This is a genomic window from Cellulophaga fucicola (genome assembly GCF_900119145.1).
In the GTDB taxonomy this organism is placed as follows: domain Bacteria; phylum Bacteroidota; class Bacteroidia; order Flavobacteriales; family Flavobacteriaceae; genus Cellulophaga; species Cellulophaga fucicola.
Genome location: NZ_FPIY01000001.1, coordinates 1,153,431 through 1,211,101 on the forward strand (window position 1 = coordinate 1,153,431; position 57,671 = coordinate 1,211,101).

Sequence of the window (57,671 nt, forward strand, 5' to 3'; positions counted from 1 at the left end):
ACCTACAGTATAAAACATACCACCTAGCATTAACAGATTTAATGAACTAGCACTAATACTTGCTACCAAATTAGCATAGTCTAGCACAATTAGCCAACCCATTGCTAAATACAGTAATAAAGAAACAGCCTCATATTTACCTGTGAAAAAAAGTTTTAAAATAATACCTACTAAGGCAATACCCCAAACAACCCAAAAAATAAGCCAGCCATTACCATTCTCTAGAGTAATTAGCGCAACTGGTGTATATGTACCTGCTATTAAAACATAAATACTACTGTGATCTAAAATTCTATATTTCTCTTTTACAACAAGATCTGTAGCTGCGTGGTATAAGGTAGATGCTGTGTAAAGCAAAATAATAGAAACACCATAAACAATAAGACTAAATACAGCAAATGTTGTTTTATTGGTATTAAAAAACAATAGTAAAAACAAACCTATTATTCCTAAAATAACACCAATAGCATGCGATATTGTATTTAACTTTTCTTCGTTCATAATTTCTTTAGAGTGAATTACAAAATTACCACATTGTTTAATGTTAGAAAATGAAAAAGGCGCTAAAAGCGCCTTTTTTATTTTTAAGTTTATCTATACAGTGTAAAGTGACCAACATAACGTTGTTTCTCTTTATCATTTGCATTAATAACATACCAATAATCTCCTGTTGGCACTTCATTACCTTCATAAGTACCATCCCAAGAAGTAACATCGTCTAACCTAGCTACTACTCTACCATATCTATCGTAAATAATAATTTCTATATCAGGGAAAAATTCTCTGTTAGTTGGCGACCATTTATCATTTTCATTATCTCCGTTAGGAGTAAAGAAATTAGGAATTTCAATTCTTCCTGTAAATTTAAACTCTAATACAACCTCAGCTACACAACCTTGTGCATCTTCTACACGTATAGTAACAGCATCATCTTCATTTAAAGTATATATATTATCGTTTCCTTGTGAGTTTCCTTGGAAGAAGAATGTATACCCTCCATAACCACCTTCTGCTAAAGCAGTAATCTCATTTGGACCTGTTTTAATTGCTGATAATGATAATGGATTATACGCATCTAATGTAAAATCTACAGAAGTAGAACAACCATTACTATGGTATATATAAACCGTATGCGTAGTATCTGGCTCTAAATCTCCAAACACATTTTGTGTTGTTGCTAGGGTTAAATCGTCTACATCTAAAGAAAACATTAGGTTAGACATTAAACTCTTATCTGCCATATCTATAGTTACAGTGCTAAAAGGAAATATACCTCTACAGCCGTATTCTATAATAGGAGTTGCACTTAAATCTACACCATAATCTATGTTAATTATAGCATTGGTATCACATAAATTAGCATCTCTAATAAATACTACATACGTTTCTCCACCAACCAAATTATCAAAGAATAAACTATCATTTCTTACAAAGTCTGCATCGTCAGATGAATTTAAACTAGTTTCATAATACTCATCTCCAGTTATTGGATCTACAAAAGGAGTACCTCCATTAATAGTTAAAGTTGCTGTACCATCTGCTGCATTTATACACAATTCTGGTGTTGTATCTACATCTGCAACTATAAGCGTTTCTGGCTCTGTTACTGTAATCTCTCTTAGTATACTACAACCAACCTCATCTTGTACTAAAATTGAGTATGTACCTGGTGCTAAATCTTTAAATGTTATTGTATTAGGATCTACATCACCAATAAAAAACTCACTTAATGTATCTGATATAGAGAATTTTATTTCTCCTGTACCACCTCTAGCTTCAATTGTAATTGTACCGTCAAAATCTCCCGTACAACTAACAGGGTTAGACTCTAAACTTATTAGTTCTAAAGGAACTTTAGGTTCTATTTCTATAATAGAAGATATTGCTGTACAACCACCACTTGTTGCATATACATAATATGTTCCTGGACCAAGGTTTCTAAAAACACCCGATGCTTGTTCTGATCTAACTATATCTGCCGCTGTAGGAGCTGTTGGTACACCACCTAAGTCATTATTAACTAAGGTATATCTATAGTTACCAATACCGCCAAAGGCTTCTGATCTAATAATAGCTGTTTCTTCACCTTGACATTTAATTTCTGCATCTACTAAATCTAGTGCAACAACTAATGGTAAAGCTTTATCTAAACCAATTTCGTTAGATTGTTGTTCTGGACAACCGTTTCCGTTTTGTACATCGTACTGAAATGGTCCCGGATCTGCATCAATATCTGGAACTGTAATAATTACTGATAAAACATCTGGACCACCAAAGCTAACAAAAGCGTCTGTTGTTCCTGCTCTTCTGTAAAAGTATTCCATTCCTGCAACTGGGTTTGTAACACTAAGTCGCATTCTTCCTAAATCCCCACAGCCAGGAGGTGTAACCTCAACTAATTCTGCATCTACTGGTTCTGGATCTACAATATATATTTCTGAAGTAGTATAATCACAACTCCATCCATCAAAAATAGTTATCGTATAATAACCAGATGGTAAATTAGGGAAGCTAGCCGACTCTTGTAAACCACTTGTGTTTGTTATAGCGCCTCCTGGACCATCTAATCTATTTAATTGAAATAAGTACTCTTCTCCATCACCGTCTAAATCTTCACCACCGCTAACATTAAATGCACGTATAACACCATCGTTTGCACCTGGACAAAGTAAAGGTTGTACAATTTCTATATCTGCATTAATTGCAACTGGTAAACTTAAACGAATATCTTCAAAAACAACGCAGCCACCGGAATCTCTAGTACTAACTCTATAATTACCTTCAGATAAATCACTAAAAATATTAGGTGAAGCAAAAGGAACCTCTATAGTAAATGTACCTGCTGTTGCTGTTTCTTTTTCTAATTGATATTCATAAGTACCCCAACCACCATCTGCAGTTGCTGTAATTTCTCCTAGTCCTGGTATAGCACAAGTAACATAAGATGTTTGGTCTGGCACTAAAGTTAAAGCTCTATCTGGAGACCTAACTGGTGCCGTATTACTTGTTGTATCACAAAACGGAGAAGCTAAAGCTTCTACTCTTACAATTAAATTACCTGCAGGTAAACCTGTGATAATTTCTGGTGTTGCTATTGGTGCAGTAGTATCAAAAGAACCAGTAACACCTGTTGTTACTTCTGTCCCTGTTGCATCTACTAAAAACACTTCGTAATTATAAGCTCCTGAATAGTTGTTTACTTCTATACTTATTTCTCCATCACTTGCTCCAAAACAAGATACTGGTTTTATCTCGCCTATTACGGCATCAATAATATTAAAATCTGGAACATTAAATGTTGGTGTTACAAATAAACAAGCACCTTTATCTATGTCTCTTACAGCAAAAATATAATCTCCAGGAACATCAACATCCCAAACTACACGGTCTGTACCGTTAGATAATCTTGCTGGTTGAGATCCTAAAGGCAATACTTCTACCTCATAATTTCCTGGGCCTTGATCTATAATTATTTCTAATTGACCTGCAGAAGCTCCAGAACCCGTAGCATCACAAGTAATACCATTTAATAAATTAAAATTAAATGTTAAGTCTGTTGGCGGTAGTATTGTTATTGTCTCTGTAGTTTCACAACCCTCGCCATCTCTTACAATTACGTCTATAGTTTGGTCTACTCCACTATCTATAATTTCAAAAGTATTTGAAGATTGAAAATTAGTACCGTCATAAAAAGGAGTGCCATCATTTAAACTATAGCTATAAGAGCCGTTACCTGTTGGTGTTCCTGTACCATCTCCGTTATCATCTGTATATACAGTAATAGTTGTTGTACTAAATGAACTGGCAGAAGGGTTACAAGTAAAATCTGGCGCTACAGGAGTTACTTCTAAAACTGTAGGTTCTTCTACTAAAATATCTCCAGATCTAACTGAACATCCTCTATCTGAAACCACTTCTACTTGATATGTTCCAGGTGCTAAATTTTCAAAAGTTGCATCTTCTATAGATTGTAATGGTGTTGTACTACTACCTACATAAATATTATATGTAAATGGTGCATCTGTAGCAGAAGCAGGGTCTAACTCTACAACTATACTACCATCTGCTGCTCCGTTACAAGATACATCTTCAACAAAAGTATTATCTATTATTGGTGTGTTTACTGTTATAATTTCTACTGTAGTTATATCTGAACACAACGGACTTGTATTAGAATTTAAATCTGTTACTGTTATAGTATAAGTTCCAGGACCTAAACCAGTAAATGTATCTGGGTCTGTATCGGTTGGCTCATGTGTTGTTACAGTTGTGCCATCGTCTAAGGCATATCTAAAATTACCACTACCTCCAGTTGTTATTACTTCTACTATACCATCTGTATTATTACAAGATGGTTGTGAAGATGCACTTGCAGAGATTGAAAAGAAATCGAAAACCTCTACAACTGTACTACTTGTACACCCATTAGCGTTACGCACTGTTACTGTATAAGTACCTGCGTTTGGCACTACAAAATTAGGACTATCTTGAAAACCATTACCAATATCGTACTGGTACGTTGTTTCTGGAGCACCAGCAACTGTTAATGGAGATGTTACATCTATGGTGTAATTTGCTACTGCATTACATTGATTAGTAACATCTACATCTGGCGTGGCTAGTGATGGGTCTGTATCTATCACAATTCCTGTTAATACAGAAGTACATCCTTTGCTATCTTCTATATATGCATCATACGTTCCAGGAGGTAAATCGTATACATTATTTGTTGTAAGTACAGGTACAGGATCTCCTGTTGGCACTACACCAAAAGTATATGCTGGCGAACCACCTACTCCACGTAATACTAATTGCCCATTTGGATTTAAACAGTTTGCATTTGTGTTACGTTCCACAACTACAGTCGGACTATCATTTGTAATTGAAACTAAAGCACTAGCGTTACAATAATTTGCAGTACCGGTGTCTTCCGTTACAATTACTTGGTAATTACCTATTGGTAAGTTTGTAAAAATGCCTGTGTAAGGGAATGTTACATTATTTACTGTTGTTGGACCACTAATTATTGCTCCAGTATCTATATCTGTTAAGCTTATAATAATATCAGCACCATTAGGTAAACCATCTATTTCATAAGTAATATCTGCATTATCTGGTACTGTACAAGATGCTGCAGAAGATGTTGCTGTTACTGTTAAAGGGTCTAATGTTGGTAAAGGATCTATTTGTTGTACATATCTACATCCTGCATCATCTAGAACTTCTACAAAATAAGTAATTCCATACTCAACTTGTCCTGTAAAATCGTGCGTATCTGCATCTACATTTGGAGACACTAATGTTTCACCAACCAAACCTATTAAATAAGGTGCTGTACCACCAGCAATGTCTACCATAAAAGTAAAAGCAGTAGAACAATCTGGTCCTGGTGTTGGTATTGGAGTTATTGTTAAGCTATTTTGTCTTAAATTAACTACATCTCTATCTTCACAACTACTTGCATCTGTTGTTTCTACCACATAATCTCCTTCTGCTAAACCAGGGAAATTAGCTGTTGTTGCTGTCGTAGGACCAACTGTTGCAAGAACATTACCTGCTGTATCTAATAAGGTATATGTAAATGGCGAACTTCCGTTAGCTACTGCTGTAACATTTATTTCGCCATCTGCTGGTACAATCCCACAAGTGGGAGATGTAAAATCTACTGTAGCATCTACACCAGGTGCCGCAGGACCTACTGTAAAATTAACTGGTATATTACAACCTCTACTATCTCTTACGTAGTAGGTATAATTTCCCGGAGATAAATTACTAAATACAGCCTGATTTGTGTATGTAATATTATCTGCACTATATTCATAAGGAGCAATACCAATTGTTGTATCTGGTATTAACTCTACACTACCTGTACTATCGTCTCCACAAGTAGGATCGGTAACATTGGCTGTTGCAGCAATAACTTCTGTAGGATTTAGTGTTATAACATTGGTCTCTACAGCACAAGTTTCATTATCTACAATTCTAAATTGATACGTTCCTGGCAATCCGGTTGTATACACAAAAGAATTACCTGCAATATTTACAGGAGCCGAATAAATACCACCGTTATAACTTACCTCGTATGTTTGGTATGGTGTAGTACCATTAGAAATATTTACTCTTATCTCTGCGTCTCCATCTGCTGGAACTATACTACATGTTAATTCTTTTTGTATTGCAACAGTTGTTGTTGTTTGCGGTCTAATGTTTTTACTTACGGTATCAATACATTCATTACCATCACGTACTTGAATTACATAACTACCTGGACTTAAATTAGTGTAAGAATTGGTTGCTCCACCAGCTACCCATGCACCATAATTTACTCTATATTCGTAATTACCATCTCCTCCAGAAGCTGCTACATTTATTGTTGCTGCATCAGTCCCATCAAAACAAAAATCTGATGTACTGTTATCCATAACTAAAGTTGGCGCACTTAATGGTGTTAATGTAAATGGAAAAGAAAAAGAACATCCTTCACTATCTTCAACTATTAAAGTATAATTACCAGGATAACTTAATCCTGTAAAATTAGGGTTACTTCTTGGACCTATATCAGTTATAGTACCTGGTCTTTCTAATGTGTACGTATAACCACCCCAACCACCAGTTGCATTTCCTCTTACAGAACCTCTGTTGTTGTTACCACAACTCATATCTGTAACTATAGGTGCCATTGTCAAAGGAGCTGAAGGCTCGTTTATTGTTAAAGTAGCAGTTTCTACACAGCTGGTATCATCATCTGTAACTGTTATTGTATAGCTACCTGCTGCTAAACCATTTACATTTATAAAATTATCTGTTTGTCCTGTTACCGCAGGATTTGCATCAATTTGGTAAGTGTACGTAGACGTAAAACCATCTACAACAAAACGTCCACGACCATCTGTACCACCTACACAGGTAACATTGTCTTGTAATTGTGCTGTTGCTTTAATAGAACTAATATCGCTTATTGCAAAACTTTCTGTATAAGAACAACCACCGGCATCTGTAACTCTAAAAGTATAACTACCTATTCCTAATCCTGTAAAAACATTACTTGCTCCATTTGCAACTGCACTTGGTGCTAAAATTTCATAATTTGTTATTGCAACTCCTCCTGTAACAGCTAATGTTACAGAAGCAGTACCTGTAGCACAATCTATGCTAGATACCGTAAAATCTATATCTGTTGGTTTATTTAAAGCTGCAAAAGTAATATCTGGTAATGTTTCTACACAACCATTAGCATCTCTAATTTGTGGTGTATATGTACTACCTTGAGAAAGCCCGGGGAAAACCGTAGTTGCTAATACAAAACCAGATCCTATACTATATTCGTAAGGTCCTGTACCTCCGCTTGCTGCTGCAAATGTTATTTCTCCTCCATTTTCATTCGCGCAATTTGGATCTGCTGTTACTGTTGCCGAAGATATTATTGAAGATGGTGTACCTATAGTTACTGCAACTGGAGTTGTTGCACAAATAAAAGTATCTTGTTGGTACCTAACAACTACATTGTAAGCACCTGGAGCTAAATTAGAAAATACATTTCCGTTTTTAAAAGTTACTCCATTATCATTACTATACTCTAACATATAACCATTACTATTGGTTACATTAATAGTCAATCTACCATTATCTGCTCCACCACAATTTGCATCTTCTGTAGTTACATTAAAAACTGGTGGCGGAATATTCTGTACTTCTACAGCTGCATTTTTAGAACAGCCATTTACATCTTCTATTAAAATATTATATGTTCCTGCTGTACTAACAGCAAAAACTACGGAACTAGCAAAAGTACTACTATACGTACCTCCACCATCTAGGCTATAACGATAAGGAGATGTACCACCTGCAACATCTAAAGTAACATCTACACTTGTTGCACCACAACCAAAACTGTCTGTTGCAAAAGCCGTTGCATCTATTGGTGCTAAACCATTGCCTATTATTATTGGGTCGCCTGCTATTTCTGTAACTGTAACATCACAATCGTTAGTTTCTACTTGTACGGTATATGTACCAGAACCTAGATTATTAAAAGTATGGCTCGTATTTGCACTTGGACCAAAAGTATCTAATGTAACCCCACCTTTTAAAAGTCTATAACTATAAAAACCAGTAGCTCCAGAAACTGTAACTCCTACATTTCCTTTTTCTCCACTACAAATAATATCTGTTTTGGTAACATCTACCGTCATAGATTCTTCAGATATTGTTATTATCTCAGAAGGGAAAATACAAGATGTAGCAGGTGCATTTTTTAATTGAGCAAACACTTGGTAATCACCAGGTGCTGTAATATCAAAAGAAGGACTATCTTGAAAAGGTCCTGTTGAAGAATTTAAACTATACTCGTACCCAGCAGGTACATTTGTAACTTCTATATTTCCTGAATTACCACAAATAATATTTTTTGATGTAATCTGAGGATCTAATGGATTTGAAGATACTTTAAAGTGATAATATGTACCAGAATCTACACGAACTCTATATTCTCCAGATATACTAGCATTACTAGCATCTAACAAAAATGTGGAAGAATTACCAACAGTTACCCAGTTACTACTACATGTAGTGCTGTATGTTGGACAATCGTCTGTACCAACAAATGTACAACCAGATCCCAATTTTTGCCATACATATGTACTTCCCGATGTACTTAAAGACACCGTTCTATCATCTCCCGTACCACACAAGAAAAACTTAGCTAATGTACTATTATCTATAGAACAAGTTGCTTCTTGGTCTGCCCCATTAATAATTGTTGCAAACATAGCTGCAGGTGCTGCTAATGTATTTTGCTTAGAAATCTTTTCTTTATGAATTGATGAAAAACTTGTTTTTACATCTTTAGGAATTTCTATTTTATCCTCAGTAGTTAACTCTTTAAACGTTTCATCGTTTAACGATATAACATCTGTAATAAAACCGTAAATCTTAGGGTTCGCTATTGCGGTACTGCACACTACTAATCCAAAAATTAATAGTATAGCATATAACGCAAGTCTTTGTTTACTTGGTTGCATAGGTTAAGTCAATTTGTTTTAAAAGGATAAAGCAACTTGGGGAATTGCAATACACCTAAGGTATTTTATAAAATGGGTCTTTCTAAAATTAAATAATAACTCTTTAGTCTATTAAAACGTCAAAAAATACAAAATAGTGTCCTCTATATGCATTTAATCTATAAAGTCAATACACACAACTATTAGCACCGTAACAAACAACACGTTACAATTATAATAAGTGAGTAAATTACTACAAAAATAACAAATTAAAATATAAGAATTTTACTTTAAGTATTATAAATACAACTTACAGGGATAAAATAGCAGCTAATAGTAAGAAAAAAGATTCCTTATTGAGCTATTTAAACACATCTAAATAGAGGTGTTTAAATAGTAGTTTAGAAATTAAAAATTATAAAAACGAATGTTTTTTTTAGTATAATAAACTAGTTTATATAAGCATCTACAGCATCTTTTACAGAGCCGTGTTTTTTAAGTAATGTTTCTGCTTCATTATACGGTATATTTAATGCTTCTACTACGTAACGTGCGCCACGGTCTACAAGCTTATCGTTACTAAGTTGCATATTCACCATTTTATTACCTTTTACTCTGCCTATTTTTATCATTAGCGCTGTAGAAATCATATTTAGCACTAATTTTTGCGAGGTTCCACTTTTCATACGAGTACTGCCCGTTACAAACTCTGGTCCTACTAAAGCTGCAATTGCAACATCTACGGCTTTAGTTAATGGTGAGCCAGGATTATTGGTAATACAAGCAGTTAATAATCCGTTCTCTTTCGCTTTTTTAACACCACCTATTACATAGGGTGTAGTTCCTGAAGCTGCTATACCAACTACTGTATCATTTTGGTTTATATTGTATGCTTCTAAATCTTTCCAAGCCTGCTCTTTATTATCTTCTGCGTTTTCAACCGGTAGTCTAATTGCTGTATCGCCACCAGCTATTATTCCTATCACTTTGGTATGTGGTAATCCAAAGGTTGGTGGTATTTCAGAAGCATCTAAAATACCTAATCTACCACTTGTACCTGCTCCAATATAAAACAACCTTCCTCCTTTATTAAATCGTTCTGCTAAAGCATCTACTAGTATTGTAATTTCAGGAATACATAAAGCTACTGCATCTGCAATTTTTTTATCCTCATTATTCATACTAGTTAAAATAGTACTCGTATCCATTAATTCTAAATCTGAATAGTTTGATGAGGTTTCGGTAACTTTAGTGAAGTCTAACATTTATAAATGGTATGCGATTAATAATTTTCATCAAATTTAAGATTTTTTATCTTCTTAGTTTAATTTTTTCAGAAGTCCATTTAGTATCACGCTATAAAAAGTCTATTTTAGCATAACAACTTATTTTATTACTATGCGCAGTTACTCTAGATTTTTATCGCCCTTAAAACCTATTCATTTTTTCTTTGCTTTTATATTGATGTTACTAACGAGTTGCAACAATAAACCAAAAGAAAAAATTGAAATTAAGGAAGAGGTAAAACCAACAAGCTTAAACGTAATTAAAACCTACAACGAGGCTACAAAAGAACTTACTAGTGCCGAAAAAATAGGACAATTATTTATGCCTGCTGCCTATATAAATGATACAGAAGAAGAAATACAAAAATTAGAACAACTAATAAAAGAACAACACGTAGGTGCTCTTTGCTTTTTTAAAAGTAGAAGTAGCGCTGCGGCTAATTATGATGGGCAGAACAAAAGCGACACACTTAGTTTAACTAATTTAAAAAGACTTATAAAAAGATACCAAAAAGCAGCTAAATACCCTCTTATAATTGCCATAGATGCAGAATGGGGTTTGGCTATGCGTGTAGACAATACACCACAATACCCATATGCAATTACACTTGGCGCAATGCAAAACAAAGATTCTTTAATTTTTGAGGTTGGTAAAAATATAGCTAAAGACTGCAAAGATGCTGGTGTTCATTGGAACTTAGCTCCTGTTGTAGATATAAACAACAACCCTAAAAACCCAGTAATTGGTTACAGATCTTTTGGAGAACATAAAGAATTGGTTACTAAAAATGCTATTGCGTTTGTACAAGGTATGCAGAGTCAAGGTATTATTAGCTGCCTAAAACATTTTCCTGGTCACGGAGATACTGCTACAGACTCGCACATAGGTTTACCAGTTATAAACAAAACAAAAGAAGCTTTATTAGCTAATGAATTGTATCCTTTTCAGCAAGTAATAAATAACGGAGTAGAAAGTGTAATGATTGGTCATTTAGCAGTACCCGCTTTAACCGAAGAAAAGAACACACCTACTACCCTTTCTAAAAAAACAATTAAAGGGCTTTTAAGAGGTGAAATGAATTTTAAAAATGTGGTTATTTCTGATGCTTTAAATATGAAAAGTGTTTCTAAATTATACCCTGTTAAAGGAGAATTAGAATGGGTTGCTTTTGATGCAGGAAATGATGTTTTATGTTTTGCAGAACATACCAAAGAAGGTATCGAGACTATTTTAAAAAATGCAACACCAGAGCATATTGAAGAAAGTTTTAAACGTGTTTGGAAACTAAAAGAAAAAGCTTTTAATACTGTTATTTCGCCTACAGAAAACTACTATACTTCTAAGAGTTTAAATACACTTTTAGCCAACCAAAGTTTAACGGTTGTTAAAGGAAACAACAATACAATAGCTAATTTTAAAACTGATGGATTTATTGGTCTAGAAATTACAAAAGGTGAAGAAAATGCTTTTTTAAATTCGATAAAAAGGAATCATAATTTCACCAGTTACAGTACTAAAAACTCTACTTTATCTAACATAAAAAATGCAATTAAAACTGAAGAAAATGTACTTATAGCTTTATACCCACCAAGTATAAAACCTAAAAATAATTTTGGGTTAAGTTCTGATGAGTTACAACTGCTAAAAGAGATTATAAACTCTAAAAATGTTGTTTTATACGTATTTGGAAATCCATATGTTTTAACCAATTTAGATATTACAAATGCTAAACATGTAATTGTAGCATATCAAGATTTTCTTGTCTTTCAGGAAAATGCAGCAGACCACTTTTTAGATAAAACAGATGCTAAAGGAAAGCTTTCAGTTTCAATAAACTAATTTATGCAAACATACAAAGTAATAGGGTTAATGTCTGGTACGTCTTTGGACGGTTTAGATCTAGCATATTGTCATTTTTACAAAAAGAATACGAATTGGCAATTTACTATTATAACTACCAAAAGTATAGACTACACACCAGATCTTAAAGAGCAACTTAAAAATGCAATTCTCTTACCTGTACCAGAATTTACAGAATTACACAATTGGTATGGTACTTGGCTTGGCAAACATGTAAAAGAATTTGTACGTGAACATAATTTAGATGTAGATTTTATAGCCAGCCACGGACATACAACGCACCATAAGCCTGAAAAAGGATTTACACTGCAAATTGGTTCTGGACAACATTTAGCTAATAATAGCGGTATTAAAACAATTTGTGACTTTAGAACAAACGATGTTGCTCTTGGCGGACAAGGTGCACCACTTGTTCCTATTGGCGATATGCATTTATTCTCTGAATATGATTTCTGCCTAAATCTTGGAGGTATTAGTAACGTATCTTTTCAGCAAAAAGAAAAAAGAATTGCTTATGATATTGGTATTGCTAATATGGCGTTAAACTATGTAACTCAAAAAATAGATTTAGGTTACGACAAAAATGGAGAGCTAGCAAAAAGTGGCACCGTTAACACAACATTATTATCTAACTTAAACGACTTAGCATACTATAAATTATCTTATCCAAAATCTACAGGATTCGAGTGGTTTAAAAAAGAAATTATTCCGATTATAGAAAATACAGAAGACACAATAGAAAACATATTGCACACCATAATACTACACATATGCAATACTATTTCTAACGATTTATTAGCTGAAGCTCAAAAACCTAAAAACACATTACTAGTAACTGGTGGTGGAGCATTAAATGCTTTTTTAATGAATATTTTAAAAGAAAAATTAGGGAATACTTTTGTTCTAGAAACACCTTCTAAAACTGTAATAGAGTTTAAAGAAGCTTTAATTTTTGCTTTTATGGGCACACTAAGACATTTAGAACAACCTAATGCTTTAGCAACTGTTACTGGCGCACAAAAAGATTCTAGTTGCGGTGTTATTTATATTCCGCAATAGCATCCTTAATTAAGCTAAGGCTGCTGTTCTTGTTTTTTTTATTGACATAAAAATAAAAAGAGACAAACTACCACATACCGCCAAACCTATAAACAATGGCAAAACAGTAGTATCTACATAGCTACCTATTAATGTTGCTATTGGTATAGAAACTACAGTTGCTACAAAACCGTTAATGGCTGCTCCTACTCCAGCAATATGTCCAATTGGTTCCATAGCAACAGATCTAGAGTTACCCCAAATAAATCCTAAACAGAAAAATTGGGCAGCTAAAAATGCAATTAAAACTGGTAAAGATGGATTTGCATCTCCCCAAAATAAAATAACATATAACAATCCTATACTACAAAATGCGCATAGCGATAAAAAAATAAGTTTACGCATACCAAAACGTAACACTAACGTACCATTCAAAAAAGTTGCAGAACCTATTGAAATTGCTAAGCCAGCAAAAATGTATGGAAATTCTTCAACCAAATTAAATTGATCTTCAAAAATATGTTGCGCTGAGCTTAGATATACTAAAAAAGCTCCTGTTATAAGTCCAGATATTAATGTAAAAGCAACGGTTTCTTTATGTTTTACAAATTCTTTTAATCCATCTATAAAAACAGTTCTTGTAAAAGGTATTTTAAATTCGGGTTTAAGTGTTTCTTCTTGTCGTTTCCAAAACCAAATTGAAACTATTACAGCAAAAAGTAATTGCACATAAAAAATAGCTTGCCAATTATAGTTATCTAAAACAGCTTTACCAACTGCTGGTGCTATTACAGGTATTAAAATAAAAAATGCTGTAACAAAAGACATTATTTTAGCCATATAATCTCCTTTGTATAAATCTCTAATTATAGAAATTGTAATAGTTCTTGGGGCAGATAAACCTACTCCTTGAAAAATACGACCAACAATCATTACCTCTAAAGAGGTTGCGTTTACACAAACAACACTAGCTAAAGCAAAAATGGTAAAACCTGTATATACAATTGGTTTTCTACCATAACTATCAGATAAAGGACCAAAAAACAATTGTCCTACTCCCAATCCTAAAAAAATCATAGTAATTAACATCTGATTTCTAGTTGGATCTACACTATTAATTGCTTCTCCAATATGAGAAATTGCAGGTAACAACGCATCTATTGTTAATGCTACAATAGACATTAAAGAAGCCATTAAGGCAACAAATTCAAATTGTTTTTTAGATGATTTTTTTTGCATTCGGCAAAAGTAATCTACTTACAGTAAAACAGTAGCCTAACTGCATTTAATTTTTAGTTAAAGTATCTGTATTTACAGCACTAAAAACAATACTAAATATAATATATCAATAATATATAATAGCAAAATCGTATTTTTGACAAAAAAAACTAAATTTATGTTAATAATTGGGATAGCTGGCGGAACAGGTTGTGGTAAAACAACTGTTGTAAACCAGATTATTAATGAGTTACCGGACAATGAAGTATGCGTAATTTCTCAAGATTCTTATTACAATGACCTGTCTCACTTATCACTAGAAGAAAGAAGAAAAACAAACTTTGACCACCCGCTTTCTATAGATTTTAAGCTATTAAAAGAACATTTGGAAGAGTTAAGAAAAGGAAAAACCATACAACAGCCTGTTTATTCTTTTTTAGAATGTAATAGAACAGACAAAACAGTACCTACAGAACCTAGAAAAGTAGTTATTGTAGAAGGTATCTTAATTATGACCGATCCTGAAATTAGAAAAATGATGGACATTAAGATTTTTGTTCATGCAGATTCTGATGAGCGTTTAATAAGACGAATTAAAAGGGATGTTAACGAAAGAGGTTGGGATTTAGATGAAACATTAGAAAAATACCAAACTACTATAAAACCAATGCACGCAGAGTTTATAGAACCAAGTAAAGAATACGCAGATATTATTATACCAAACAATAAACACAATACCGTTGCAATAGATATTGTACGTACTATTATAAACGAAAAATTAGTTTAATTTTTAGATGATTTTTAAAAAACTTAGGAGCAAAAAATGGTTTAGTATAGCAACAAATATGTATGTACTTGTACTTACTGTTTTTGTTATTTGGATGATTTTTTTTGATACAAACTCGCTTTTTATACATAATGAGCTACAAAACCAGATTGAAGGTTTAGAAAAGCAAAAAGAGTATTTAAAAGATGAAATTGCCAAAGACAAAAAAATTATAGAAAAACTAAAAGATCCTAAAGAGTTAGAAAAATTTGCTAGAGAGCACTACTATCTAAAAAAGAAGAACGAAGAAATATACTTAATAGAATACCAGGACAGCCTTAAAACTAAAGAAGATGAGTAAAAAGAATTTATTTAACGATTTTTCAGCAGTTTCAACAAAGGAGTGGAAACAAAAAATTCAGGTAGATTTAAAAGGAGCAGATTATAATGATACGCTTGTTTGGGAATCTCCAGAAGGTATTAAGGTTAAGCCTTTTTACAACACAGAGGATATTGCTTCTTTTGTTACTAATGTTGCTACTCCAGAATGGAAAATTGGCCAGGCTATTTTTGTGCATAATGAAGCTGCAGCAAACAAAAAAGCCGTAAACGCTTTGGAAAGAGGTGCAGAAGATTTAATTTTTACTATTCCTAATGATGAAATTAAAATACATGTTCTTTTAAAAAATATAGACCTAAAACATAAAACAGTTTACTTTTGTCTACAGTTTTTATCATCAGAATATATTTCTAAGATTGAAGATTTTTGTAAAAAACAAACTACAAGCATACATTATAACGTAGATATTATAGGCAACTTAGCTAGTTCTGGTAATTGGTTTTACAACCTTACTAAAGACCATCAAGAATTAGATAAAATAGCTACAATTACCAACGCACAAAATACTATTGGCGTAAATGTTAGTACATACCAAAATGCTGGCGCCACAATGGTACAACAGTTAGCCTATGCAATGGCACACGCTAATGAGTACCTAAATCATTTTAAAAACACTACCATTCCTAACTTTACATTTACGGTAAGTGTTTCTGGAAATTACTTTTTTGAAATAGCAAAACTTAGAGCTTTACGTTTACTTTGGAAATCACTACAAACAGAATATAATACAACTGCAAACTGTACTATTTTGGCTGTGCCAAGCAAACGAAACAAAACCTTGTACGATTATAATGTAAATATGCTACGTACAACTACAGAATGTATGGCTGCTAGTATTGGTGGCGCAGATACCATTTGTAATTTAGCGTATGATGCCATTTACCATAAAGACAATGAGTTTGGCGAGCGTATTGCTAGAAACCAATTACTTATTCTAAAAAAAGAAAGTTATTTAGATGTAGTTACAAACCCTGCAGATGGTGCTTATTATATAGAATCTATAACGCATCAATTAGCAGAAAAAGCATTAGAACTTTTTAAATCGATAGAAGCAACTGGCGGATTTTTATCAAACTTAAAATCACATCAAATTCAGAAAAAAATAAAAGAAAGTGCTGCTAAAGAACAAGAGCTTTTTAATTCTGAAAAAGAAGTTTTGGTTGGTACTAATAAATATATAAACAAAGAAGACAAAATAAAAGAAGATTTAGAGTTGTACCCGTTTGTAAAAACAAATGCACGCAAAACTCTAATAATACCAATTATAGAAAAAAGGTTAGCAGAAACAGTAGAACAAAATAGATTAAAAGATGAGTAGAAAAGATTTACAACACTTAGAACTTAGTAAAGAAGACAGTGGTAAAAAATCTGACTCTTCTATTTTTAACACAGCAGAAGGTATTGCTGTAAAAAAAACCTACACAAAACAAGATTTAGAAGGTTTAGAACACCTAGATTTTGCCGCTGGTTTAGCACCAAATTTACGTGGTCCCTACTCTACTATGTATGTACGCAGACCTTGGACAATTAGGCAATATGCTGGGTTTTCTACAGCAGAAGAAAGCAATGCTTTTTACAGGCGTAATTTAGCTGCTGGCCAAAAAGGGTTATCTGTTGCTTTTGATTTACCCACACACAGAGGATATGATAGTGATCATGAGAGAGTGGTTGGCGACGTTGGTAAAGCTGGTGTTGCTATTGATTCTGTAGAGGATATGAAAATTTTATTTGGCGGTATTCCGCTAGATAAAATGTCTGTATCTATGACTATGAATGGTGCCGTATTACCAATATTAGCATTTTATATTGTTGCTGCAGAAGAACAAGGAGTAGCATTAGACCAATTGGCTGGTACTATACAGAACGATATTTTAAAAGAATTTATGGTGCGTAATACATACATTTACCCACCAACACCATCTATGCAAATTATTGCAGATATTTTTGAATACACTAGTAAATTTATGCCTAAGTTTAATAGTATAAGTATATCTGGTTACCATATGCAAGAAGCTGGTGCTACTGCAGATATAGAGCTCGCATACACTTTAGCAGATGGTTTAGAGTATATAAAAACCGGACTTAAAACCGGGATGGACATTGATACTTTTGCTCCTCGCCTATCTTTCTTTTGGGCTATTGGAATGAATCATTTTATGGAAGTTACAAAACTAAGAGCAGGCCGTATGTTATGGTCTAAATTGGTAAAGCAATTCAACCCTAAAAATCAAAAATCTTTAGCTTTACGTACGCATTGCCAAACTAGTGGTTGGAGCTTAACAGAGCAAGATCCTTTTAATAATGTAGCCAGAACAACAATAGAAGCAGCCGCTGCAGCTTTTGGAGGCACGCAGAGTTTACACACCAATGCTTTGGATGAAGCTATTGCATTACCAACAGATTTTTCGGCTAGAATTGCACGTAACACGCAAATATATTTACAAGAAGAAACCAAAATTACTAAAACCGTAGATCCCTGGGCTGGTAGTTATTATGTAGAAAAACTAACTGAGGAAATTGCGCAAAAGGCTTGGAAACTTATTGAAGAAGTAGACGAATTAGGAGGTATGACTAAAGCTATTGAAGCCGGTATACCAAAGATGAGAATTGAAGAAGCTGCTGCTAAAAAACAAGCACGTATAGATAGTAATGAAGATGTAATTGTTGGCGTAAACAAATACCAATTAGAGAATGAAGACGATTTACATATTTTAGAGGTAGATAATGAGCAAGTACGTAAACAACAAGTAGAAAGACTTGCACAAATTAGAGAAACCAGAGATACTAAATTAGTAACAAAAGCATTAAACAATTTAACTAAAGCCGCAGAAGCAAGTAAAAACAGTACAACTAGTAGCGGTCCTGATAAAAATTTACTAGCTTTAGCTGTAGAAGCTGCAAGACATAGAGCAACATTAGGAGAAATAAGTGATGCACTAGAAACTGTTTTTGGCAGACATAAAGCAAAAATACAATCATTTACAGGCGTGTATTCTAAAGAAATTAAAAACGACGAGAGTTTTAAAAAGGCATTGGCTATGGCAGATGCTTTTGCTGAGACAGAGGGTAGAAGACCTAGAATAATGGTAGCTAAAATGGGGCAAGATGGCCACGATCGTGGTGCTAAAGTTGTAGCTACTGGTTATGCAGATTTAGGTTTTGATGTGGATATAGGCCCACTTTTTCAGACACCAGAAGAAGCTGCAAAACAAGCTGTAGAAAATGATGTACATATTCTTGGTGTATCATCACTAGCAGCAGGACACAAAACATTAGTCCCAGCAGTAATTGAGGAACTAAAAAAACACGGCAGGGAAGATATTATGGTTATTGTTGGTGGTGTTGTACCTAAACAAGATTATCAATTTTTATTTGATGCTGGTGCAGTTGCAGTTTTTGGTCCTGGAACAAAAATAAGTGAAGCTGCTATTCAGATTTTAGAAATTTTATCAGAATAAATACTTCTGTTTTTTTTATTAAAACATATTGAAAATGAGTAAAAAAATAAGATTTAGAATCTATTTTTAACACTTAAAAAACAAAAGCAGCTATCTATAGCTGCTTTTTATTTGCAAACTATTAACAGCTTCGGTTTTATATAGTCGTAAAAAAGTGTATTTTTAGCCTCACTAAACTTACTATGACAATGGGCAAAATAATAGCCATCGCTAACCAAAAAGGCGGAGTTGGAAAAACTACCACCTCTGTTAATCTAGCCGCTTCCCTAGGCGTACTAGAAAAAAAAGTCTTGCTTATAGATGCAGATCCACAAGCAAATGCAACATCTGGCTTAGGCATAGATGTTGACAGCGTAGAGATTGGCACCTATGAATTGTTGGAGCATACCAAATCTGCTTCTGAGACAATTATGAAAACCACTTCTCCTAATGTAGACTTAATACCGTCTCATATAGATCTGGTTGCCATAGAGATAGAACTAGTTGACAAAGAGGAACGCGAGTATATGATGCGTAAATCTATTAGTCACCTTAGAGATGAATACGATTATATTTTAATAGATTGTGCACCTTCATTAGGACTTTTAACTCTTAATGCTTTAACGGCTGCCGATTCTGTTATTATACCAATACAGTGCGAGTATTTTGCACTAGAAGGTCTTGGAAAGTTGTTAAATACTATAAAAAGTGTTCAAAAAATACACAATCCAGATCTAGATATAGAAGGATTGTTATTAACTATGTTCGACTCTAGGCTAAGGTTATCTAACCAAGTAGTTGAAGAAGTTAAAAAGCACTTTTCCGAGATGGTTTTTGAAACCATTATTCAAAGAAACGTTAGACTTAGTGAAGCTCCAAGTTATGGAGAAAGCATTATTAAGTATGACGCAAGTAGTAAAGGAGCTGCCAATTATTTAAATTTGGCAAATGAAGTAATGAAAAAAAATAAGGAAAAAGTATAATAATGGCGAAAGCAATTAAGAAACAGGCTCTAGGCAGAGGTTTATCTGCTCTTTTAAAAGATCCTGAAAATGATATTAACTCTGCAGAAGATAAAAATGCCGACAAAGTTGTTGGTAATATCATTGAACTAGATTTAGAATTAATAGAGGTTAACCCTTTTCAGCCAAGATCTCATTTTAACGAAGAAGCTTTAGTAGAACTATCTACTTCTATTAAAGAGTTGGGCGTTATACAGCCTATTACTGTTCGTAAATTAGAGTTTAACAAGTACCAACTTGTTTCTGGTGAACGTAGATTTAGAGCATCTAAATTACTAGGTTTAGAGACTATACCTGCATACATAAGAATTGCTAACGACCAAGAGTCTTTAGAAATGGCTTTGGTAGAAAACATACAAAGACAAGACTTAGACCCTATAGAGATTGCATTGTCTTACCAAAGACTTATAGATGAAATTCAGCTTACTCAAGAAAAGTTAAGTGAGCGTGTAGGTAAAAAAAGATCTACCATTACAAACTATATGCGTTTACTAAAACTAGACCCAATTATACAAACTGGTATTCGTGACGGCTTTGTAAGTATGGGCCACGGTAGAGCTTTAGTTAATATTGATAAAAAATCTGATCAGATAGATTTATACGAAAAAATTGTAGAAAACAATTTATCTGTTAGAGACACAGAAAAAGCTGTAAAAGAACATCAAGAAGGCGGTAATACTCCTAAGGTTACAGCTAAAAAAGCTAGTAAATCTCCGGAATTTGTTAAAGAAGGTTCTCATAAGATTGAAAAACATTTAGACGCTAAAGTAGCTGTTACAGCAAGTGAAAAAGGAAAAGGAAAAATTACTATTTCTTTTAACTCTCCTGAAGATTTTGACAGACTAAAAAAACTAATTACTGGTGCTTAAAAACCTTATTTCTATACTAATTTTCAGCTTTTTTGTTACAATAGGCTGGTCTCAAGAGCCTGCAAAACCTAAACAAGAAAAAGATTCTCTTACCCAAGATTTAAAAGAAAAAGGCATTCATGTAGATGAAGTTCTTTTAAGTAATAATAGAAGAATAGACCCGCTTGCGCCAAGTAAAGCTGCTTTTTACTCTGCTGTTTTACCGGGTTTAGGACAGATTTACAACGGAGATGTTTGGAAAGTTCCTATTGTATATGCTGCAATTGGCACAGGTGTTTACGCGTACAGCTTTAACAACAAACAATACAATAGAACTAGAGATGCTTTTAAAAGAAGAAAAGCTGGTTTTATGGATGATGAATTTTATGCTTTTAACGGGCAAGAAATAGATCCAGGAAATCCTAGGTTAGATGATGATGATCTACAACGTGCACAAGAGCGTTACCAAGAAGACAGAGATTTATCTTTATTAATTACCATTGGTCTTTATGCTTTAAATATTATAGAAGCAAACGTAAAAGCACACCTTAGGCAGTTTAATGTAGACGACAATCTTAGTTTTAACATTAAGCCCTATTTAGAATTCAACACTATTACAGCAGAACCTAATTATGGTTTTGCTTTACAATTAAAATTTTAAGTATGAATATTGCATTGTTCGGTTACGGAAGAATGGGTAAAATGATTGAAGAGGTAGCCATAAACCGAAATCATACCATAGTTGCAAAAATAGATGCAAATACAGAAAATATAGACTTTTCTAAAATAGATGTTGCCATAGACTTTAGCTTACCTAGTGCTGCGTTTGGCAATATAGAAAAATGTATAAACAATAATGTTCCTATAATTTCGGGAACAACAGGTTGGCTAGACAAGTACAATGATGCCGTTGCATTGTGTAACGAAAAAAAGGGTGCTTTTATCTACGCATCAAACTTTAGCTTAGGAGTTAATATATTTTTTGAGCTAAATAGCTATTTGGCAAAAATGATGAAAACCTTAGATCAGTACGCTGTTACGATGGAAGAAATACATCATACAAAAAAACTAGATGCACCAAGCGGAACTGCAATTACATTAGCAGAAGGGGTTTTAGAACATTCTAAATACAAAGGTTGGCAACTAGACAAAGCAGATGAAAATCACATACCAATAGTAGCAAAAAGAATACCTGAAGTACCAGGCACACATACCATTAGCTATAACAGTAATGTAGACAGCATAGATATTACGCATACAGCACATAACCGAGAAGGTTTTGCGCTTGGAGCCGTAATCGCAGCCGAATGGATTGTTGGAAAAACAGGTGTTTTTACAATGAAAGACGTTCTTGAGCTTAATTAAAAGTTAAAAAATAATATAAAGTAGACTGTTTCGTAAAAAATAATTTAGTTTTAAAAAATACGACAACCAAATACAGTTGACTTAAACCCATAAATTAAAAAAATGAATATATCTCAGTGGATCATTTTTATCCTAATAGTACAAGTTATACACTTTCTAGGAACTTGGAAATTATACGTAAAAGCTGGCAGAAAAGCTTGGGAAGCAGCAATACCTGTATATAATGCAATTGTATTAATGCAAATTATTAGAAGACCTAAATGGTGGGTTATTTTACTGTTCATTCCTATTATAAATCTTTTAATGTTTCCTGTAATATGGGTAGAAACTATTAGAAGTTTTGGTAAAAACACACTTTTAGATACTTGGCTAGTTATCCTTACTTTAGGTTTTTACACTTATTACGTTAATTATGCTTTAGATGTAAAATACATAGAAGATCGTAGCTTGCACCCAACAACAGGTTTAGGAGAATGGGTTAGCTCTATTGTTTTTGCTATTGTTGCCGCTACATTTGTACATACTTATTTTATACAACCATATGTAATACCTACTTCTTCATTAGAAAAAACACTTCTTGTGGGGGATTTTCTATTTGTTAGTAAATTTCATTATGGCGCACGTACTCCTATGACTACAGTTGCTGCTCCAATGGTACACGATACGCTTCCGTTGCTAGGATTAAAATCATACTTAAACAAACCACAATTACCTTATTTTAGGTTACCTGGGTTTCAGAATATAAAAAGAAATGAAATTGTTGTTTTTAGTTGGCCAGCAGATACTGTTAGACAGTTTTTTGTAAGAGAAAAAGGAGTTCAAAAACCTATAGATAAAAAATCTAATTATGTTAAACGTTGTGTAGGCATCCCTGGAGATACATTATCTGTTGTAGACGGCTATGTACATATTAACGGCAAAAAAACCGTACTACCAGACAGAGCTAAACCAATGTTTTACCACGTTGTAACAACAAAAGCTCCTATAGACAATGCTATTCTTAATGTCCTTGGCCGTAAAAACTTTACTGGGTACACAGTTCGTATTCCTTTAGAAATTTTACAAAAAGACAAGGTTACCGAGTTAATGAACAAAGGCGCTAACTTAGATGAAATTAAAAGAGATTCGGCTTACGCATACTATGCTGGTAGCATTGGCGATAAACGAGTAAAAGACTATTTACAAGCTGAAGACGTAAGAACAATGAACTTGTTTAACCTTACTGAAGAAGAAGCTAAAAAAGCGACAAAACTATCTGCCATAGTTAGCGCTAAAAAGTTTAGTTATAAAAAACAGTCAACTAAAATATTCCCTCAGAATGCAAATTTAGCAGGTACAGAAGATAATTTTAGCCCTATATACATACCAAAAGCAAATGCTACAATTAGCTTAAATGCTAAAAACTTACCGCTTTATAAAAAGATTATAACAGAATACGAAGGAAATACGCTAGCACAAGCAGGCAACCAAATAACCATTAATGGTAAGGTTACAAACAAGTACACCTTTAAACAAGATTATTATTGGATGATGGGTGACAATAGACACCAATCTGAAGATAGTAGATATTGGGGATTTGTACCAGAAAATCACGTGGTTGGTAAACCTGTATTTATTTGGATGAGTATTGATGGTATTAATGATGGTTTTGCTAACTGGAAACCTCGCTGGAACCGTTTCTTTACTACAGTTGGTGGATCTGGAGAACCTGTTTCTTATTTAAAATATTTTCTACTAGCATTAGTTGGATATTTTGTTTTTGATTACTTTAGAAAAAAGAAGAAAAAAACAAGCTAAAATGCTAATTGATAAATAACAAAGGTGAAAATGTAAAACTAGTTTTTTATATTTTCACCTTTGTTAGCTAATACATATAACTAAACTAAAAAAATTATTTCACAAATGTCTATTCTACTACATCCTGGATATTTTTTAAATATTGCAAACTTTGTTACCATAGCTAATAATGATGTTTGTTGGGAAGTAAATGACAACTACCAAAAGCAAACCTTTAGAAACAGAACATATATTGCTGCAGATATAGGCAAACATATGCTTAACATACCTATTAAGCACGTTAACAAAAGTAAAGGCAGACAGAAGTACAAAGACATTAAAGTAGAAAACGATTATGCTTGGCAACGCCAACATTGGAGAACTCTAGAAACAGCTTATAGAACGTCTGCATTTTTTGAGTTCTATGAAGATGAAATTATTGCATTATATGAAAAGAAACACACCTTTTTATTAGATTTAAATCTGGAAACAACATCGCTTATCTGTGATTGCCTTCAAATAGATATGCCAACACAAAAAACCATAACTTTTGAAAAAGAACCTAGTGAACTTATAGATGGTAGATTTTTAATTTCTTCTAAAACCGACATCAAATTTAATCAAGAAAACTATTTTCAGGTATTTAATGATCGTAATGGTTTTATAGAAAATTGCAGCATTTTAGATTTGCTATTTAATGAGGGAACAAATGCTTTATCTTATTTAAAGAATCATTCTATAGATTTTAAAAATGCTTAGATTTTGTTTGCACTATGGCATACATTTTATTGTGCCAATCATAATAGGATACTTCTTTTTTAAAGAGCAACGAATAAGAGCTATTATTATACTCTTAGCTGCTATTTTAATAGACATAGACCATATTATAGCAACACCAATATTTGACCCTAACAGGTGCAGTATAAATTACCATCCGCTACATACATATTGGGCTATGGGAGTTTATTTAGGTTTATTATTTTTTAGAAAAACTAGAATTTTTGGCATAGCTTTACTACTACATATGTTAGCCGATTTTGTTGACTGTCTATTTATTAACTCCTAGCTTAAAACTAGCCATTACAGGGAAATGATCTGATAATTTTACATCATAATTCTTATGACTAGTAACTGCAATATTATCACTTGCTAAAATAAAATCTATACGAAGAGGATAATATTTAAAATTATATGTTCTACCATATGTTGTTCCTTTTTCATTAAAAGTATCTAACAAATCACCTCGTATAACTCTGTATACATTAGAATACTGATTGTTATTAAAGTCACCACAAACAATAGTTTTATAAGATGTATTTTTAATATGATTTTTAACTATTAAAGCTTGCTCCTGCTGTCTTTTAAAAGACTTTGTAATTCTACCATACAGTTTAGAAGATTCTTCATTAGAAATAGCCTCTATATCTGGCACAACCTTTAAAGACTCTAAATGCAAGTTATACACCCTAACAGTGTCGTTATTGCATAAAATATCTGCAAAACTTGCTATGTTATTGGTATGCTCAAAAGGTAATTCACCTGTTTTTAGTATTGGATATTTAGAATATATACCCTGTATAGCCTTACTTACATTATAATCTGGCGCAACAAAACTATAGTTATAATTTTGCTTTAATTGCTTGTAACGTATTCTACTAAATTCCTGTATGCAAACAATATCTGGATCTTCCTTTAATACAAAGTCAATAATTTTATCTCCTATAGTGTTATCACTAGACCATTCGTTTATATTAAAACCTCTGGCGTTGTAAGTCATCACTTTTAAATCGTTCTCTTTTGGCTCTTCTTCAGAAAAATTAAATTTTATAAATAAGTCAACTAAAAAGTAACCCAAAACAAGGACAAATGCAGACAAAAAAACTCTCTTGTTTTTAGCTAATAACCAATAAAAACAGAAGATAATATTAACCAAAACCAACATTGGCAAAGACAAACTAAAAACCGATAAAAACGGAAGTAGTTCTACAGAAACGTATGGTGCTAGGTAAGAGATACAAAGTAGTAGTGCAAACAAATAATTGAGAACAAATACAATTCTACTAAAAAATGATTGCTTTTTCACTAGTCTTCTTTACCTGCTATAAATAAAAAGTCTTTTTCTTCTTTTGATAAGCTCTCATAACCAGACTTGCTTATTTTATCTAAAATAGCATCTATTTTACGTTGCTTATCAACCTTCTTTCTATCTATTGTAGTCGTTGTTGTAGCTGTAGTTTTTCTAGGAGCTGTATTTCTATATACCGTTTTCATAGGTGCTTTTTTCTCTCTGCTAAACATATTTGCTACAGAATCCATAAACTTACCAAAACCAGCACCAATATCGTTCCCTTTTAACAACTGTTTGGCATATAAAAAACCTAATGCTGCCCCTCCTAAATGAGATAACATTCCGCCTACATTCTGCCCAGAAGATAATCTTAACAAATCCAAAGCAACTATTACAACACCTAAATGCCATAATTTTATATCTACTATTAATAGTCGTACTGTTTGGTTAGGCAAGTAAGCACAAACAAAGATTAGAATTGCTGTTACACCCGCAGATGCGCCAATTAGCACGCCATTTTCATTTATTAAAGCCGGTAATGTATTATATCCCAACATAAAAAGGAGTCCGCCCGCTATAACACCCAAAAAGTATACGTTCAAGAATTTTTTAGGGTCAAATAGATTTAGAAAAGTTCTTCCAAAAAAGTACAACATTAACATATTCCAAAAAATATGACCAAAGCCGCTATGAAAAAAAGAATAAGTTACTAAAGACCAAGGCTGTAGTATAAAATCTCCTAAATTTTCTGGAAGTTGAAACCATACAGTTATGCTTGGCAACCTAAATAAGTTGACTAGAATTAAGCTAACAAGATAAACAATAACATTAATTGCTATTAACTTTTCTACTATGCTTAACCTCGCATATTGTTGTTTTAAATCTCCTCTCATTTTTAATCCCAACGCTTATTATTAAACTGATTCTTTTTCCAGTACCACATCATTATAAATCCAAATATTGCGCCACCAACGTGAGCAAAATGTGCAATTCCACCACCAAATAAAGAATATCCAGTTACTCCAGAAAATAAATCTATTCCTATTAATACAGGAATAAAATACTTTGCTTTTATAGGAATTGGTAAAAATATCATCATTAATTCTGCATTTGGGAACATCATACCAAAAGCAACCAAAACACCATATATAGCTCCAGAAGCACCTACAGCCGGAGTATAATATGCACTTAAAAAATTGTCTATTATACTTTTTGATTCGTAGCTATACCAATTTACATTTTGCCCTTCTAACAAAGCATTCATTACTTGCTCTTTAGAAATTCCTGAATTTACAATAGCATCTAGGCCTTTATTAAAGTAGTAATAATTAACTCCTGAGTGAATTAACGCCGCTCCAATACCTGCCGAAAAGTAGAAAAATAAGAATTTCTTTTTTCCCCATATTTGTTCTAAAGGTGTACCAAAAGCATACAATGCATACATATTAAATGCGATGTGCATAAAACCACCGTGCATAAACATATGCGATACCAACTGCCACAATTGAAAGTTCTCATTCTCTGGAAACCATAATGAAAACCATTGATACATCTGATCTCCTAAAACCTGAGTGGCCAAAAAGAAGATTACATTAATTATAATTAAATGCTTAATAACATCTGTAAGTCTACCCATTATATAAATTTTTTATCAATATCATTTTCTGTTATAGTAACATAAATTGGCTTGTTAAACGGGCTAACCATAGATTCTGTACAAGCAAACAAATCGTTTACCAACGCTGCCTGTGATAGCTTATCTAAAACATCTCCTGTTTTTACCGCCAATGACTTACACAATGCTTTACTTAATACATCTGCCTGTGAAAAGCCATCTGCACCAACATTTTGCTGACAATCTGCCATTAATTCGTCAAAAATAGAACCCACTTCTGCCTCTGCAACCATTGGTGGTATTCCGTTTATTTCTACAACACTTTCACTTATTTCACCAAAAACAAAACCCATTGTGGTTAAATTGTCTTTAATTTCATTTAATATATCTATTTCTGATAAAGAAAAAGACAACTGTATAGGAAATAACAACTGCTGACTTAAACCTTCATTTAAAGTAACAGTTTTTAAAAATTTCTCGTACAATACACGTTGATGCGCTCTTCCTTGGTCTATAACAACCATACCAGACTTTATTGTTGTTACAATATACTTTCTTTTTAATTGAAAAGTAATTGCTGCAGTATCTAAATCATCATCAGAATCATCAAAAATTGACTTTGTACTAACTTCAGATTCAAAACTTAAGTTTCCAAAACCTGAAGATTTATCTTCCCTTGACGGTGTTTCTACATACAAACTCTCCCAACTTTCTGTACTAGGCTTTTTATATGATGAAAAAGACGAAGTAGCCGATTTTGGAGAACTACTAGAAGTAACTTTGGTTTCTTCAGCAAACGGATTAAAAGTAGAATCTACAGTTACTTTTGGTAGTACTGCATTTTTATCTTTATAACCGTATGGTGTTTGTAAATTATTGTCGTGCTCAAAATCTAGCGTTGGTGCTACATTAAACTGTCCTAAACTATGTTTTATAGTAGACCTTAAAATTGCATATAAAGTTTGCTCATCATCAAACTTAATTTCTGTTTTAGTAGGGTGTATATTTATATCTATTGATGATGGATCTACTTCTAGATTTAAAAAGTATCCCGGATGCATTCCAGGCTTTATTAACCCTTCAAAAGCAGCTAAAACAGCATAATGTAGATAGTGACTTTTAATAAATCTGTTATTCACAAAAAAATACTGCTCTCCTCTACTCTTTTTAGCAAACTCCGATTTACAAATAAAACCAGAAACCTTTACAACTTGAGTTTCTTCTTCTACAGGCACTAATTTTTCGTTCGATTTTTTCCCAAATATATTTACTATACGCTGTCTAAAATTAGACTGCGGTAAATTAAATAATTCACTACCATTATTGTAATAATTAAAAGCTATTGATGGGTGTGCAAGTGCAACTCTATGAAATTCATCTGTTATATGACGAAGTTCTACCGAGTCTGACTTTAAAAAGTTTCTACGAGCAGGAATATTAAAAAACAAATGCTTTACAGCCAAAGATGTTCCCTGTGGCGTAACTACAACCTCTTGAGATTTAATTTCGCTACCCTCTATTTCTATAACAGTACCAATTTCTTCGTCTGCCGTTTTTGTCTGTAAGTCTACACGTGCAATTGCCGCTATTGAGGCCAATGCTTCTCCTCTAAAGCCTTTTGTGTTTAGATTAAATAAATCTTCAGCACTTTTTATTTTAGACGTAGCGTGTCGCTCAAAACTAAGTCGAGCATCTGTAGCACTCATACCCACACCGTTATCTACAACTTGTATTAGTGACTTGCCGCCGTCTTTAATAATTAATTTAATAGCTGTTGCTCCTGCGTCTATTGCATTTTCTAGTAGTTCTTTAACTACAGATGCTGGTCGCTGAACAACTTCACCCGCTGCAATTTGGTTTGCAACGTGGTCAGGTAAAAGTTTAATGATATCTGCCATTATTTTATGGAGAATATTGAAAGATCAAAATCTATAATGTATAAAAAAGCAAAAAGTAGAATACCAATAATAATGGCCATTCTAATTTTCATATTTCTGTCGCCCTCTTTACGTAAATCTGAAAAAGCGTTTCCAAATTTACCTTTTATGCCTTGTTTTGGGCCAACAGTTGTACGGAACTGATCTAGCTTATGCTGAATTTTATACGGGTTACCTTCGCCTTTATCGTCAAAGTAACGAGGCTGATAGTCGTACGACCTATTCTTCCGTAATCTTGTGAATTTTCCCATAATAACTAGATTTTCAAAGGTACTTAAAAACACAAAAAATAGCACAGATACTGTGCCAAAACTTGTTAACAAGTCAAATAGTCCTAAAAGAAAAAAAGTAAATCAAAAAAAATACTCCTAAAAGTCTGTTTTACAAAGACTCTTAAGAGTATTACTTTATACTGTTAGCACAGTAATAACAAAACTAGTTTCCTAATGCTGCCATTTTTATAGCTGCAATAGCAGCTTCTGTACCTTTATTACCGTGTTTACCTCCGCTACGGTCTATAGCTTGTTGTAAATTATTATCTGTTAATACACAGAAAATAACTGGAGTATCTGTCTGTACATTTAAGTCTTTTATACCTTGTGCTGTTGCACTACATACAAAATCGAAATGTTTAGTTTCTCCCTGTATAACACTACCAATAGCAATTACTGCATCTACATTTTTAGTTGCAATCATTTTTTTACTACCATAGGTAAGTTCAAAACTTCCAGGAACGTCCCAACGAATTATATTCTCCTTTACAGCGCCACAATCTAACAATGCTTCTATAGCACCATTAAAAAGTCCTTCTGTAACCTCTGTGTTCCATTCTGAAACAACAATCCCAAACCGAAAATCTTTCGCGTTTGGGATTGATGCCTTATCATAAACTGATAAATTTTTATTAGCCGTGGCCATATATTTCTTATTTAGCTTTACCTATGAATGCGTCTATTGTAGCTGCTTCTTGAGATGATGCAAAATCGTTTTTAATTCTTTCAAAGAATTTTAACGCTTTGTCTTTTTTACCCAATTCTAATGCTGCAACACCTGCTTTATATAAATATCTAGGAGTAGTAAAATCGTTCTCTCCTTGTGCAATTGCTTTTTCATAATACCCTAAAGCATCTTCAGTTTGGTTTAACTGCATAAAAGAATCACCAATACCACCTTTTGCTAAAGCTCCTAAAGTAACATTATCTGTACTAAAGTCTTCTAAATGGTTAATTGCCTCTTTATAATTCTTTAAATTTAAGTAAGCCATACCTGCAGAATAACTAGCTAAATTAGCTGTTGGTGTACCGCTGTAGTTCTCAATAATACCTAAAAATCCGTATTTCCCTTCAGAACCATTTAAAGATAAAGTTAATAAAGAATCTTTATTAGCAGATGGGTTGTTTAATGCCTGATCTAAATATTGCTGTGGGTAATAAATTTCATTATTAGCTTGTGCAGTTTTAGGATTTTGCACAAAATTAACGTAAGCCAAATAACCTAAAACTCCAATAGCAATAACGCCAATAACACCTAGAATAGCTTTTTGGTTGTTTGCAACCCACTCTTCAGATTTAGATGCACCTTCATCTAAAGTATTAAATACTTCAGCTGTTGTACTCTCTTGTTCTTGGATTTCTACTTCTTCTTCTTTAGTCTTTGGTTTGTACCCTCGCTTCTTATATGTAGCCATAGTTAATTTTATTGATCGCGCAAAAATAAAGTTTTTATTGAAATTTAAAACCTTATTTATTCGTTATTTTTCAATAATTTGCGAGTTCTCTTATATTTCTAAAATAAAACTTGCCAAATACAGAATGCTTTTAAAGAAATTATCTCTTGTAAATTATAAAAATTTTGACTCTAAAGAATTTGAATTCGATGCAAAAATAAACTGCTTTGTTGGCAGCAATGGCATAGGAAAAACAAATATTTTAGATGCAATTTATCATTTGTCTTTTGGCAAAAGCTACTTTAATCCTATTGCCTCTCAAAACATAAAACACGGCGAAGAATTTTTTGTAATTGACGGTCTATTTTTTAAGGAAGAAAGAGAAGAAAAGATCATTTGTAGCCTAAAAAAAGGTGCTAAAAAAATAATTAAGCGAAATGGAAAGGCATATGACAAGTTTTCTGACCATATTGGTTTCTTACCTTTGGTTATTATTTCTCCCGCAGATAGAGATTTAATATTAGAAGGTAGTGATACACGTAGAAAATTTATAGACGGTGTAATATCACAATCTAACAAGATTTATTTGCAAACCCTTTTAAAATACAACAAAACACTTTTACAACGCAATTCTCTTTTAAAGTACTTTGCCGTAAACCATACTTTTGACAAAACTACCCTTAGTGTATACAACGAGCAGTTACAAGAATTTGGAACTATAATACACAAAGAGCGTGTTGCTTTTTTAGACTCATTTATTCCTATTTTTAAAGAGCAATATGCTGCAATTTCTGGTGGTAAAGAAAATGTTACTATTAACTACAATAGTAAATTATTAGAAAAAGATTTGTTGCAGTTATTTGATGAAAACTTAGATAAAGATAGAGCTGTACAATATACAACTGTAGGTATACATAAAGACGATTTATCTTTTGAAATAGATGAATACCCTATTAAGAAATTTGGAAGCCAAGGGCAACAAAAATCTTTTTTAATAGCTTTAAAATTGGCTCAGTTTAACTTTATAAAAGAACAAGCAAAAACAACTCCTATTCTTTTATTAGATGATATTTTTGATAAGTTAGATGAAAACAGAGTATCACAAATTGTATCTTTAGTAGATGATGATAATTTTGGGCAGATTTTTATAAGTGACACACACGCAGACAGAACAGAAGGCGTTGTAAAAAACATACACCAGAGTTACAAAATTTTTAAGCTATAGCACACTGTAACAGATCTTTTAAATAAAATCTTGCAGAAAGTAAAATGAAGCATAAAAGAACTCTTATTTTATGCCTAAATTTGTAGCCCCCTAAATTACTTTTACCTAAAAAAAATTAAAAAAGATGAAAAAACTAGCTCTTTTAGGTGTTATTCTATTATTTATAGGATGTAACAAAACAACAGTACAAAAAAAAGATCTACAGTTATTAAATGGCTATTGGGAAATTAACAAAGTATTTTTTTCTGATGGTAGTAGTAAAGAATATAAGGCTAGCCCAATGGTAGATTTTTTTAAGATTGATAGCCTAAAAGGATTTAGAACAAAAGTACAACCAAAAATAGGAGGTGCTTTTAATACAAATAAAGATGCAGATAAGGTAGTTATAACTGAAAAAGAAGGTACATTTACCATACATTACACAAACGACCTCACGGAAAGAGAAGAAGAAATTCTAAGCCTTAGTAAAGACTCTTTTACAGTTAAAGACAACGAACAAATTACATACGTATACCTACGTTACCAACCTATAGAATTATAAAAATAATGGCGAAGCGCAAAAAAGAGAACCTATTATTAGGAGACCTTTTACAAGATTTTATAAAAGAAAACAAATTAGACCGTGGTATAGATGGTGTTGATGCACGTGCTGCTTGGAAAAATCTAATGGGTCCTGGAGTAAACAATTATACAACTTCTGTAGAGTTACGCGCCACCACCCTATTTGTATCTTTAAGTTCTTCTGTTTTAAGAGAAGAATTAAGTCACGGAAATTCTAAAATTATAAAAATGATAAATGAAGATTTAGGTAAAGAAGTTGTAAAAAAGCTAGTTTTACGTTAACCATATTTCATTTTAAAGCATAAAAAAAACCATCAAGCAAAACTTGATGGTTTTTTATTTTTTATCTGTTTAAAGATCTAGAAAATCTCTCTTCCAGAAAAATGGAAAGCTCCTTCAATAGCAGCGTTCTCATCACTATCAGATCCGTGAACTGCATTTTCTCCTATAGAAGTTGCATATAATTTACGAATAGTACCTTCAGCAGCATCAGCTGGGTTAGTAGCACCAATAAGAGCTCTAAAATCCTCAACAGCGTTATCTTTTTCTAAGATAGCAGCAACAATAGGACCTCTAGTCATAAACTCTACTAACTCTCCAAAAAATGGACGCTCGTTATGTACAGCATAAAATGCTTCTGCATCTCTTTTGCTTAACTGCGTATATTTCATTGCAACAATTTTAAAACCTGCAGATGTAATTTTTTCTAAAATACCTCCAATGTGACCGTTCTCTACACCGTCTGGCTTAATCATTGTAAAAGTTCTGTTTGTAATCATCTTCTTTTTAATTTTTTGCAAAAATAATGCTTTTAATATAACACGCAACAAATTAACCTAAAAGCTTGTAAAGCTATCGTTAATAGATTGTTACATTTTACCACTGTAAGCTAATTAATATTTTTGCCTTAATTGCTCTAATACTCTGCCGTTATCTCCAATCATTTTAAAATTAACTGTTTTAGTTTTAAAATTAAAGTCTAACATTCCAAAGCTTTTTACAAAAATCACTTCTCCTACTCTATAAGGATTTTCTTCACCAGAAAAACCTGTGTATGTATGTGTTAACCCACTACTTGTAAAGTCTACTAAAGGATATTCTATACCGTCTATATTATCTACAGAAAACTCAGATATATGTCTGTCTCCAGATAAAATCATAGCTCCTTTTGCTTTAGAATCTTTTAATAACCTTTTAAGTTTATCTACTTCGTGCGGAAAATTACCCCAACCTTCAAAACCGTGTTTATTAGATATGTACTGTACACTACTTACTAGAATATTAAAATCTGCATCAGAATTAGTTAATTCTTCTGTTAACCATTTCCATTGTTGCTCTCCTAAAATTGTTCCTTCTCCATATACATTTGGCTGCACACGTCTTTCTTTACTTGTAGATGGTGTTAAAGCTGTTCTAAAATAACGTGTATCTAATACTAAAACCTTAATTTTTCCTTCTGGTAAGTTATAATTATGAACCGCATAAACCCCTTCTCTTGTTCTTCTTGGGCTATCTTTTGCTACTCCCATAAAGTCTAAAAACTCTTGTTCACTATCTTTCTTTGCTTTAAACTCTACGCCTCCATCATTTAAACCATAATCGTGGTCGTCCCAAGTACCAATTACAGGTACTGTCTCTTTCAATTTTTTATATCCAGGAATATTATTCTGTGCTTCATAAACACTTCTTAATTCTTCCATATTATCTGTATCTGCATAGATATTATCTCCGCCCCAGATCCATAAATTAGGATTGGTTGCTAAAACATCATCCCACAAAGGGTTTACCTCATCATGTTTATTACAAGATCCAAAAGCTATAATAAAATCTGACTCACTTGCTACTACTGGCTTCTGTTCTACAACATCACTTGTTTTACAAGCACTTACTATTACGAGCAACCCTAGTATAAAAATATTCTTTTTCAAAATCTCCTTTTTATAATATTACAGAACAATTTTAAGACTATTTTTTTACATGCTAAAGCTTTATAACATCTATTAACTATAACATAAACCGGTTTTATTATAAAAGCTGCTCTCTCTTTTTGAGCATTTACTAAAAACACTATCTTTGGTGGTTATGAATAAAGAAGACATTAAAGCAACTAAGTCATTACTTAGTACGCCTCAAAAAATAGTTATTATACCACATAAAAACCCTGATGGAGATGCAATTGGCTCTACACTAGGACTATGGTATTATTTAAAAAGTATAGATCAGGATGCAGTTGTTATTGCTCCTAATAATTTTCCAAAGTTTTTAAAATGGATGCCTGGGCAAGAAGAAATTGTCATTTTTGAAGACGATAAAGAGCGTGCTCAAAAGTACATTACAGATGCTAGCTTAATTTTTACTTTAGATTTTAATCATTTATCTCGTGTAGGTTTTATGCAAGAAAGCTTAGAAGCTGCAGAAGGTACATTTATAATGATAGATCATCACCAAGCACCATCAGACTATGCAAAAGTAACATACTCAGATGTTAGTATGAGCTCTACTTGCGAAATGGTTTACAATTTTATTGAAGCCATAGATAGTACTTCTAAAATTACAAGTGATATTGCAAACTGTTTATACACTGGTATAATGACAGATACAGGCTCTTTTAAATACTCTTCTACCACAAGCAGAACGCACCGCGTAGTTGCAGATTTAATAGACAAAGGAGCAGAAAACATAGCCATACACAACAAAGTGTTTGATACCAATTCGCCTAGTCGATTACATATTTTAGGCTGTGCATTAAAGAATATGGTTATTCTAGAAGATTACCATACTGCCTACATCACATTAAGTCAAGAAGAGTTAGACCAAAATAACTTTAAAAAAGGAGATACAGAAGGTATTGTTAATTACGGACTTACATTAGACAATATTATATTTGCAGTAATATTTATTGAAAATAAAGACGAAGGAATTATAAAAATATCATTTAGATCTCAAGGCGATTTTTCTGTAAACGAATTTGCAAGAGCTCATTTTGAAGGTGGTGGTCACGATAATGCTGCTGGTGGTAAAAGTGATCTTTCTTTGCCAGAAACAACAACTAAATTTATTGGTTTACTAGACAGCTATAAAGACAAATTAAAAGGATGAAAAAATTAATATACGTAGTACTAGTTTTAAGTATTATTAGTTGTGACGGACCAGAAGCTAGAAGACCAATTAAAGTAAAAACTGGCAGCTACATAAAAGAGTCTATAAAACGTAATAAGGATCTATTAGCTAAAGAAGAAAAGCAAATACAAAGTATTATAAAAAAAGATACTACAAACAATTATACTAGTGGTAAAAATGGTTCTTGGTTTTTTTACAATACAAAAAACGATCAAGAAACATATACAATACAGCCAGACGATTTAGTAACTATGAAATATAGTATACTAAGCCTTACAAACGACACTATTTATAGCTTTAACGATATTGGAACTGTGACTTACAAAGTAGATAAACAAGATTTATTTTTAGGTTTACGCAGTAGTGTTAAGCTTTTAAAAGAAAATGAAACTGCTACGTTTTTATACCCATCTTCTTTAGGGTATGGGTACCATGGAGACGATAATAAAATAGGAACCAACGTGCCTTTAAAAGCAGTTGTCTCTATACTAAATGTAGAAAAAGAAAAAGATAGTATTCTAAATTAAAAATCAATTAAAAAAGTAGAAATGAAAAAAAGTTTTTTAATCTTATTAATGGCCATTACTGCAATGGTAAGTTGTAAATCTGGACAATATGCAGATTTAGATGATGGTTTATATGCAGACATAAAAACCAACAAAGGAGATATGTTGGTAAAATTAGAATACAATTTAGCACCAGTAACAGTTGCTAACTTTGTTTCTCTTGCCGAAGGAAAAAGTCCATTTGTTAGTGAAGAGTACAAAGGAAAAAAATATTACGACGGTATTATTTTTCATAGAGTAATGAAAGATTTTATGATACAAGGTGGCGACCCTACAGGTACTGGTATGGGCAACCCTGGTTATAAATTTAAAGATGAATTCACCGATTCTTTACGTCATACAAAAAAAGGAATCTTATCTATGGCTAATTCAGGCCCTAAGACAAACGGAAGTCAGTTTTTTATAACTCACGCTCCTACTCCTTTTTTAGATGGTTTAGATGAAAACGGAAATTTAAAAAATTGTGATAACCCAAGAATTGGTTGTCATACTGTTTTTGGAGAAGTCGTAAGAGGTATAGAAGTTGTAGATTCTATTGCTATCGTAAAAGTAGTTGCTAAAAACAGACCTTTAGAAGATGTTACTATCTCTACAATAGAAATAGTAAGAAAAGGAAAAGAAGCTAAAAAGTTTGATGCTATTAAAGTGATGACAGCTTATTTTGATGAAGAAAAAGAAGAAGAAAAAAAACAAATAGCTTTAGCAGAAGAAGCTAAAAAAACTGAAGCTGCTTTTGCTGCTGAAACTGCAGAACAAATTAAAAAAGCAGAAACGTTACCATCTGGTTTAAAAGTACTTGTTTTAACTGAAGGTACTGGTGAAAAACCAAGAATAGGCCAAAAAGCATTAGTTAACTACGCTGGTTGGTTAAGTAATGGTACTTTGTTTGATACATCATTAGAAGGTATTGCCAAGAAATTTGGGAAATATGATATTATTTATAAAATGCACGGCAACAATTTAAGTCCTTCTCCTATGGATTACAGCCCAGAAGCAAGATTAGCTGCTGGTTTTAAAGAGGGTTTATTACGTATGAAGGTTGGCGATAAAGTTCGTTTATTTATACCGCCACATTTAGGGTACGGTGAGCTAGGTGCTGGACCAATACCTCCTAACTCGGATTTAATTTTTGATGTAGAAATTACTGGCATTCAATAGTGTAGAATTCTCTTAACAAAAAATTATCATTAAATTAAAGGACTGCTCTTGGCGGTCCTTTTTATTTGTAGTACATTTACTACAAATTAATTCTCCCCATATAACCTTAAACAAATAAAACGCTATGAAAAAATTTGCATTAAAAACAGTACTACTGGTATTTTTACTTTCCTTTTTATCCTGTGACAACTCATCTAACGATCTTTTAGATGCTATTAATGATGAAAAAGGAGAAACACAAGAAGAAGAAAACACTAACGATGACGAAACTAACAACAGCACAGCTAAAACTGTTGTAGATGCCTATGGACAGTTAAGTGTAAGCGGAAGTAAAATTGTTGACAAAAATAACAATGCCATACAATTGCGTGGTATGTCTCTATTCTGGAGTCAATGGATGCCACAATACTATACAAAAGGCACCGTTTCTTGGCTAAAAAAAGACTGGAACGCTACTATTGTTAGGGCTGCTATGGCGGTAGAAGATAATGATGGTTACTTAAGCAATCCAGAAAGAGAAAAAGCTAAAATCTTTACCGTAATAGATGCCGCTATAGAAGAAGGTATTTATGTAATTGTAGATTGGCATAGTCACCATGCAGAAGACCATTTAGAAGATGCTAAAAAGTTTTTTGCAGAAGTTGCTCAAAAATACGGAGACAAGCCTAACATTATCTACGAAATTTACAACGAACCTTTAGATGGTGTTTCATGGAACAACACACTTAAACCATACCATGAAGCTGTTATTAAAGAAATTAGAAAGTATGACCCAGACAATATTGTAGTTTGTGGTACTAGAGTATGGTCACAACGTGTTGATGAAGTAATTGGCAATGAAATTAATGATGCTAACGTAGCGTATACTCTTCATTACTATGCAGCTAGTCACAAGCAATATTTAAGAGATATTGCCAAACAAGCCATAGACAACAACTTAGCTATTTTTGTTACAGAATATGGCACAACAGAATACACTGGTGATGGGTATGTAGACACTTCAGAGAGTAAAGCTTGGTGGAAATTTTTAGATGATAATAAAATATCTTGGTGCAACTGGTCTATAGCAGACAAGAACGAAAAATCTGCTGCCTTAACTCCAGGAGCTAGTGGTGATGGCAATTGGAGTCTAAACCAAGTAACCGAATCTGGAAAACTTGTACGAACTGAAATGAAGGATAAGAATCCTACTTTCTAAGAAGAGTAAAAAAGAGTAAAAAAATGAAGTTTATAAAAAGCCCCATTTGAAAAATTTCAAATGGGGCTTTTTGTTATAGATAGTTCTTTTATTATTCAGGGCTATTTTTTAATACCTCTAAAGTAAATTTCCAAAACTTTTGTACAGACGAAATACTTACACGTTCATCTGGTGAGTGTGCTCCTTTTATAGTTGGTCCAAAACTAATCATATCCATTTCGGGGTAGTTTTGCCCTAAAATACCACATTCTAAACCTGCGTGGCAAGCTACAACTTTAGCTTTAGCTCCAAAAACAGTTTCATACTGTGCGCTTAAAACTTTTAAAATTGCAGAATCTGGGTTAGGATTCCACCCTGGGTATTCACCACTAAAGTCTACCGTAAAGTCTGCTAGTTCAAAAACAGATTTTAATGCGTTAGCTAAATCCATTTTTCCAGAATTTACAGAAGATCTAGTTAAACACCCTATTTTTATAGCTCCGTCTTTTACTATAACTCTTGCTATGTTGTTAGATGTTTCTACCAAATCAGAAATACTAGCACTCATTGCATATACACCATTATGCGCAGCATAAATACCACGCAACATTTTTTGTTGTGCATCTGCTTGCATTGCACTTTCTGGTAAATCTATTTCAGTTAAACTAATAGTTAAATTTGGTTCTGTAACTTTTAATTCTTCTTTAATTGTAGCAGCCCAATCTTCAAAATTTTGTAAAAAATCTTTAGTCACTTTAATAGCAACTATAGCATTACTTTCTCTTGGTATTGCATTACGTAAACTACCTCCATCAATCTCAGAAATAGCCAATTCTGTATGTAAACTAGTATTATACAATACTCTGTTCATTATTTTATTAGCATTACCTAAACCGCGGTGTATATCCATACCACTGTGCCCACCACTTAAGCCTTTTACAGTTACTTTATAACCTGTAAAATTAGCTTGTACTGGCTCTAACTCATAAATTCTTCTAGCAGTAACATCTACACCACCTGCGCAACCTATATCAATTTCATCATCTTCTTCTGTATCTAAATTTAAAAGAATATCGCCTTGTAAAACACCTCCTTTTAACCCCATTGCACCTGTCATACCTGTTTCCTCATCAATAGTAAACAAAGCTTCTAAAGCAGGGTGTGGTATATCTGTGCTTTCTAGCAAAGCCATAATAGCAGCAACACCCATACCATTATCTGCACCTAGAGTAGTTCCTTGAGCTCTAACCCAGTCACCATCTATGTACATTTGTATTCCTTGAGTATCAAAATCAAAAACAGTATCGTTATTTTTTTGGTGCACCATATCTAAATGAGACTGCAACGTAACCATTTTTTTGTTTTCTAAACCTGGTGTTGCAGGCTTTCTAATAATAACGTTACCAACTTCATCATTTAAAGTTTCTAACTGTAAAGACGCCCCAAAATCTAACATAAACTGTATTACTCGCTCCTCTTTTTTAGAAGGTCTTGGTACTGCATTTAAATCTGCAAATTTGTTCCAAACAGCTTTTGGTTCTAACTCTCTTATTGTTTTACTCATCTCATTATTTTTTCTAGGCCCAAAATTACATAATAGAAAATGATTTTATAGCTACTATTCCTTATTTTTGATATGATGAATAACAAATTAAAAAATGCTATTGCCTTATTACTGCCTTTACAAATTATTTTGGTAAAGTGGTTGGCTAACTATCCTGCACTTATTGAAGAATATTACAGTAATGGTCTTTACCAGTACACGTCTAAATTCTTCCGTTTTGTTTTAGGGTGGGTTCCTTTTTCGGTGGGCGACATATTATACGCCTCTCTTATAACTTTAGCAATTAGGTATCTTATTATAAAACGAAAACACATCAAACAAAAACCGCTATTGTTTTTAAGAAATATAGTAGTAGTCCTTTCTATAGCTTATTTTACATTTCATTTTAGTTGGGGGTTAAATTACTACAGAGAACCCCTTTATAAAACGTTAAAAATAAAAGAAAAACACTCTTTAGATGAACTAGAAACTTTTGTTACTGCCTTAATTGCAAAAACAAATACTATTCACGCAACAATAACAAAAGATAGTACAACAGCCGTAGTAATACCATATACAAAATCTGAGATTTTTGATATAACTACAAAAGGATATGTTGAATTACAAAAGAAATACCCGTTATTAGATTACAGAAACTCTAGCTTAAAAACATCTTTGTTTAGTTCTGGTTTAAGCTATGCTGGCTATGGTGGTTATTTAAATCCATTTACAAACGAAGCTCAAGTTAATGGTAAAATACCACTATACAGATTTCCTGTTGTTGCAGGTCATGAAGCCGGACACCAAATTGGATATTCCGCAGAAAACGAAACTAATTTTATTGGTTACTTAGTTACCGCTAACAACCCAGACGTTTATTTTAAATACGCAGCATACTCTTACGCACTTAGTTATTGCTTAAGTGATATTAGATATAACGATCCCGAATTGTTTAATGCTTTATACAGTAAACTAAACGTTGGAGTTAAAAAAAACTATCAAGAATTAAGTACGTTTTGGAATAATTATGAAAACCCTATGGAGCCAGTTTTAAAATCTGTATACAGTACTTTTTTAAAAGCTAACAACCAGGCAGACGGAATGAAAAGCTACAGTAGAATTGTTTCCTTACTTGTTGCATACCACCAAGAGAATCCTTTGTAAGCAAAAAACCCATACTTCTTATACTGCTAAATGGTTAAAATACATCAATTTTAACATTTTATTACAATTTCCGAATGGACGTTTCTATATCTTTAGGCGGACTAATTTAACTAATCAACTCAAAAAGAAAACCGATATGAGAATACGACTCCTATCGCTTGCCTTATTTTTGGCAAGTGCTACTATGTTTGCACAGGATTACTTCCCTACAAACTCTGGTGTAAAATCTAAAAACAACAATTACACCGCATTTACTAATGCAAAAATCTTTGTTACGCCTACACAAATTGTAGAAAACGGAACACTACTTATTAAAAATGGTAAAGTAGTACAAGTAGGCAAAAGCGTGACTGTTCCTAAAAATTCTATTACAGTAGACTTAAAAGGTAAATCTATTTATCCATCTTTTATTGACATTTACTCGGACTTTGGAGTAACAAAACCAAAAGCTTCTGGTGGTAGATCTACACAGTATGAGGCTACAAGACACGGTTATTATTGGAACGACCATGTTATGCCAGAAAACAATGCGTTATCTGTTTTTAAGTTTGATGAAAAAAAAGCTGCTGAATACCAAAAAGCAGGTTTTGGTGTAGTAAACTCACACATACAAGATGGTATTGCACGTGGTACTGGTATACTTGTTACTTTAAATGATGATGGCACAAACAGCGATCGTATTTTAGATGATAGATCTGCTCAGTATTTTTCTTTAACCAGAAGTGCGGTGAAAAATCAATCTTACCCATCTTCTTTAATGGGTTCATTAGCATTACTAAGACAAATGTATTCAGATGCAAACTGGTATGCTAACGGTAACAGCGATACTAAAGATTTATCTTTAGAAGCTTTAAATAAGAACAAAGGTTTAGTTCAGATTTTTGAAGCTGGTGATAAAGGTCACGCTTTAAGAGCTGATAAAATTGGTGACGCAAACAACATACAATATGTAATTTTAGCTGGTGGTAACGAGTACGAAAGTATTGCAGACATTAAAGCTACTAATGCTACGTACATTGTGCCTATTAATTTCCCAGATGCTTATGACGTTTCTAACCCATACCAAGCTGGTTATGTTTCTTTAGCAGATATGAGAGGTTGGAACCAAGCACCTTCTAATCCAAAAGTATTAGCAGATAATAATGTACCTTTTACATTTACTACACACGATCTTAAATCTCCTGCTGCTTTTAAATCTAAATTACTAAAAGCTATTGCATATGGTTTGCCAAAAACTAAAGCATTAGAAGCTTTAACTACGGCACCTGCACAAATACTAGGGAAATCTAATCTAATAGGATCTTTACAAACTGGTAGTTATGCTAACTTTTTAATTACTTCTGGTGATGTTTTTGAAGAAAGCACTACGTTGTATGAAAACTGGATTCAGGGACAGAAAAACGTAATTACAGATAAAGACGTAAAAGATATTAGTGGTAACTATAGTTTAGCAATTGACGGCACTACATATAAATTAGAGATTAAAGGTGCTGCAGACAAGCCATCTGCTACACTAAAGCAAGACTCTACAACAGTAAAATCTAAATTCTCTTATAAAGAAGATTGGATAGATCTTTCTTTTGCTACTAATGAAGGAGAAAAGAGATATAGAATGACAGGAGTTGTTGCTCCAAATTCTGATAATATTAGCGGTAAGTTAGTTTTACCAAACGGAAACGAATCTACTTTTGTAGCTACTAAAACAGGAGATGTAGATAAAAAAAATAAAGATAAAAAAGAAAATAGTACGCCTGAGTTATTACCAATTACCTATCCTAATGTTGGGTATGGCTATACTACATTACCAAAACAAGAAAACATTTTATTTAAAAATGCTACTGTTTGGACAAGTGAAGCTGCTGGTATCTTAAAAAATACAGATGTACTAGTTAAAAAAGGAAAGATTGTAAAAATCGGAACTAATTTAAGTGCAGGTGGTGCAACTGTTGTAGATGCTACAGGAAAGCACTTAACTGCTGGCATTATAGATGAACACTCACATATAGCTGGTTTAAGCATTAATGAAGGAGGCCAAAACTCTTCTGCGGAAGTAAAGATGGAAGATGTAGTAGATAATGAAGATGTAGACATTTACCGTAATCTTGCTGGTGGTGTAACATCTATTCAATTATTACATGGATCTGCAAACCCAATTGGTGGGCGTTCTGCGTTATTAAAATTAAAATGGGGACAAAGTGCAGATGAAATGATTTATGACAACTCTCCTAAGTACATAAAATTTGCTTTAGGTGAAAACGTAAAACAATCTAACTGGGGTAGTCGTTCTCGTTTTCCACAAACAAGAATGGGTGTAGAACAAATGTTTATAGATTATTTTCAGCGTGGTAAAGAGTATGATGAAAAGAAGAAAAGCGGACAACCATTTAGATATGATGAAGAAATGGAAGTTATTGCCGAAATTATTAATGGCGAACGTTTTATTAGTTGTCACTCTTACGTACAATCAGAAATTAATATGTTAATGAAGATTGCGGAGAAATTTAACTTTAGAGTAAATACTTTTACGCATATTTTAGAAGGTTATAAGGTTGCAGATAAAATGAAAGAACACGGTGCTGGTGCATCTACCTTTAGTGACTGGTGGGCTTACAAATACGAAGTTAACGATGCAATACCATACAATGCTGCAATAATGCAAAGTCAAGGTATTACTGTAGCTATTAATAGTGATGATGCCGAAATGTCTAGAAGATTAAATCAAGAAGCTGCTAAGACTGTAAAGTACGGAAATATGACTGAGCTAGAAGCTTGGAAAATGGTTACTATTAATCCTGCTAAATTATTACACCTAGATAATCGTGTAGGAAGTATTAAAGAAGGTAAAGATGCAGATTTAGTTCTTTGGAACAATAACCCTTTATCTGTATATGCAAAAGCAGAAAAGACATTAATAGAAGGTGTTGTTTATTTTGATTTAGAAAAAGACAAGCAGCAAAGAGAAGCTATTAAAGAAGAAAGAAATAAGCTTATTTCTATGATGCTAGAAGAAAAAGAAGGTGGCAAACCAACGCAAAAGCCTATTATGAAACAAAAACCAAAGTTCCATTGTGATACTATGGATACTGAGTGGTAAACCTAATAGACAACATAAAAATAACAGAAATGAAAAAAATTATATATATACTGATAGTAGTTTGCTTTACCGCAAATGGTTTTGCACAACAAACACCTGCTAGTCCACAGACAGAAGCAATTACCATAGAAGGTGCTATTGCACATTTAGGAGATGGTACAGTTATAGAAAATTCTCTAATAATGTTTGAAGGTGGTAAAATTACCTTTGTAGGAGATGCAAAAATGAAAATTGCTCGTAAAGGGCAAATTATAGATGCTAAAGGAAAACACGTATACCCAGGTTTTATAGCTGCCTGTACTGTTTTAGGTTTGGTAGAAGTAGATGCTGTAAGAGCTAGTGATGACCAAGAAGAAATTGGCGGGATGATACCACACGTTAGAAGTATTATTGCTTACAACTCGGAATCTAAAGTTATAGAAAGTATGCGTCCAAACGGCGTACTTATGGCACAAATAGCTCCTAGAGGTGGTGTTATACCTGGTACATCTTCTGTTGTACAGTTAGATGCTTGGAACTGGGAAGATGCGGCTGTAAAAACGGATGACGGAATACATTTACACTGGCCAAATAGCTACAGAAGAGGTCGTTGGTGGCTAGGTGAAGACAGAGGTATGCAGCCAAATAAAAAATACAAAGAGAATATAACTAGTATTGTAGATTTTATAGTAAATGCAAAAGCTTATAACAAAACAACAGCTAAACCATACCACCAAGAATATGCTGCTATGGAAGGTTTGTTTTCTGGAGACCAGAAATTATATGTTTACGCAGATGGCGAAAAAGAAATTATTGATGCTATTACTACTTTAAAAGAAAACAATATTAAAAATGTTGTTTTAGTAGGAGGTTACAATGCATACAAAATAACAGATTTTCTTAAGAAAAATGATATCCCAGTATTGGTAAGAGCAATGCATAATTTACCAAGTAATAATGATGATGATTACGATTTACCATATAAAATGGCAAAACTATTAACAGATGGTGGATTATTAGTTGGTATCCAGAATAATGGCGAAGCTAATTTCCAGAACAGAAACTTACCTTTTTATGCAGGTCAGGCTGTTGCTTACGGAATGGAAAAAGAAGCTGCTTTGCAATTAATTACAAACAATACTGCAAAGATTTTAGGAATTGATAAAACCCACGGTACACTAGCTGTTGGTAAAAGCGCAACTTTATTTATATCTGAAGGTGATGCTTTAGAAATGCGTACCAACAAATTAAACAAAGCCTTTATAGATGGTAGAGATGTGTCTTTAGAAACACACCAAACCGAATTATACAAAAGGTATATGGGTAAATACAACAGAGGAGAATAAACTGTTGTAATAATTAAAAAAGCCGTCTAAAACAAATGTTTTAGACGGCTTTTTTAATACCATTATTTTCTATTACTTGCTTATTCTTGTATTTTACCTTCTACAAAAACTGCTGCTTTAGGCTTAGCAAAAAATGAAGCAGACTTAGCTTCTTTAGTTACTGTAACATTCTCAAAAGGAACTGTATTTCTTAATCCTTTAATAACACCATCTTCAGAAGTGTGCCAGCTAATAGACTTTGGCAATACTAAACCGTTTACGGTTTGCCAGTCGTTATAATGTATCCAACTATAGTTATTAGATGTTTCTCCGCTTCTGTAACTAACACTATACCCCAACCAAGCCATTTGTTTTGTTTCTGGATCAAAATGTATAAAATATAAATCCTTGTAAGATGCTCCTACCCCTGGATTATAACTAATTTTAACTCCTGGATAACTCTTACCCTCATATACTACATCTTCAGTTTCTCCGTAAACAATACCATCATCTGCTAATACAAAAGGCATTGCATAAAAGTAAAACATAAGATTATGATAAAATACAGCATCACCTTTATAAGTACCTTCTGTATCTAATAACCAAGTTTTTGCACCATCATGACCAATAGTGTAAGCAGCTGTTTCTATTTTATCTTCTCTAGTTTTTAAATTAACAGTATGTGTTTCTTTTGCATCTGGCTTAGGAATATCAAAAGTTAAAGTACCCATATTTTTCCAAGTATCTAACCCTCCGTGAGCTTTAAAAACCTCTTGTAATTCTTCAGGATAATTAGATGTAACTACTGCTACCTTTTCTTCGTTTTTTACTTCTTCTTTTGTTGTTTCTTTTTTCTCTTGCTTACAAGAAATAAAGAAAACAGAAAATACCATTAATGCTAAATACTTCATTTTTTAAATTTTTAGTTTTTAAGTTAACTGCTTATTAAGTTACAATTCGTCGTACTCCAGTAACATAGTTTACAATATTACATTACTTTTGTATTAATGAATACATTTAAGCAAATTACTAGCCTACAGAATCCGTTAATTAAGAAAACTTTAGTACTTAAAGATAAGTCTAGAGAGCGTAAAAAAAGTGGTCTTTTTGTCTTAGAAGGTGTAAGAGAACTACAACTTGCCTTAAAAGGAAACTATAGTATTGAGACTTTATTTTTTTGTGAAAATTTAATCTCAAAAGAAACTGTAATCAACCTAACAAAAAATAACACAACAGCAGAGGTTATAGAAATTACATTAGATGTTTACCAAAAAATAGCATACAGAGCTACAACAGAAGGTGTTATGGCTCTTGTAAAATCTAAAGAACACAACCTTGATAGTTTACATTTTTCTACTAAAAAACCATTAATTTTAGTTGCAGAAGCTCCAGAAAAACCAGGTAATATTGGTGCGCTATTACGTACTGCAGATGCTGCTAATTTAGATGCAGTAATAATAGCTAATCCAAAAACAGATTTATACAACCCTAATATTATACGCTCTAGTGTTGGTTGTGTTTTTACAAATAAAATTGCAACAGGTAACACAACAGAAATAATAGCGTTTTTAAAAGAGCATAATATTGCTACCTATTGTGCTGCATTAACTGCTTCCAAAGCATACACAAAGGTAGATTACGCAGAAAGCTCCGCTATTGTTGTTGGTACAGAAGCTACAGGATTATCTAACGAGTGGCTAAACAACTCTACCCAAAACATAATTATACCTATGGAAGGGCAAATAGATTCTATGAATGTTTCTGTTGCTGCTGCTATAGTTATTTTTGAAGCTAAACGACAAAGAAGTTAGGATTCACTATTTTTACATACCAAACCACCACTAATAACCATTATATGAATATCTTATTTTATGTTATACTGGCTATTATTCTACTACAATTTACCATAGATGCGGTAGTAGATTATTTAAATGCTAAAAAATTTAAAGAAGCTGTACCTAAAGAATTAGATGGTATTTTTAACGAAGAAGAGTATAAAAAATCTCAACGTTACAAAACTGCTAATTATAGATTTGGTCTATTTTCTGGTACGTTCTCTTTATTATTAACACTATCTTTTTTAATCTTTGGAGGTTTTGGTTGGGTAGATAGCATTGCGCGTAGCATAACGGACAACCCTATTTTAATAGCCATTGTATTTTTTGCAATTGTAATGATTGGTAGTAGCGTATTAAATGTACCATTAGCATATTACAGCACTTTTGTTATAGAAGAAAAGTTTGACTTTAATAAAAGCACAAAAAAATTATTCTTTATAGACCTTTTAAAAAGCTGGATTTTAACTGCTATTATTGGTGGTGCATTATTAACACTTGTAATTTGGTTTTACAATTGGGCTGGTACTAATTTTTGGATATACGCTTGGGCAGCTATTGCAATTATTTCTGTATTTATGAATATGTTTTATAGCAAACTAATTGTACCTCTTTTTAACAAACAAAAACCTTTAGAAAATGGCTCTCTTAAAACTAAAATTGAAGAATACGCTAAGAAAGTTGGTTTTGAATTACAGAATATTTTTATAATAGATGGTTCTAAAAGATCTACAAAAGCAAATGCTTATTTCTCTGGCTTTGGAAAGCAAAAAAGAATTACATTGTATGACACTCTTGTAAAAGATTTAGATGAAGAGGAGATTATTGCCGTTTTAGCGCACGAGGTTGGTCATTACAAACGTAGACATATTCTATTTAACTTAACGGCTTCAATTATATTAACAGGGCTTACTTTATACATTTTATCAATCTTTATTAATAACCCAGATATATCTTTAGCTATAGGCGTATCTGTACCAAGTTTCCATGCTGCATTAATTGGTTTTGGTATACTATATAGCCCAATATCAGAAATTACTAACTTAATAATGAACTACTTATCTAGAAAGTTTGAGTACCAAGCAGATGATTACGCTAAAAAAACCTATGCACACACCCCATTGATTACATCGTTAAAAAAACTATCTAAAACTAGTTTAAGCAACCTTACGCCACACCCTGCATATGTTTTCATGAATTATTCTCACCCTACTCTTTTAGACAGAATTAATAATTTAAAAAAATAATTTTTGTTGATTATTCTGAAACTTTAATGTAATTTTAGTTCATATGACGGAAGCAGAAATAGAAAAAGAAAATAAAGAAATTACACGCCAGTATAAAGAATTGCTGCGCGTTAGCTATCTAACACTTTCTGATGAAGATAAAAAACTAATTAGATCTGCGTTCGAGATTGCTGTGGATGCACACAAAGATCAACGTAGAAAATCTGGCGAAGCTTATATTTTTCATCCTATAGCGGTAGCTAGAATTGTAGCTTCCGAGATTGGTTTAGATGCTGTTTCTATTGCTTCTGCCCTATTGCATGATGTTGTAGAAGACACTGAATATACATTGGCAGACATAGAACGTATGTTTGGCGAAACGGTAGCTAAAATTGTAGACGGCTTAACTAAAATTGCTCACCTAAAAAAAGATATGAATGTATCTCAACAGGCAGAGAATTTTAGAAAAATGCTATTAACTTTAAATGATGACGTTAGAGTTATTATTATAAAAATTGCAGACCGTTACCACAATATGCTTACTATGGATTCTATGCCAGAGCATAAGCAGTTAAAAATAGCTTCTGAAACATTATACATTTACGCTCCTCTTGCTCATAGAATTGGGTTATATAATATTAAAACTGAATTAGAAGATTTAAGTTTAAAATATACAGAGCCCGAAGTCTACAACGATATTCAGAGTAAAATTGAAGAAACAAAAGAAGAGCAACAAGAATATATAGACTCTTTTTCGCACACCATACAAGATTCTTTAGACAAAGAAGGTTTAAATTATACCATTAAAGGCAGAATGAAATCTATCTTTTCTATTCGTAGAAAAATGAAGGTTCAGAATGTACCTTTTGATGAGATTTATGACAAATTTGCTATTCGTATAATTTATAAGTCAGATAAGGCTAATGAAAAGTTTTTGGCTTGGAAAATTTATTCTGTAGTTACAGATAATTTCACTCCAAACCCCGTACGTTTAAGAGATTGGATTTCTTCTCCTAAATCTACTGGTTACGAGGCCTTGCATATTACAGTAATGGGACCAGATGCCAAATGGGTAGAAGTGCAAATACGTAGTGAGCGTATGCACGAAATTGCAGAAAAAGGATATGCTGCTCATTTTAAATATAAACACGGAGAACAAAAAGAACAAGGTATAGAGATTTGGTTAAATAGACTGCAAGAAGCATTAGAAAATGCAAATACCAATGCTGTAGACTTTGTAGAAGAATTTAAGTTAAACTTATACTCTAAAGAAATATTTGTTTTTACACCACAAGGAGATTTAAAGTCTATGCCTAAAGGAGCCACTTCTTTAGACTTTGCGTTTCATATACACTCAGAGGTTGGTTTAAAAACAAGAGGTACAAAGGTAAATGGTAAATTAGTACCATTAAATACCATTTTACATAGTGGTGACCAGGTAGAGGTTATTACATCAGAAAAAAGTAAACCTAACCAAAGTTGGTTAGATTATGCTACTACGGCACGTGCAAGATCTAAAATTAAATCTTCTTTAAGAGAAGAGAAAAAAGAAGTTGCAGAAGATGGTAAAGAAATATTACGTCGTAAGCTAAAATCTCAGAAAATTAGTTTTAATGAGGATACCATTAATAAAATGGTGTACCATTTTAAATTAAAAACTAGTTTAGATTTATTTTACAGAGTAGCTACCGGTTCTATAGACAATACACAGATAAAAGATTTTGCATCGTCATATAGTAATGCTTTTATTAGTTTCTTTAAAAATAGAATTAGAAGAACTCCTTCTCAAGAAAATATAGATAAGGAAGAAATTACGGCAAAATATGATCAGCTAGTTTTTGGTAAAGAAGAAGAAAAACTAAAGTACAAACTGTCTCAATGTTGTAACCCAATTCCTGGAGATGATGTGTTTGGTTTTATTAGTGTAACAGAAGGTATAAAAGTACACACTAAAAACTGTCCAAATGCCATATCTTTGCAATCTAATTACGCTTATAGAATTATACAGGCTAAATGGATAGATTCTTCTCAGCAAGAGTTTACGGCAAACGTTCAATTAACAGGTATAGACAATATTGGAATTATTAGTGACCTTACAACAATTATTTCTCAACAAATGCATGTAAACATGAGAAGTGTTAACTTTAGTACTGATGGCGGTACTTTCTCGGGAAAAATATCTGTTGTAGTTAAAAATAATTCCATCTTAATTAAGCTTATTAACAATTTAAAGAAAATTAACGGTATAGATAAAGTAGTAAGGATTTAAAATTTACACTACATTTGCAAACCGAAAAGCTGTAGAAATACTATGGGTAGTAACAAAAATCAAGACATTGTAAAGAATGTCTTCACGACTTTTTTAGAAGAAAACGGACACAGAAAAACTCCCGAACGCTACGCTATACTCCAAGAAATTTACGAAAGTGAAGATCATTTTGATATAGAATCTCTCTATATTAAGATGAAAAACAAAAACTATAGAGTAAGTAGAGCAACCTTATACAACACTATTGAACTTTTATTAGGTTGCAAATTGGTACGTAAGCACCAATTTGGGAAAAACCAAGCTCAGTATGAAAAATCGTATTTTGATAGACAACATGATCATGTTATACTAACAGATACAGGTGAGGTAATGGAGTTTTGTGACCCTAGAATACAGTCTATCAAGAAAACAATAGAAGAAGTGTTTGACATTAAAATAACAAACCATTCACTATACTTCTACGGAACAAAAAATAAAAAAGAGAACAACTAACCAATTACAACTAATGGCAGTAGATTTACTACTAGGACTCCAATGGGGAGACGAAGGAAAAGGAAAAATTGTTGATGTATTAACTAAAGATTACGACATTATTGCACGTTTTCAAGGTGGTCCAAATGCTGGGCATACTTTAGAATTTGATGGCATTAAACACGTACTTAGAACAATTCCATCAGGAATTTTTCACAAAAAAGCAATGAACGTTATTGGTAACGGTGTTGTAATAGACCCTGTTGTCTTTGTAAAAGAATTAGAAGGTTTAGATCAGTTTAAAATAGACTACAAGGCTAAACTTATTATTTCTAGAAAAGCACATTTAATTTTACCAACACACCGTTTATTAGATGCAGCATCTGAAGCATCTAAAGGAAAAGCGAAAATTGGTTCTACTTTAAAAGGTATTGGTCCAACTTATATGGACAAAACTGGTAGAAACGGTATGCGTGTTGGCGATTTAGAATTAGATTCGTGGAAAGAGAAATACCGTCATCTTGCAGATAAGCATGAAACTATGATTGGTTTCCTAAGTGTTGATGTACAATATAATTTAGAAGAAATGGAAGTAGAATTCTTTGAAGCTGTAGAGCGCTTAAAAGAATTAACCTTTATAGATAGTGAAGAGTATTTAAACCAAGCTATTAAAGATGGTAAAACAATATTAGCAGAAGGTGCACAAGGATCTTTATTAGATATTGATTTTGGAACATACCCATTTGTTACATCATCTAACACTACAGCAGCTGGTGCTTGTACTGGCTTAGGTATTGCTCCTAACAAAGTAAAAGAAGTATATGGTATTTTTAAAGCATATACTACACGTGTAGGTTCTGGTCCTTTCCCAACAGAGTTGTTTGATGAAGTTGGTGCTAATATGGCTAAAGTTGGTCACGAATTTGGTGCAGTAACTGGTAGACCTCGCCGTTGTGGTTGGTTAGATCTAGTTGCATTAAAATATGCGTGTCAAGTAAATGGTGTTACACAATTAAATATGATGAAAGGTGATGTGCTTTCTGGTTTCGATAACCTACAAGTATGTACGTCTTACAAATATAAAGGTGAAACAATAACACATTTACCATACAATATAGAACCAGAAAATGTAACTCCTATATACACAGAGTTCCCTTGCTGGAAAGAAGATCTAACTCAAATGACAGATCCTTCTCAGTTTCCAAAAGAACTAAATGAGTATATAGATTTTTTAGAGAAAGAATTAGAAATTCCTATAAAAATTGTTTCTGTTGGTCCTGACAGAAAACAAACAATTAATAGATAATACAAAAAGCCACATTTTAAAATGTGGCTTTTTTTTTACTTCCTTATAAGCTTATACACGCATAATCTTAATTCTATGCCAATGTGTTATAAGAACAATCAAAAAAAACCTATTTTTGACCAAAATTTAAGACTTGCTAAAATTTAAAATAGTTATAGGTTTATTATTGTTTGTTTATGGAGTTAACGCGCAGGTTAAACCCGTAGAAAAAAAACAAATAAACATAGTACACGGAGCTAACTTTACAAAAGACGAAGTTAAACTACCAGGAGCTTCTATTTTTAGTAGAGATAGTGAAAGACAGGTAGAGTTTGAACACCAAGGAGCAACCTTGTGGTGCGACGTTGCTGTATTTTACCCTAAAGAAAACAAACTTATTGCTATAGATAACGTTCGTATGCAACAGGGAGACTCTATACAAATGGACAGTGGTAAACTAGAGTATTTTGGTGATATAAAACTAGCAAAAGCCTCTAAAAATGTAGTTTTGCAAAGTCCAGACGCTACACTTACCACAGATACTTTGTATTTTGATAGAGAAAAACAAGAATCTTACTACAGGCATTATGGTACTATTATAGATACCGCAAATACTATAAAAAGTAGAATTGGCCGTTTTTTTATGACTACTAACAAATACCAATTGTTAGATAGTGTTACAGTACAAAACCCAAAATACCATGTATTATCAGAACAATTAGATTACTATACAGAATCTGAGCATCTATATATGTACGGCCCTTCTACCGTTACTGGCAAAGACTATGTAATGTATTGCGAGCGTGGATATTACGATACAAAAGTAGAAACTGGTTATGGTATAAAAAACACGCGTATAGATTACAGCAATAAAATAATAGTGGGTGATAGTGTTTACTTTAATAAACGCAAACAATTTGCCTCTGCTACAAACAACATTGTTGTAACAGATACTGTAAACGATGGTGTAATAAGAGCACACTACGCTGAAGTTTACAAAGAAAAAGATTCCGTCTTTGCTACTAAAAGAGCCGTTGCTATTAATGTAATGGAAAAAGACTCTTTGTATATGCACGGAGATACTTTAATGATTACCGGAAAACCAGACAATAGAGTTATACGCGCCTTTAGAAATGCTAAATTTTTTAAGACTGATATAAGTGGTAAGTGCGATTCTATTCATTTTGATCAAAAAACTGGCGTAACACAACTTATTACAAATCCTATTATTTGGAACATAGACAACCAAATGACAGGAGATAGCATCCATTTAATTAGTGACTTAAAGACTGACAAATTAGACTCTCTTAAAGTGATAAATAATGCATTTATCATCTCATTAGACACTATTAGTAAAACAGGTTACAACCAAGCAAAAGGAAAAAATCTCTTTGGTAAGTTTGTAAACAACGAGTTAAACATGATAGATCTTGTACAGAATGTAGAAGTAATTTATTATTCTTATAATGATGAAAATGAATTTATAGGTATAGATGAATCTCTTTGTGGTAAGGTAAGTATGCTTATGCAAGAGAATGCCATAGACGTTATTACGTATTACATAAACCCATCTGGCACAACATTTCCAGAAGGTCAAGAACCAGAAAGAGGTGTAAAACTAAAGGGGTTTGTTTGGTATGGAGATCAACGTATTTACACCAAAGAAGATATTTTTGATGAGGATGATAACAATATTGTTCTTCCTATAATAAGAGGTATTAGCAATCCTATAGATATAGACGCAGAAGAACAAGAGCGTCATAAAAACCAAGGAGACCCTATAAATAACCCGCCCAATACCAAGGCAACTAGAAAAAAAAGTTTACCTAAACCTACTCTAGCAAAGCCAGCACCAAAAACAAAACTTAAGCAACAAAAATAGATTTCAGGTGAAAAAGGACTTTTTACACTACCAAGCACAAACTAGTCCGCATCCTTTAACTTTAGAAGTTTCACGAGCTAGCGGCAGTTATATTTACGATAAAAACAACAATGCACATTTAGATTTTGTGGCAGGTGTTTCTGCGTGTACACTAGGACATTGTCACCCAAAAGTAGTAGATGCAATAACCAAGCAAGCATCGGAATATATGCACGTTATGGTTTATGGAGAATATGTACAAAAACCAGCCGTAGCATATGCTAAATTATTAGCCTCTTTGCTTCCAGAAAAATTAGAAACCACATACTTGGTTAATTCCGGTACAGAAGCTATTGAGGGAGCCTTAAAGCTAGCTAAAAGAGCTACTGGAAGGCATCAAATTGTTGCTGCACACAATTCGTATCACGGAAATACAATGGGTAGTATGAGTGTTTCTGGTTCAGAATCGCAAAAAAGCGCATTTAGACCTCTGGTTCCCGGCACAACATTTATCAAATTTAATTCAGAAAAAGATATAGATAAAATTACAGAACATACTGCTGCTGTAATTTTAGAAACCATACAAGGAGGTGCAGGTTTTATTGTACCTAAAAATAACTATTTAGAAAAGGTAAGAGCTCGTTGCACAGCAGTTGGCGCACTTTTAATTTTAGACGAAATACAGCCTGGTTTTGGAAGAACCGGAAAACTGTTTGCTTTTGAAAATTACAACTGTATTCCTGATATTTTAGTCATTGGTAAAGGTATGGCTTCTGGTATGCCTGTAGGTGCTTTTGTTGCGTCTAACAACTTAATGAGAAACTTGCAAAACAACCCTAAACTAGGGCATATTACAACATTTGGAGGCAATCCTGTAGTTGCTGCTGCTAGTTTAGCTACACTACAAGAATTAACAAATACAAATCTAATTAAAGAGACTTTAGAAAAAGAAAAACTCTTTAAAAAACAACTAAAACACAAACACATTAAGGATATACGTGGTAAAGGTTTAATGCTCGCAATTATGCTAGAAAATGCCGATATTACAAACCACGTTGTTCTATATTGTGCAAAAAATAAACTGGTATTATTCTGGTTATTATTTGAACCTAGAGCTGTACGCATCTCTCCTCCTCTAACAATTTCTAATGAAGAAATTATTGCAGGATGCAAACTAATACTAGAGGCTTTAGACAACTACAAGAAATAGGTTGTTAACTATTTTGTTAATAATATACACACCAACCACCCCAAAAAAGAGACCTAAAGCGTTACTTTTATTTTAATCTTATTAAGTAAGAAAGAATTTATATGGCATTTGAAGCTGAAGAAAGACCAGACAGACCAATAGCAAAATTTGAGTCAATGCTAAAGACAGATGATGTCTATTTCTTTGACGCGGAAGATTTTGAAGACATTATTCACCATTATTTAAACAATGGAAAAATGTCATTGGCAAAAAAAGCCATTAAAATTGGTTTAACCCAACACCCAAGTACTATAGAGCTAAAGCTTTTAGAAGTAGAGGTACACGTTTTTGAAAACAACCTTGAGCTCGCAGAAAGTATGCTAGATAGTTTACAGACTATAGACAGTAATAACGAAGAAATATACATACAGAGAGCAAATATCTTCTCTAAAAAAGACGATCATAGTACAGCAATTAAACTACTAGAAAAAGCGTTATCTTTATCTGAAGACGCCATAGACATACACTCTTTATTAGGTATGGAGCATCTTTTTATGGATAATTTTGAAGAAGCTAAAAAGCATTTTATTCAATGTGTTTTGTTTGATGAGCAAGATTACGCATCACTTTACAACATTATTTACTGTTTCGATTTTCTAGAAGATTATGATGGTGCTATTGAATTTCTAAATGATTATTTAGAAAAAAACCCATATTGCGAAGTTGCTTGGCATCAATTAGGAAAACAATATTTTGCTAAAAAAATGTATAATGAAGCTATAAATGCATTTGATTTTGCAATTATTTCTGATGACACTTTTGTTGGTGCTTATTTTGAAAAAGGAAAAATTCTAGAACGCTTAAAACGTTACAATGAAGCTATAGAAAATTATGAATTTACTATAGAGATTGAAGATCCTTCTGCTTTTGCATATTTACGTATTGGTAAATGCCATGAAAAACTTGGCAATACAGAATTAGCTAAATTAAATTACTACAAAACAGTTCATGAAGATCCTTTACTAGATAAGGGCTGGTTAGCAATTACTAACTTTTACATGAAACAAAAAGACTATTTAAAAGCTAAAGAATACATTACAAAAGCTATTAATATAGAAGAGGAAAACTTATTCTACTGGGAGAAAAACGCCTATATTAACGAAGCTTTAGGCTTAATTGAAGAGGCTGAAATGGCCTACCAAAAAATGGTAGACTTAGGAGATTGCGAATTAAAAACGTGGTTGCTTTGGAGTAGTTTGGTATTAAAAAAAGGAGATCCACATTCTGCTATACAAATACTACAACAGGCTTTAGAGTTCTA

Annotated in this window: 46 protein-coding genes (2 of these 46 cut by a window edge); 31 read left to right on the forward strand and 15 right to left on the reverse strand. The window is 32.8% G+C overall.

From position 1 onward, the window contains the following. The 3 genes from trhA to murQ form a co-directional block, all read right to left on the reverse strand. Positions 1-501, reverse strand: partial view of a PAQR family membrane homeostasis protein TrhA gene (gene trhA / locus BT107_RS05065; RefSeq protein ID WP_072302656.1) — the 5' portion only. Its footprint begins 108 nt before the window's first position; only the first 501 of its 609 coding nucleotides appear in the window; its start codon is at positions 499-501; its stop codon lies off the left edge, out of view. An 89-nt stretch (positions 502-590) separates the two neighbouring features. Next, on the reverse strand, positions 591-9,020 hold the full coding sequence (locus BT107_RS05070; protein ID WP_072302657.1) for a T9SS type B sorting domain-containing protein: 8,430 nt from the start codon (positions 9,018-9,020) through the stop codon (positions 591-593). A gap of 428 nt (positions 9,021-9,448) precedes the next feature. Further along, entirely contained in the window at positions 9,449-10,264 is an 816-nt protein-coding gene (gene murQ, locus BT107_RS05075; protein WP_072302658.1) for an N-acetylmuramic acid 6-phosphate etherase, read from the reverse strand. A gap of 133 nt (positions 10,265-10,397) precedes the next feature. On the opposite strand from murQ, the gene BT107_RS05080 reads away from it, so the two are divergent. Continuing rightward, positions 10,398-12,125, forward strand: a complete 1,728-nt coding sequence (locus tag BT107_RS05080; RefSeq protein WP_084639122.1) for a glycoside hydrolase family 3 protein — start codon at positions 10,398-10,400, stop codon at positions 12,123-12,125. Between the two features lie 3 nt (positions 12,126-12,128). Continuing rightward, on the forward strand, positions 12,129-13,205 hold the full coding sequence (locus tag BT107_RS05085) for an anhydro-N-acetylmuramic acid kinase (RefSeq protein WP_072302659.1): 1,077 nt from the start codon (positions 12,129-12,131) through the stop codon (positions 13,203-13,205). A 9-nt stretch (positions 13,206-13,214) separates the two neighbouring features. Here BT107_RS05085 and BT107_RS05090 read toward each other — a convergent pair whose 3' ends face one another. Continuing rightward, complete coding sequence (locus BT107_RS05090; RefSeq protein WP_072302660.1) at positions 13,215-14,423, reverse strand: multidrug effflux MFS transporter; 1,209 nt, start codon at positions 14,421-14,423, stop codon at positions 13,215-13,217. Positions 14,424-14,580: 157 nt separating this feature from the next. On the opposite strand from BT107_RS05090, the gene udk reads away from it, so the two are divergent. From udk to BT107_RS05145, 11 genes are all read left to right on the forward strand, one after another. After that, positions 14,581-15,189, forward strand: a complete 609-nt coding sequence (gene udk, locus BT107_RS05095; RefSeq protein WP_072302661.1) for a uridine kinase — start codon at positions 14,581-14,583, stop codon at positions 15,187-15,189. A 7-nt stretch (positions 15,190-15,196) separates the two neighbouring features. Next, complete coding sequence (locus tag BT107_RS05100) at positions 15,197-15,529, forward strand: FtsB family cell division protein (protein WP_072302662.1); 333 nt, start codon at positions 15,197-15,199, stop codon at positions 15,527-15,529. Continuing rightward, entirely contained in the window at positions 15,522-16,886 is a 1,365-nt protein-coding gene (locus tag BT107_RS05105) for a methylmalonyl-CoA mutase subunit beta (protein WP_072302663.1), read from the forward strand. The genes BT107_RS05100 and BT107_RS05105 overlap by 8 nt, the downstream gene beginning before the upstream one ends. Further along, on the forward strand, positions 16,879-19,026 hold the full coding sequence (scpA, locus tag BT107_RS05110; protein WP_072302664.1) for a methylmalonyl-CoA mutase: 2,148 nt from the start codon (positions 16,879-16,881) through the stop codon (positions 19,024-19,026). Before BT107_RS05105 ends, scpA begins: the two co-directional genes overlap by 8 nt. Before the next feature lie 188 nt (positions 19,027-19,214). After that, complete coding sequence (locus BT107_RS05115) at positions 19,215-19,988, forward strand: ParA family protein (protein ID WP_072302665.1); 774 nt, start codon at positions 19,215-19,217, stop codon at positions 19,986-19,988. A gap of 2 nt (positions 19,989-19,990) precedes the next feature. After that, positions 19,991-20,896 (forward strand): ParB/RepB/Spo0J family partition protein, encoded by a 906-nt coding sequence (locus BT107_RS05120; RefSeq protein WP_072302666.1) that lies wholly within the window; start codon positions 19,991-19,993, stop codon positions 20,894-20,896. After that, positions 20,889-21,536, forward strand: a complete 648-nt coding sequence (locus BT107_RS05125) for a DUF5683 domain-containing protein (RefSeq protein WP_072302667.1) — start codon at positions 20,889-20,891, stop codon at positions 21,534-21,536. The genes BT107_RS05120 and BT107_RS05125 overlap by 8 nt, the downstream gene beginning before the upstream one ends. A gap of 2 nt (positions 21,537-21,538) precedes the next feature. Next, positions 21,539-22,240 (forward strand): 4-hydroxy-tetrahydrodipicolinate reductase, encoded by a 702-nt coding sequence (gene dapB / locus BT107_RS05130; RefSeq protein ID WP_072302668.1) that lies wholly within the window; start codon positions 21,539-21,541, stop codon positions 22,238-22,240. Positions 22,241-22,342: 102 nt separating this feature from the next. Then, complete coding sequence (lepB, locus tag BT107_RS05135) at positions 22,343-24,037, forward strand: signal peptidase I (RefSeq protein WP_072302669.1); 1,695 nt, start codon at positions 22,343-22,345, stop codon at positions 24,035-24,037. Between the two features lie 105 nt (positions 24,038-24,142). Continuing rightward, positions 24,143-24,775, forward strand: coding sequence for a WbqC family protein (locus BT107_RS05140; protein ID WP_072302670.1), 633 nt, complete (start codon positions 24,143-24,145; stop codon positions 24,773-24,775). Continuing rightward, positions 24,768-25,082, forward strand: a complete 315-nt coding sequence (locus BT107_RS05145; protein WP_072302671.1) for a DUF6122 family protein — start codon at positions 24,768-24,770, stop codon at positions 25,080-25,082. The genes BT107_RS05140 and BT107_RS05145 overlap by 8 nt, the downstream gene beginning before the upstream one ends. On the opposite strand, the gene BT107_RS05150 is transcribed toward BT107_RS05145, so the two are convergent. The 7 genes from BT107_RS05150 to BT107_RS05180 form a co-directional block, all read right to left on the reverse strand. Then, positions 25,065-26,099: an endonuclease/exonuclease/phosphatase family protein gene (locus BT107_RS05150; RefSeq protein ID WP_072302672.1), complete on the reverse strand. Its 1,035-nt coding sequence runs from the start codon at positions 26,097-26,099 to the stop codon at positions 25,065-25,067. The genes BT107_RS05145 and BT107_RS05150 overlap by 18 nt on opposite strands. Next, complete coding sequence (locus BT107_RS05155; RefSeq protein ID WP_072302673.1) at positions 26,099-26,977, reverse strand: rhomboid family intramembrane serine protease; 879 nt, start codon at positions 26,975-26,977, stop codon at positions 26,099-26,101. The genes BT107_RS05150 and BT107_RS05155 overlap by 1 nt, the downstream gene beginning before the upstream one ends. A 2-nt stretch (positions 26,978-26,979) precedes the next feature. Further along, on the reverse strand, positions 26,980-27,720 hold the full coding sequence (locus BT107_RS05160; protein ID WP_072302674.1) for a rhomboid family intramembrane serine protease: 741 nt from the start codon (positions 27,718-27,720) through the stop codon (positions 26,980-26,982). Beyond that, complete coding sequence (mutL, locus tag BT107_RS05165) at positions 27,720-29,597, reverse strand: DNA mismatch repair endonuclease MutL (protein ID WP_072302675.1); 1,878 nt, start codon at positions 29,595-29,597, stop codon at positions 27,720-27,722. Before mutL ends, BT107_RS05160 begins: the two co-directional genes overlap by 1 nt. Further along, a complete protein-coding gene (locus BT107_RS05170; protein WP_072302676.1) occupies positions 29,597-29,887 on the reverse strand; it encodes a riboflavin synthase subunit beta in 291 nt (96 codons plus the stop codon). Before BT107_RS05170 ends, mutL begins: the two co-directional genes overlap by 1 nt. A gap of 184 nt (positions 29,888-30,071) precedes the next feature. Further along, positions 30,072-30,554 (reverse strand): 6,7-dimethyl-8-ribityllumazine synthase, encoded by a 483-nt coding sequence (gene ribH / locus BT107_RS05175; protein ID WP_072302677.1) that lies wholly within the window; start codon positions 30,552-30,554, stop codon positions 30,072-30,074. A 7-nt stretch (positions 30,555-30,561) separates the two neighbouring features. Beyond that, positions 30,562-31,323, reverse strand: coding sequence for a tetratricopeptide repeat protein (locus BT107_RS05180; RefSeq protein ID WP_072302678.1), 762 nt, complete (start codon positions 31,321-31,323; stop codon positions 30,562-30,564). Positions 31,324-31,447: 124 nt separating this feature from the next. Between BT107_RS05180 and recF the strand changes: the two genes are divergently transcribed. The 3 genes from recF to BT107_RS05195 all read left to right on the forward strand — a co-directional run bounded on the left by recF (position 31,448) and on the right by BT107_RS05195 (position 33,370). Beyond that, positions 31,448-32,527, forward strand: a complete 1,080-nt coding sequence (gene recF, locus BT107_RS05185) for a DNA replication/repair protein RecF (protein ID WP_072302921.1) — start codon at positions 31,448-31,450, stop codon at positions 32,525-32,527. A 124-nt stretch (positions 32,528-32,651) separates the two neighbouring features. Continuing rightward, positions 32,652-33,068 (forward strand): hypothetical protein, encoded by a 417-nt coding sequence (locus BT107_RS05190; protein ID WP_072302679.1) that lies wholly within the window; start codon positions 32,652-32,654, stop codon positions 33,066-33,068. A 5-nt stretch (positions 33,069-33,073) separates the two neighbouring features. Beyond that, a complete protein-coding gene (locus BT107_RS05195; protein WP_072302680.1) occupies positions 33,074-33,370 on the forward strand; it encodes a DciA family protein in 297 nt (98 codons plus the stop codon). A 77-nt stretch (positions 33,371-33,447) separates the two neighbouring features. On the opposite strand, the gene BT107_RS05200 is transcribed toward BT107_RS05195, so the two are convergent. Continuing rightward, positions 33,448-33,867, reverse strand: coding sequence for a nucleoside-diphosphate kinase (locus BT107_RS05200; RefSeq protein WP_072302681.1), 420 nt, complete (start codon positions 33,865-33,867; stop codon positions 33,448-33,450). Between the two features lie 114 nt (positions 33,868-33,981). Then, a complete protein-coding gene (locus tag BT107_RS05205; protein ID WP_072302682.1) occupies positions 33,982-35,016 on the reverse strand; it encodes an alkaline phosphatase D family protein in 1,035 nt (344 codons plus the stop codon). A gap of 154 nt (positions 35,017-35,170) precedes the next feature. On the opposite strand from BT107_RS05205, the gene BT107_RS05210 reads away from it, so the two are divergent. The 4 genes from BT107_RS05210 to BT107_RS05225 all read left to right on the forward strand — a co-directional run bounded on the left by BT107_RS05210 (position 35,171) and on the right by BT107_RS05225 (position 39,130). Next, on the forward strand, positions 35,171-36,187 hold the full coding sequence (locus BT107_RS05210) for a DHH family phosphoesterase (protein ID WP_072302683.1): 1,017 nt from the start codon (positions 35,171-35,173) through the stop codon (positions 36,185-36,187). Then, positions 36,184-36,735, forward strand: a complete 552-nt coding sequence (gldI, locus tag BT107_RS05215) for a gliding motility-associated peptidyl-prolyl isomerase GldI (RefSeq protein ID WP_072302684.1) — start codon at positions 36,184-36,186, stop codon at positions 36,733-36,735. The genes BT107_RS05210 and gldI overlap by 4 nt, the downstream gene beginning before the upstream one ends. A gap of 21 nt (positions 36,736-36,756) precedes the next feature. Further along, positions 36,757-37,932, forward strand: a complete 1,176-nt coding sequence (locus BT107_RS05220; protein ID WP_072302685.1) for a peptidylprolyl isomerase — start codon at positions 36,757-36,759, stop codon at positions 37,930-37,932. Positions 37,933-38,056: 124 nt separating this feature from the next. Further along, positions 38,057-39,130 (forward strand): glycoside hydrolase family 5 protein, encoded by a 1,074-nt coding sequence (locus tag BT107_RS05225; RefSeq protein WP_072302686.1) that lies wholly within the window; start codon positions 38,057-38,059, stop codon positions 39,128-39,130. 91 nt (positions 39,131-39,221) lie between these two features. Here BT107_RS05225 and BT107_RS05230 read toward each other — a convergent pair whose 3' ends face one another. Next, complete coding sequence (locus tag BT107_RS05230) at positions 39,222-40,673, reverse strand: aminoacyl-histidine dipeptidase (RefSeq protein ID WP_072302687.1); 1,452 nt, start codon at positions 40,671-40,673, stop codon at positions 39,222-39,224. Between the two features lie 72 nt (positions 40,674-40,745). Between BT107_RS05230 and BT107_RS05235 the strand changes: the two genes are divergently transcribed. The 3 genes from BT107_RS05235 to BT107_RS05245 all read left to right on the forward strand — a co-directional run bounded on the left by BT107_RS05235 (position 40,746) and on the right by BT107_RS05245 (position 46,235). Beyond that, on the forward strand, positions 40,746-41,816 hold the full coding sequence (locus BT107_RS05235; RefSeq protein WP_342039450.1) for a DUF3810 domain-containing protein: 1,071 nt from the start codon (positions 40,746-40,748) through the stop codon (positions 41,814-41,816). Between the two features lie 136 nt (positions 41,817-41,952). Further along, positions 41,953-44,910, forward strand: coding sequence for an amidohydrolase family protein (locus tag BT107_RS05240; RefSeq protein WP_072302689.1), 2,958 nt, complete (start codon positions 41,953-41,955; stop codon positions 44,908-44,910). Between the two features lie 29 nt (positions 44,911-44,939). Next, positions 44,940-46,235, forward strand: coding sequence for an amidohydrolase family protein (locus tag BT107_RS05245; RefSeq protein ID WP_072302922.1), 1,296 nt, complete (start codon positions 44,940-44,942; stop codon positions 46,233-46,235). An 80-nt stretch (positions 46,236-46,315) separates the two neighbouring features. On the opposite strand, the gene BT107_RS05250 is transcribed toward BT107_RS05245, so the two are convergent. Continuing rightward, positions 46,316-47,125: a DUF6503 family protein gene (locus BT107_RS05250; RefSeq protein ID WP_072302690.1), complete on the reverse strand. Its 810-nt coding sequence runs from the start codon at positions 47,123-47,125 to the stop codon at positions 46,316-46,318. A gap of 96 nt (positions 47,126-47,221) precedes the next feature. Here BT107_RS05250 and BT107_RS05255 point away from each other — a divergent pair, with 96 nt between their 5' ends. The 8 genes from BT107_RS05255 to BT107_RS05290 form a co-directional block, all read left to right on the forward strand. Beyond that, positions 47,222-48,025 carry a TrmH family RNA methyltransferase gene (locus tag BT107_RS05255; RefSeq protein WP_072302691.1) on the forward strand — a complete coding sequence of 268 codons (804 nt, stop codon included), beginning with the start codon at positions 47,222-47,224 and terminating at the stop codon, positions 48,023-48,025. Between the two features lie 44 nt (positions 48,026-48,069). Beyond that, positions 48,070-49,296, forward strand: a complete 1,227-nt coding sequence (locus BT107_RS05260) for a M48 family metallopeptidase (RefSeq protein WP_072302692.1) — start codon at positions 48,070-48,072, stop codon at positions 49,294-49,296. Positions 49,297-49,339: 43 nt separating this feature from the next. Beyond that, positions 49,340-51,544: a RelA/SpoT family protein gene (locus BT107_RS05265; protein ID WP_072302693.1), complete on the forward strand. Its 2,205-nt coding sequence runs from the start codon at positions 49,340-49,342 to the stop codon at positions 51,542-51,544. A gap of 42 nt (positions 51,545-51,586) precedes the next feature. Continuing rightward, positions 51,587-52,036, forward strand: a complete 450-nt coding sequence (locus BT107_RS05270; protein WP_072302694.1) for a Fur family transcriptional regulator — start codon at positions 51,587-51,589, stop codon at positions 52,034-52,036. 13 nt (positions 52,037-52,049) lie between these two features. Then, positions 52,050-53,321 carry an adenylosuccinate synthase gene (locus BT107_RS05275; protein WP_072302695.1) on the forward strand — a complete coding sequence of 424 codons (1,272 nt, stop codon included), beginning with the start codon at positions 52,050-52,052 and terminating at the stop codon, positions 53,319-53,321. Between the two features lie 133 nt (positions 53,322-53,454). Next, positions 53,455-55,182: an OstA-like protein gene (locus tag BT107_RS05280; protein ID WP_072302696.1), complete on the forward strand. Its 1,728-nt coding sequence runs from the start codon at positions 53,455-53,457 to the stop codon at positions 55,180-55,182. Between the two features lie 7 nt (positions 55,183-55,189). Continuing rightward, positions 55,190-56,371: an aspartate aminotransferase family protein gene (locus tag BT107_RS05285; protein WP_072302697.1), complete on the forward strand. Its 1,182-nt coding sequence runs from the start codon at positions 55,190-55,192 to the stop codon at positions 56,369-56,371. Between the two features lie 101 nt (positions 56,372-56,472). Next, positions 56,473-57,671, forward strand: partial view of a tetratricopeptide repeat protein gene (locus BT107_RS05290; protein ID WP_072302698.1) — the 5' portion only. 202 nt of this gene lie beyond the right edge of the window; only the first 1,199 of its 1,401 coding nucleotides appear in the window; its start codon is at positions 56,473-56,475; the stop codon falls past the right edge of the window.

What these genes read in the sequence shown, in the direction of transcription:
- BT107_RS05070 (WP_072302657.1), bottom strand. Translation starts at nt 9,020, where the DNA reads ATGCAACCAAGTAAACAAAGACTTGCGTTATATGCTATACTATTAATT.
- murQ (WP_072302658.1), bottom strand. Translation starts at nt 10,264, where the DNA reads ATGTTAGACTTCACTAAAGTTACCGAAACCTCATCAAACTATTCAGAT.
- BT107_RS05080 (WP_084639122.1), top strand. Translation starts at nt 10,398, where the DNA reads ATGCGCAGTTACTCTAGATTTTTATCGCCCTTAAAACCTATTCATTTT.
- BT107_RS05085 (WP_072302659.1), top strand. Translation starts at nt 12,129, where the DNA reads ATGCAAACATACAAAGTAATAGGGTTAATGTCTGGTACGTCTTTGGAC.
- BT107_RS05090 (WP_072302660.1), bottom strand. Translation starts at nt 14,423, where the DNA reads ATGCAAAAAAAATCATCTAAAAAACAATTTGAATTTGTTGCCTTAATG.
- udk (WP_072302661.1), top strand. Translation starts at nt 14,581, where the DNA reads ATGTTAATAATTGGGATAGCTGGCGGAACAGGTTGTGGTAAAACAACT.
- BT107_RS05100 (WP_072302662.1), top strand. Translation starts at nt 15,197, where the DNA reads ATGATTTTTAAAAAACTTAGGAGCAAAAAATGGTTTAGTATAGCAACA.
- BT107_RS05105 (WP_072302663.1), top strand. Translation starts at nt 15,522, where the DNA reads ATGAGTAAAAAGAATTTATTTAACGATTTTTCAGCAGTTTCAACAAAG.
- scpA (WP_072302664.1), top strand. Translation starts at nt 16,879, where the DNA reads ATGAGTAGAAAAGATTTACAACACTTAGAACTTAGTAAAGAAGACAGT.
- BT107_RS05115 (WP_072302665.1), top strand. Translation starts at nt 19,215, where the DNA reads ATGGGCAAAATAATAGCCATCGCTAACCAAAAAGGCGGAGTTGGAAAA.
- BT107_RS05120 (WP_072302666.1), top strand. Translation starts at nt 19,991, where the DNA reads ATGGCGAAAGCAATTAAGAAACAGGCTCTAGGCAGAGGTTTATCTGCT.
- dapB (WP_072302668.1), top strand. Translation starts at nt 21,539, where the DNA reads ATGAATATTGCATTGTTCGGTTACGGAAGAATGGGTAAAATGATTGAA.
- lepB (WP_072302669.1), top strand. Translation starts at nt 22,343, where the DNA reads ATGAATATATCTCAGTGGATCATTTTTATCCTAATAGTACAAGTTATA.
- BT107_RS05140 (WP_072302670.1), top strand. Translation starts at nt 24,143, where the DNA reads ATGTCTATTCTACTACATCCTGGATATTTTTTAAATATTGCAAACTTT.
- BT107_RS05145 (WP_072302671.1), top strand. Translation starts at nt 24,768, where the DNA reads ATGCTTAGATTTTGTTTGCACTATGGCATACATTTTATTGTGCCAATC.
- BT107_RS05155 (WP_072302673.1), bottom strand. Translation starts at nt 26,977, where the DNA reads ATGAGAGGAGATTTAAAACAACAATATGCGAGGTTAAGCATAGTAGAA.
- BT107_RS05160 (WP_072302674.1), bottom strand. Translation starts at nt 27,720, where the DNA reads ATGGGTAGACTTACAGATGTTATTAAGCATTTAATTATAATTAATGTA.
- mutL (WP_072302675.1), bottom strand. Translation starts at nt 29,597, where the DNA reads ATGGCAGATATCATTAAACTTTTACCTGACCACGTTGCAAACCAAATT.
- BT107_RS05170 (WP_072302676.1), bottom strand. Translation starts at nt 29,887, where the DNA reads ATGGGAAAATTCACAAGATTACGGAAGAATAGGTCGTACGACTATCAG.
- ribH (WP_072302677.1), bottom strand. Translation starts at nt 30,554, where the DNA reads ATGGCCACGGCTAATAAAAATTTATCAGTTTATGATAAGGCATCAATC.
- BT107_RS05180 (WP_072302678.1), bottom strand. Translation starts at nt 31,323, where the DNA reads ATGGCTACATATAAGAAGCGAGGGTACAAACCAAAGACTAAAGAAGAA.
- recF (WP_072302921.1), top strand. Translation starts at nt 31,448, where the DNA reads ATGCTTTTAAAGAAATTATCTCTTGTAAATTATAAAAATTTTGACTCT.
- BT107_RS05190 (WP_072302679.1), top strand. Translation starts at nt 32,652, where the DNA reads ATGAAAAAACTAGCTCTTTTAGGTGTTATTCTATTATTTATAGGATGT.
- BT107_RS05195 (WP_072302680.1), top strand. Translation starts at nt 33,074, where the DNA reads ATGGCGAAGCGCAAAAAAGAGAACCTATTATTAGGAGACCTTTTACAA.
- BT107_RS05200 (WP_072302681.1), bottom strand. Translation starts at nt 33,867, where the DNA reads ATGATTACAAACAGAACTTTTACAATGATTAAGCCAGACGGTGTAGAG.
- BT107_RS05210 (WP_072302683.1), top strand. Translation starts at nt 35,171, where the DNA reads ATGAATAAAGAAGACATTAAAGCAACTAAGTCATTACTTAGTACGCCT.
- gldI (WP_072302684.1), top strand. Translation starts at nt 36,184, where the DNA reads ATGAAAAAATTAATATACGTAGTACTAGTTTTAAGTATTATTAGTTGT.
- BT107_RS05220 (WP_072302685.1), top strand. Translation starts at nt 36,757, where the DNA reads ATGAAAAAAAGTTTTTTAATCTTATTAATGGCCATTACTGCAATGGTA.
- BT107_RS05225 (WP_072302686.1), top strand. Translation starts at nt 38,057, where the DNA reads ATGAAAAAATTTGCATTAAAAACAGTACTACTGGTATTTTTACTTTCC.
- BT107_RS05230 (WP_072302687.1), bottom strand. Translation starts at nt 40,673, where the DNA reads ATGAGTAAAACAATAAGAGAGTTAGAACCAAAAGCTGTTTGGAACAAA.
- BT107_RS05235 (WP_342039450.1), top strand. Translation starts at nt 40,746, where the DNA reads ATGATGAATAACAAATTAAAAAATGCTATTGCCTTATTACTGCCTTTA.
- BT107_RS05240 (WP_072302689.1), top strand. Translation starts at nt 41,953, where the DNA reads ATGAGAATACGACTCCTATCGCTTGCCTTATTTTTGGCAAGTGCTACT.
- BT107_RS05245 (WP_072302922.1), top strand. Translation starts at nt 44,940, where the DNA reads ATGAAAAAAATTATATATATACTGATAGTAGTTTGCTTTACCGCAAAT.
- BT107_RS05250 (WP_072302690.1), bottom strand. Translation starts at nt 47,125, where the DNA reads ATGAAGTATTTAGCATTAATGGTATTTTCTGTTTTCTTTATTTCTTGT.
- BT107_RS05255 (WP_072302691.1), top strand. Translation starts at nt 47,222, where the DNA reads ATGAATACATTTAAGCAAATTACTAGCCTACAGAATCCGTTAATTAAG.
- BT107_RS05260 (WP_072302692.1), top strand. Translation starts at nt 48,070, where the DNA reads ATGAATATCTTATTTTATGTTATACTGGCTATTATTCTACTACAATTT.
- BT107_RS05265 (WP_072302693.1), top strand. Translation starts at nt 49,340, where the DNA reads ATGACGGAAGCAGAAATAGAAAAAGAAAATAAAGAAATTACACGCCAG.
- BT107_RS05270 (WP_072302694.1), top strand. Translation starts at nt 51,587, where the DNA reads ATGGGTAGTAACAAAAATCAAGACATTGTAAAGAATGTCTTCACGACT.
- BT107_RS05275 (WP_072302695.1), top strand. Translation starts at nt 52,050, where the DNA reads ATGGCAGTAGATTTACTACTAGGACTCCAATGGGGAGACGAAGGAAAA.